Below are 41,761 nucleotides of genomic sequence, written 5' to 3'. Positions count from 1 at the left end.
GGAGTAGGTGTAGAAAGGGTGAAGATATTTTGAGAAAGAAGATGATTATACAGATATTCTTTTCTATATAATATAATATCGAGCAACATATTGTTGGTTAGGTGCTTATTATGATATTAAAATCAAAATAATGCAGAATAGGGGAGTTCGTATTACACAGCAGGATAAATATATTTCGAGTATTAGAATATGAGATAACAAAGGTTGTAATTTGATGTGATATTTAAGTTGAAAATGATAGACATCTAAAACGAACGTTACAGATATCTGAGACGCAACTGACAGACATCTGAAACGAACGTTACAGATATCTAAAAAAATAGCGCCAATATTTAGCAGACTTTTATAAACATTAGCGGCATTCCATTTTGTTAGTGTGTAGGCAATAGGCACAGCCTACAATTCTCCCACCTATATTTATAAATTCGGTTAAAGTCCACGGGCTTTATATATACGCTCTTTAGCATTGTTTATCTCTTGGAATTTCTTTTCGGCAGCCTCGCGAATGTCATCGCCTAAGGTGCTTACGCGGTCGGGGTGATGTTTTAGTGCCATTTTACGATACGCAGCTTTCACTTCGTCGTTGGTAGCATTCGGCGATATTCCCAATATTTTGTATGCTTCATCGAGCCCTATTTGTTGATTGGAAGAGGCTTCCATATTCAGCATTGAGTCTACATCTTGTGCCGAAAGTCCAAGATAGGTTGCAACTTCTTTCAGGGCATACACCTCTTCCGGACTTACGGTACCATCAACTTTAGCTATTATAATAAGATAGTCGAGCAGTTGTAAGCGCTGTCCAATGTTCATGTGGAATGATATTTCCACACAACTTTTGCGTATAGTTTCTTTGAATGTAGTGGCACCCTGTTGTTTTTGCATTTCGAATAGCTTTAGCAATATATCTTCGCCTTGCCGAACAGCCTGTTCGCCAAAGTTGTTGCGTAGAAAGTTTCTAACGCAATTCATTTCTGAATGCATTATTTTGTCATCAGCTTTTATAATATACGATGAGAGTACAAGCATTGAGAAGAGAAACGAATTACGGTCTTCTTCGAATGGACGTTGATTAAATTGCGTGTCCGAATAGTCGTTTCTAAATGTATTTCCGTTTCCGTTGAAACCATTTTCTCTTTCCGCAGTGCTTGTAGCATCGCTTAGCAGGCTTCCTATGCAGTATCCTGCAATTGCACCTAAAACATTACCACCACTTAATATCCAGCCGAGTGCACTGCCTATCCATTTTCCTAATGCCATAACCTTTTGTTCTATTTATTTGCTATTGTGTGAATGCTAAAAGCGTGCCAAATAGTTAAAAGCCTATTGTGTTTTTAAATTCTATATACTTTTTGAATAGCCACAGATGACTATCGTAAATAACGTTTGTAAGTACCGATAGCAGATATAAGCCAACAAAAACCGATAGGATAAATATGAAGCTACCTACAAAGAATATCCACAAATCGCCGTCTTTGTATTTTTCTTGGAATGCTTTTAGTTTCGACGACGATTTTGCAATGTATTCCGATGTAGCCGCTGCTGTTGTTGCTGCCAATGCCGATGCGTGTAGCGACTGGCTACTTATTTTTGCTTTGGCAGCCTGAAGCATATCGGCTGTTGCCATCTTTAGAAATTTAGCTTTTGCTGTTGGCTGTGTTTCTGTTGTTTTTGCGTCTATTTTTCTAGCATCAGTTATGGGAATCACAGCTCTTGCTTGTGTTCTGAAGGGTTTACCATTACCCAATTGGCAGTTTAGCACACTACCGCAATAGGGGCATCGCACTTTTTGTAATCCTTGGCGTTCTGTGCTTGCTTTGAAGACATCGCCACATTTGTTACACCTAATCTTATATTCCATAATGGCGCAAAATTATAAAAAATCTTTTATTTGAGAAAAGAAGAAGCCTATAAGGTTGCTATTTTGTATATTATTTTAAATCAATCTGTGATAATATAGATATTGATAATTGACTATTGATATACAAAATAGACAGTATATTTCTTTTTATTCTAACTAAAATAAGTATCTTTGCACCATTAAATAAGTATTTATGGACTGGTTAATTAAATTATTTACTACTGACGATAGTGTAGCCCATATAGTGTTACTCTATTCTTTGGTTATTTCGTTAGGTGTTTATCTTGGGAAAATAAAGGTAGGCGGAATATCGCTTGGCGTTACTTTTATTCTCTTTGTAGGTATCTTGGCAGGGCATATAGGCTTTACTGGACCAACGGGAACACTTAACTTTTTGCAAGACTTCGGTCTTATTCTGTTTGTGTTTATGATAGGTCTGCAAGTCGGACCAGGTTTCTTTGAGAGCTTTGGAAAAGGAGGATTGAGACTGAATTTGTTGGCATGTTTAGCCATTTTGCTGAATGTGCTTGTTATGTTTTCTTGCTACTTTGCCTTTTTCGACACTACCGATCATAAGAATCTACCTATGATGGTGGGAACAATGTATGGTGCGGTAACAAACACTCCTGGGCTTGGTGCTGCAAAGGAAGCTTTGTACAGCGTGTTTCCTAATGGTATGAATTTCGATATTGCTTCGGGTTATGCTTGCGCCTATCCATTGGGTGTTATTGGTATTATTGGTGCAACATTAGCTATTCGCTTTATATGTAAAGTAGACATAGATAAGGAAAATGCACTTTTAACCGAAGCAGAAGGCGACAATCCTAATGCTAAACCCCACACTATGTATTTACGTGTAGAGAACTCGTATATAGGTGGACGAACTCTGCAAGAAATAACCAACTTCTTGAATCGTGATGTTGTTTGCACACGTTTAATGCACAATGGAGAGTTGTCGATACCATCTACGGACACTGTATTCCACGTTAATGATGAAATTCTGATTGTATGTGCTGAAGCAGATGCCGAAGCTGTTGCTGCATTTATTGGACCACAAATAGACGTGGACTGGCATGAAGAAGAACAACCACAGCAAATGGTGAGTCGCCGTATTGTTGTAACCAACAGTGGTATGAATGGTAAGGTGCTTAGCAAGCTACACTTCCGCTCTGTATACGGTGTAAATGTAACACGCATTAGCCGTCAGGGTATGGACTTGTTTGCAAGCAATAACTATCGTTTTCAGGTGGGCGACAGAATTATGGTTGTAGGTTTTGAAGAAAATGTGCAGCGTGTGGCTGAGCTGATGGGAAACTCAGAAAGACGGTTGAATGCACCAAACATTGCCACCATATTCGTGGGTGTCGTAGTAGGTATTCTGTTTGGAAGTTTGCCTTTGGCAATTCCTGGAATGCCCGTTCCATTGAAGTTGGGTTTGGCTGGTGGTCCGCTTATTATAGCTATTTTGCTTGGAAGGTTTGGCCATCGTATGAAACTTGTAACCTATACTACTACGTCTGCAAACATGATGTTACGCGAAATTGGCTTAGCACTATTCTTAGCATCAGTGGGTATTAAAGCCGGAGCAGGGTTCTGGGACACAGTGGTTCAGGGCGATGGATTGAAATACGTTTACACGGGCTTCTTAATCACCATTATTCCTATTCTTATAGTAGGTACCATTGCTCGTCTGAAATATAAGCTCAACTATTTTACCGTAATGGGTGCAATAGCAGGTGCCTACACCGACCCACCAGCATTGGCATACGCTAACTCTGTTTGTAGCGTAGAAGCACCAGCCTTAGGCTACTCTACGGTTTATCCACTGAGTATGTTCCTCAGAATACTTGTAGCCCAACTTATAATACTTTTCTGTTGTGGCGCTTAGCCTATTGCTTTTGCAGTGCCAATAGCATTCAGCTTAAATAGTAGCTGTGTTGCTGTGGAACGATAGCACAAGCGTAGGAAGAATATAACAAATTTAATTCGTTTATTTTTTATAATTAATAATATAAGGTATGCCTTACAAACGTTTGGCATACCTTTTCTTTTTATACCTTTTATAATATTCTTCGCTTTCGCATAAAAATAGCTGGAGAGTTTATAAGCAGCACTACTGTTTACACATTAATAATATTGAGTGCCTAAATGTTTGGGAGAAACGGTTGGGTGTAGTTCTACTTCTGTTTTAGATATCTGTTACGTTCATTACAGATATCTGTCACGTTCGTCTCAGATATCTGTCAGTAGCGTTTTAGACGTCATAGCAAATTGCAGCCTTTATAGACTTACATAATAGCACATAAAAGATATTTACTCAGATGCGGATAATGGAAGTATTTATTCTGTAATATGTCGATTTAAATATTAATATAAACTACTGGTTAGCAGTGTGTTGCTTAAAACTTATTGGCATAAAACAGAAAGTTATTACAGCACACGCTTTTCTAAAATATTCTCATCTCATTTCTCTTGTGTTCATTTGTTGTTTTCTTGTCAGCAATCTTTATTGCCTTTTTAACTTTACGTAGCTTGCCATACCTCTATTATAAAGTTAATAAATCTGCAGCCCCATAGCACAAAATCAGTCTATTCTCTAATATGTTATTGGGTGAGAAACCGTTTATAAGTCATAACTTATATGCACTTGTGGCATACATTCGTATGTTTTTTTGCCATAGTCCCATTAAGTTGGTACTTAGCCAATATTTGTAAAAAAATGGGCTATTATACCGCAATATAATATTTTTTATCTAATTTTGCACACTGTAATGCTCGTGCGCATTACATATTTTAGACAAGAACAAGAAGAAAGAATAAAGTATAAAAGATGGCAAAGAAAATTCAGTTTAGTCTCATTTATCGAGATATGTGGCAGAGTTCAGGTAAGTTTCAGCCACGCAAAGACCAGTTAGTGCGCATTGCCCCAGTATTTGTAGAAATGGGCTGTTTTGCTCGCGTAGAAACAAACGGAGGCGCATTCGAACAAGTTAATTTGCTTGCAGGCGAAAATCCAAACGAATCTGTCCGTGCATATACAAAGATATTACACGATGCTGGTATACAAACACACATGCTCGACCGTGGTTTGAACGCACTACGTATGTATCCAGTGCCCGATGATGTTCGTGCCATGATGTACCGTGTGAAGCATGCGCAAGGTGTAGACATTCCTCGTATCTTCGATGGTTTGAACGATATTCGTAACATCGCACCTTCTATAAAGTGGGCTAAAGAGGCAGGAATGATTCCACAAGCTGCACTCTGCATTACCACTTCGCCCGTACACACTTTAGAGTACTACTGCGAATTGGCAGATAAAGAGATTGAGGCAGGTGCCGAAGAACTCTGTTTGAAAGATATGGCAGGTATCGGACAGCCAGCATTCCTTGGCAAACTTACCAAGATGATAAAAGACAAACACCCAAATATTATTATAGAATATCACGGTCACTCTGGTCCGGGCTTGTCAATGGCATCAATGCTCGAAGTAGCAAAGAACGGTGCCGACATACTTGATGTAGCAATCGAACCATTATCTTGGGGAATGGTGCATCCAGACGTAATTTCGGTGCAGAGTATGCTGAAGAACGCAGGTTTCGATGTTCCCGAAATAAATATGGACGCATATATGAAGGCGCGTGCTATGACACAAGAATTCATAGATGAATGGTTGGGCTACTTCATTAACCCTAAAAACAAGATAAGCAGTTCGCTATTGTTAGAATGTGGTTTGCCTGGTGGTATGATGGGTTCTATGATGGCAGACCTTGGCGGTATTCACACCACCATAAACAACCTTCGTAAGAAGAAGGGCGAACCAGAACTATCGTTAGACGACCTATTAGTGAAGCTCTTCGACGAAGTAGCATACGTTTGGCCTCGTGTAGGCTATCCTCCATTGGTAACACCGTTCTCTCAATACACTAAGAACATTGCCTTGATGAACCTTCTTACTATTGAGCAGGGAAAAGGTCGCTTTGCAATGATGGACGACTCTATGTGGGGAATGATACTTGGAAAGAGTGGTAAAGTTCCTGGTAAAATAGCCGACGAACTTGTAGAGTTAGCGAAACAAAAAGGTTATGAATTTACCGATGCCGACCCACATACTTTGCTACCAAACGCATTAGACAGCTTCCGCAAAGAAATGGACGAAAACGGTTGGGAGTACGGACAAGACGATGAAGAACTCTTTGAACTAGCTATGCACCCAGAACAGTATCGCAACTATAAGAGCGGTCAGGCTAAAAAGAATTTCTTAGCAGATTTGCAGAAGGCTAAGGACGCTAAGCTTGGTGCTAAAGTTAGCATAGAAGAGGCAACAGCATTTAAGCACGCAAAAGCAGATGCCATTGTAGCACCCGTTAAAGGACAAGTGTTCTGGGAATTCCAAGGTGATGGTGAAGCCGCTCCTGCAGTAGAGCCATTTATTGGTAAAGAATACAAAGAAGGCGAGAAGTTCTGCTACATTCTTGCTCCGTGGGGCGAATTTGTAGAAATACCTGCCGCATTGGGTGGTAAGTTGGTAGAAATAAATGCAAAACAAGGCTCTAAAATTAATAAGGGTGATGTGCTTGCATATATCCAGAGAAACGAAAAGTAAGGACTTTAGTTAAATAAGATAACTACGATTCATTCACAAATTATAAGACTTAAACGCTTTCATGTTCTGTGAATGAATCGTTTTTCTTTTTATACGAGCAGGGAAATAGCATTGTAGACAGGAACGAATACAAGTTTATTGGAAGCCAAGTTTTATGCCATTGTTGTTTTAAGAGTATGGATTTACGTAGTCGGTTAGCAGAAAGAATATACGGAGAAGAGGTCAAACACTTTGCATCTATGGCTCAGTCTTCTTTCGACGACCGTGAATTTGGCGAGTTCTTCCAACTCTTATACGATGAAGAAGCGAGAGTTGCAGAGAATGTAGCTTGGATAATGAGCCATTTTAACAAAGCGGGACGGGAACAGCTGAATAGCAGAAAACAACTCATTATGACAGAAGCAATGCGCACTTCCAATGCTACGAAACTGCGTTTGTTGCTTACGATTATTTTAAGACAGCCCTTTTCGGAAGAGGAAATAGCAACTCCTTTCCTCGATTTCTGTCTTGATAACATTACAAGTTCTGCCCAAACAGTAGGCATAAAGTCGCTCAGCATCTATCTGTCTTTCCAGCAATGCAGGTTTTTCCCAGAGCTTTTGCAAGAGTTGGAAGCGATATTGCATTCTTACGACGGTGTGCCCTTGTCGCCAGGACTGAAGTGTGCACGGACAAAAGTATTGCAAGCGATAGCAAAGAGCAAGAAAAAACATAAATCAGAATGAACTATCAAGCCATCATAGATAAGTATTATCCCGAAGAAAACGAACTTAAAAAGATATTGTTGGTACACAGTCGGAGTGTTGCCGACAAGGCATTGGCACTTGTAGACCTACACCCTGAATTGCAACTCGATAGGCAGTTTGTGGAAGAAGCGGCTATGCTGCACGACATAGGCATATTCAAGTGCAATGCTCCGAGCATTCAGTGCTTTGGCGAAGAACCTTATGTGTGCCATGGACGCATAGGTGCTGAACTGTTAAGGCGCGAGGGCTACCCACGCCACGCACGTGTCTGCGAACGCCATACAGGTGCAGGACTTACCCAAAAAGAGATAGTAGAGCAGGGGATACCCTTGCCTCCGCAAGACTTTCTGCCCGAAACGGAAGAAGAAAAGCTGATTTGCTATGCCGACAAGTTCTTTTCCAAAACCCATTTAGATGTAGAAAAGACATTCGAACAAGCTGTAAAGAGTTTGGAGAAGTTTGGCAGCGATGGGGTAGAACGGTTTACAGCTTGGCATCATTGCTTTGAGTCCTAAGCGTTCCTAATGGTCGATTGAGGTTGAACCCATAAAAAGTTAAAATAAAGAAATAGCCACTATTTATTCTATTATTTGCGTAATTTTGTACGCAATTAGGTAATGAAAGCAAAGATACTCATATTCATTTTTACGTTTGTCATAGCATTCGCAATGGCATCTTCTGTCGTATCTTCTCTTCTCTTACCTTTTATTAATGCTGTTAGCGAAAGCAATGTAACAGGTGCTAAACGCCTAAAACCATTGCAAAAAAGTGCAGACACAGTGCAGACAACGATTGATACCACACAAATGGACTCGTTGCAACTCGCCATTTATAAGCACAATAAAGCTATAGACGATTCTATTCGTGTTGATAGTATAATGAAATCGAAATCGAATGGAATAGAAGCTCCTGTAACATATTCGGCAGACGATTCACTCGTTTACGATGCAAAGACACGTGTAGCGCATCTGTATGGCTCTGCAAAGATGAACTATCAGAATATGAAACTTAGCAGCGACAATGTTTCTATGAACTTAGATAGTAATCTTGTGCGAGCCAATGGAACTACTGACTCTACAGCAGAAGGTGGTATAAAAGGAAAGCCAGAGTTTACACTTAGTGGTCAAGAATATACTAGCGACTCAATGGCATTTAACATTAAGTCGAAGCGTGGAATGATAAAAGGAGTGTACACAGCTCAAGACGATGGCTTCTTAACTGGCGAGCGAGCCAAACGCGACTCTTCTGGCGTTGTTTATATTCAGCACGGTCGCTATACAACATGCGATAAGCCGCACCCAGATTTCTACATAGCTCTTTCGCGTGCAAAGGTTCGTCCTGGTAAAGACGTTGTTTTCGGACCAGCCTATCTTGTGGTTGCCGATGTTCCGTTACCTTTAGCAATACCTTACGGCTTTTTTCCATTCTCCAAGAAGTATTCTAGTGGTTTCATTATGCCAAGCTATGGCGAGGAGAACGACCGTGGTTTCTACCTTCGTGATGGTGGATATTATTTTGCCATCAGCGATAAATGGGATTTGAAACTCTTAGGCGAAATATACACACGTGGCTCGTGGGGCGTGAGTGCTGCAAGCAATTACCGTAAACGCTATAAATATTCAGGGTCTTTCCTCTTTAGTTATCAGAATACTAAAACTGGCGATAAAGGATTGCCTGACTATATTTCTGAACGAAGTTTTAAGTTGCAATGGAACCATCAGCAAGACCCAAAAGCAAACCCAAACAGTACATTGGCTGCCAGCGTGAACTTTGCATCGTCAAGTTACGAACGCAACAACCTGAACAGTATGTATAATCCGCAGACGTTGAGCCAGTCTACACGTACTTCATCTGTTAGCTGGTCGCGACAGTTCCCTAATATTGGACTTTCTATTAGTACTACTGTAAACCTATCGCAAAGTATGCGCGACTCTACCATTAATTTAACCTTACCCGACCTTAATATTAGTTTGAGTCGCCTCTATCCATTTAAACGCAAGAAAGCGATGGGCAAGGAGCGTTGGTATGAGAAAATAGCAATGAGCTACACTGGTCAGTTATCTAACTCCATTGCTGGTAAGGAAGACCGTATTCTGAGAGCTAACTTTGCCAAAGAATGGAAGCATGGCTTTCAGCACAATATCCCTATACAAGCTAATTTTACATTGTTCAACTATATCAATCTTAATCCTTCGTTCAATTTCACTGACCGCATGTATACTAATAAGATTATGCGCAGTTGGGATAATGTGCATTCACAAGAGAAACGCGATACTATAGCTGGTTTCTATAACATATATAACTGGTCGCTAAATCTTGCAGCCAGTACGAAGCTATATGGATTTTGGATTCCGAACAAAAAGATATTTGGTAATAAAATACAAGCAATACGCCACGTTATTACGCCACAAATAACATTATCGTATTCGCCTAACTTCGGGGCACCACGCTACGGATACTATGCCAGCTACCAATATACTGATGCAAGTGGTAATGTAAAGCTTGTTGACTATTCACCATTTCAAGAAGCAATGTATGGTGTGCCTGGAAAGACGAAGACTGAAATGATAACTTGGGACGTTAGTAATAACATAGAAATGAAAATCCGTAGCGATAAGGATTCCACTGGTTATAAGAAGCTTAGTATCATTGATGAGCTTGGAGCATCTATGTCGTATAACGCTGCAACCGATTGGCATAGATGGAGCGACCTTAGTGTGCGCCTTCGTTTGAAATGGTGGAAGAACTATACTTTCTCTATGAATGCTCAATTTGCCACATACGCTTACGAGTTAGATGCGAATGGCAAACCGTTTGTTGGCAATCATACCGAATGGGGATATGGTAGGTTACCACGTTTCCAAGGTATGTCGCAAAACTTCTCGTTTACGCTTACCCCAGATAAGATAAAGAAATGGTTTGGTGGTGGCAAAGCAAAGTCTGGCGATAAGCAGAAAGATGATGACGAAGGTCCAGATCCTAACATAGAGTCGAATATGGACGACACGATGGAGAAGGGTAAACATGCAGCGCAAAAGACAGGAGGGAGTATTGCCGAAACCGATGCTGACGGCTATATGCGCTTTAATATGCCATGGTCTTTAACATTTGGTTATGGTATAACAATGCGTGAAAACCAACAAGGTACGTTTAATAAAAAGCGAATGCGCTATCCTTATAAATTCTCGCAAACACTGAATGTTAGTGGGAATATACGCATTAGTGATGGCTGGAATATAAACTTCTCAAGCGGTTACGACTTTGACAACCACGCTATTAGTATGACTACGGCTAGTTTGTCGCGCGATTTGCATTGTTTCAATATGAGTGCTTCTATCGTGTTAGCGCCTTATACATCGTATAATTTCACTTTCCGTTGTAATGCATCAACACTTACCGATGCTCTTAAATACGACAAGCGTAGTGGAATTACACAGGCTGTTCAGTGGTATTAATGGAATAATGACAAAAGCTCTAATAGATAGATGCTTTTCTTACTTTTTATATAATAGGGCTAGCCTATAGTTTATAGGGTAAACTTATAATTGTTTATTGTTGCAAAATGTTCTTCTGTGCTCATCATATTCTGTAGCGGTGCCCAATAAGTTAGGCAATACTGCTATAGTTGTAATGGTTCAGTAGAATATAGACGAGGGAATTATAAGCTGCGACTACTGTTTATACAGTAATCAAATTGAGTGTTTCTTATATCCATAAAAGTCAGTCTGTTACATTTACTCTTGTTTCAGATATCTGTAACGTTTGTCTCAGATGTCTGAGACGATCGTGACAGATATCTGAGACGATCGTTTTAGATATCATAGAAAACTACAACCTTTATAAGTTAGTATCTACCATTTGTAGCGCTTTTGCACGTGCTATTTTACCAGTTTCGGTTATTGGTAGCCTATTTATGTGCTGATAGTGCGCAGGTTGCCAATATCGTGGCAATACTTTCATACAAACTTTACGTATCTCTTCTAAGTCATTAGCCTCTGTTAGTAGAACTATTTCCTCGCCAAACTTCTTATTCTTTCGTTTTGTTATTAGAAATGGAGTAACTATATAAGTATGCAATGCCTTTTCTACCTCTTCCATCTGTACTTTTATCCCACCCGTATTGATGGTATTATCTTTGCGTCCCAGTATGCGAAACTCTGTTCGTTTTCCATCGTCCGATTGTCGCAATTCTGCTATATCATTTGTTTCTAAGCGTTGTGCACAAACGGCAGGGGCATCTATTACCAGACAGCCATTGCTGTTTAACGACACCTTTACACTATCAAATGGCGTATACCAGTCGCTTCTTTCGTTTCCATTTAAACGGCGAAGAGCAATGTGCGAAAGTGTTTCTGTCATACCGTATGTGCTCCATACCGCATTCGGAAAGTTCTTTAGCTGTGCTGAAAGATTATCATCTATACTCCCGCCACCTATTATTAAATGACGAATACGCTTTAATCGCTCGCATTCCTTACTGTTTTGCAGTGTGTTGAACACTTGTAAAGGCACCATTGCAGCAAATGTAATGGGCGTATCGGGATTTGATAGCTGAGCAAGAGAAGCATCAGAAAGGGGGTGTCCAGATGGTTTCACATTCAACAGCTGCAATTTTCGCTCAATGCTACGCACCACAACCATCTTTCCAGCAATGTAATCGAGCGGCATACATAGTAAGGCTGTATCGTTAGGGTGTAAATTAAGAAAGTTGCAAGTGATGTGTGCAGAATTCAGCATACGTGTCTTTTCGACGCGCAACGGTTTTGGTAGTCCTGTAGAACCACTCGTATGGACCAGCAAAGTAGGGTCTTTGCTGTGCCATTCGCTAAGGAACTGTTCTAAAGTCATTGTTGTTTTCTTGTTAAAAAGAGCTGTTATCAGCCCTTTCTTACATATATATTTACAGTCTATTATACAGTTACTGCGTTATCCAAAGTTTATCGTCAATTACCTTTAAAGGCATTCTTACGTTGTCGGCAAATAATTGTCCAGTTCCTAAACCTTGCGCGTGGTGTATGTTTGTGCCATAAATGTGAGCTGTTAGTTGCGCAATAGCATTAAGCCCTACATTGCTTTCGAGAGCAGAAGTAATCCAAGAGCCAATGTGTCTTGCACGAGCAAGTTGTATCCATTCCTTCGTTCCAGCCATTCCGCCGTGCAAACTCGGTTTCAAAACAATGTATTGAGGGCGGATAGTGTCCAATAGCTCAATCTTCTTTTGCTTATCGTTAACACCAATCAGTTCTTCATCAAGCCCTATAGGTAAAGGCGTTTCAGCACAAAGCCGTGCCATTTCTGTCCATTGGTGTTGCTTAATGGGTTGTTCAATGGAATGAATGTCGTATTGTGCCAACGCTTCTATGCGTGAAAGAGCTTCTTTAGGTGTGAAACCGCCATTAGCATCTACTCTCAACTCAACATCATTACGGCTGAAAGAAGCACGAATGTGTTGTATCAGTTGCAATTCCTGCTCAAAATCAATTGCTCCTATTTTGAGCTTAACGCAATGGTAGCCTGCCTTTAGCTTTTCTTCCATACGATTAAACATTTCATTGAACGTCCCCATCCATACCAGACCATTGATCGGAATGCCGTCCTCGCCACGTCCGAAGGGCGTACCAAAGAAGTTTAAACTGCCTTTAGCATTAAATTGCGCCACTGCAGTTTCAATACCGAAGAGCATAGACGGGTAGGGGCGCATAGCTTCATAATTAATTATTCCCGTACGTTCGTACTCGTCGCAAAACGCTCTTAGCTTACGTTCATATTCGTTTGGTGGCATCGCATCGCACGAAAGGTCAGGCAACGTAGCACATTCGCCCACTCCCACCACGTTAGGTTGCTCGTCAGAAGTAAGTTTTAAGTAAAAACTAAGACGTGTATTGTACACCCCACGAGATGTTTCTGCAGGCTGAAGAAAGTGTAACAGCTTGGAAGTAATCGTTATTTTGCGCATTCCACTTATGGAAATTGAGGATATTTGTCAAAGTCTGGCTTACGTTTCTCTAAGAAAGCACGTCCGCCTTCTTGTGCTTCGTCCATTGTGTAGTATAGCATTGTTGCATCGCCCGCAAGTTCTTGAATACCCGCCTGACCATCTAATTCAGCATTCAGTCCAGCTTTTATCATACGTAATGCCAATGGCGAACGTTCCATCATAGTTTCTGCCCACTCTACACACTCATCTTCGAGTTTACTGAAAGGAACAACCTTATTTACCAAACCCATACGCTCAGCCTCAACAGCAGTATATTGACGACATAAGAACCATATTTCACGAGCCTTCTTTTGTCCTACTATGCGTGCAAGGTAGGAAGCGCCGAAGCCAGCATCGAACGAGCCAACTTTCGGACCAGTCTGCCCAAAGACAGCATTCTCAGATGCAATACTTAGGTCGCACATAACGTGGAGCACGTGTCCGCCACCGATAGCAAAGCCATTTACCATCGCAATGACAGGCTTAGGCAAACGGCGAATTTGCATTTGTACGTCTAATACATTTAGTCTGGGAACTCCGTCGCCACCAACATAGCCTCCACGTCCTTTCACATGCATATCGCCACCTGCACAAAATGCTTTATCGCCTGCTCCCGTAAGCAACACTACACGAATATTTAAAGCCTCACGGCAATATGCAAATGCCTGCGACATTTCCCAAACCGTTAACGGCGTAAACGCATTTCTATAGCGTGGGCGGTTGATTGTTATCTTCGCAATGTGATTATATTCCTCAAAAAGAATTTCTTTAAAGTTGAAACCTTCAATGGTTTTCCATTCTCTGTTAGCCATATTATGATTGTTTTAATTTATTGTTCTGTTCTAATAGCTTGTAAAAAGTGTTCCACGCCTTGGCATCGTCTTCAGATTTGGTGAAAATCTCCAATAATGCTGAATTGTCTCTGATGTTGAGGAACGATGATAAACCACTTTCCAATTCATCTGAATTAACTGCTGAAAGGTAGTTTATATTATGTGTTTGGCATATACCTTCAGCAGTAACGCTTGCACTCGCCCCCATTATTGCATATCGGTGTGCTGATTTCTCCAATCCAGACAACTGTTGGAAGATGCTACCACCATTATTATTTAGCAACAAGATAGATAAATTCTCTCCCAGATTACTATTCCATAAAGCATTCTGGTCGTAAAAAAAGCTTAGATCTCCTATAACACAGAAGATTCGCTTATCTTTGTTTGCTGCTGCTATACCTACTGCTGTGGAGAGCGTACCCTCTATTCCGTTCACTCCACGATTTACGAATATGAAGTTAGACGAATAAAAATTGCCCAAGCGAACTGCCGAACTGTTTCCGTAAACGAATGTTTTGGCATAGTTATTCTGTTGCAACAGCGTGTGGAAACGCTTCACTGCTAACATTTGAGAATAAGTAGGAGTGTATGATTGCGCAACGGTTGCTGCGTTTTTAAGTGTCTGTTGCCAATCGTTATAAAAATTAGAAGTAGCAAAACTCTCTAAACTGTTTGCCAATATTCTAATGAATGTAGCGCTTTGGCATTGCACTACAGTGGTAAGGTTCATAAATGTGTCGCGAATATCGCCACGAGCATCTACTAATATAGAGTGTGTTGGTGTGCAACTTCGTAAGAATTGTTTGCAGCGTTTACTCACTATCGTGCCTCCTATATATATAATAAGGTCTGGACGTAATGCTTCTGTGTCTTTAACAATAGCGATAGCTGCATCAAAGAACTGTGGTGTGGTGTCAGAAACATTGGAAAGCTTGTCTTGTATTACAACTATTTGTTGGTGTAGTTTTGCTAATTCCACTTTCACCTCTGTCATATCCCACCACGATTCCTGTCCTATCACTATCAGTGGGCGCTGCGCTTGTTGCACCATTGATACTACATTATTTACGGCTGTATAATCGTTGCAGACAGATGTAGCAGAAATACATCGTTCTTTAGGCAGTGTTGCCACATTATAGTGAAACAATGGTTCGCTTATTGGTACGTTGATGTGTACTGGCGCAAATGCAAATCGTTTACACTCTATAAGTGCTTCATTCACCAAACGGTTACAATACCAATGTTCTTCTTTTGTTTTTGGTTCGTTAAGATGAATGCTTTTACGCACAAACGGATCAAGCACATTAACCTGTGGCATAGTTTGTCCGTCCGATTGCCCTATCCATTGTTGTGGGCGATCGGCTGAAATAACTATTAATGGTAAGTTTTGATAGTATGCTTCTGCTACAGCTGGTGCGACATTCAGCAATGCCGACCCTGATGTTACGCAAACTACAACGGGCGAGTGAGTTGCCTGTGCAACGCCTAAAGCAAAGAATGCTGCCGAACGCTCATCGGTTATGGGATAGCATTTTATCTCTTTGCATTCACAAAGATTGTGTACAAGTGGCGAGTTTCTCGAACCAGGACAAACTACCGCCTGTGTTATGTTGTGCTGAACAAGCAACGCTGTTAGGATATTTACGTTCTCTTTATTGCTGAACATCTTTTATTGTATATTTCATCGAAGCAGTTGTTGCATTGCAGATAGTTTAGCTTCGGTTTCTTTCCATTCACTTTCTTCCGTGCTTTCTTTTAATATACCTCCGCCAGCATATAGCTTACAAGTGTTTGTTTGCATTTGCATACAACGCAACGACACATAAAGGTGCGTGTTTCCATTTAAGTTTAGTGGTCCTGCGAAGCCACTATAATAAAGCCGTTCGTTAGATTCGTTAGCCATAATAAAGGACTTTGCTTCGTCTTTAGGCATTCCACAGACTGCTGGTGTGGGGTGAAGGTTGTGTAAAAGTTGTCCTACTGTAGCATTAGGACGCAGTTTGAACGTAAAATCGGTGCGCAGATGCACCAAGTTTGCAGCCTGTGTGGTATATGGTCCTTCCTCTTTTATTTCGTCAGCATAGCATTTCAGGCACCTCTTTATATAGAGAGACACGTATTGTTGCTCTGCTTTATTCTTTGCCGACCATTCTGTTCCATTCTCGTTGTATGGCATTGTGCCAGCCAAAGCCATTGTTCGCCACTCTATGCCATCTCCGTCAAGTAGTATTTCGGGAGTTGCCATAAGCCAAGTGCCTGATTGTGGCGTAGAAAAGAGAGCTACGAACTGACGTGGATACTCTTTACAAGCTTGCCAAAAAACTTCTTCTGTTTTTAAATTGTGTGGAATTTGTTCTTGTACACAACGCGCCAGTACTATTTTAGCAAATCTATTGTTTGTTAATTCTTTGTGAAAGGCAACGAAGTCTCTGTGGTATTGCATACGGTAGACTTCGTTCTCGCTTGCATTTTGCTTTTCTTTTGGTTTAGATTGCACTTGCTTTATGGGCATTGTACGCACTTCGTTGGGCTGTAAAAGCAATATGGGGCATTTGTCTGACACATTGAATGGTGCTATAACAAAGCCTTTTTTACCTTCCAGTTCGGCGAGCGACGATAATACCAAAGGGGCAGAATGTTGTATTAGCATTGTGCATTCTTTGGCAAAAGGCAATCTATAAATAGCAAACGTATGCATCTTTTTGAGGTTACTTGTATTACAATTTCCTATTAGAATGAACAATGTAATTGGTTACCTGGACCGATGAAATAAGTTCTCCTTCACTGTCTTTCACGTCTATATGCCATACGTGTAGTTTATGTCCTTGGTGCAAAATACGCGCATAAGCCGTAACCATACCTCCATAAGGAACGGCTTTTACGTGGTTTCCGCTTACGTTTATACCCAATGCCATCTTGCCATTGCAAAGTACCATTGAACCTAAGCCCGCCACATTTTCTGCCAATGCTAACGTAGCACCGCCAGAAAGGAAGCCAAATGTTTGACGATTACAATCGCCAACAGCCATTCGTGCCATTAGCGTGTCGGGTTCGGGAGTCGATATAAAGTGCATTCCTAAAGTACGGCTCAGTCCCTCTTCGTTCTCTAAAATAGTACTATATTTTTCTACGTTCATTGTCTCTTTTCGTATAAATAGATTAGTTTACTGACTGATAATAGTAGCTAATAGTAGCTCTGTTACTGCAAAGTTAGCAATAAACTGTAAGATAATGAAACTAAAACGGCTATTTCTATTATTCAGAAACACTCTGTACAGAGTATTCTCTGTACGAATGCCTACTTAACTCAAATAAATTTAAGATAAGTCCAAATGATATTTGTGTGTTGAAGAAGTGGACAAATAGACGAATACAGAAAAAGATATATATAGCAAATAGGAATACTTTATTAAATGTATTATTAATGAGACAAATGTTTCTGCAAATTAGTAGACTGTATAAAACAAAAAGTTACACTAATTTGAGTCTCTCTCTTTAGATATTTTTCTAAGCTGTGGGTCTTGGGTTCGAACCCCAACGGAATTATATTAAATAGTGTGCTGTGTATTCTTATATCTTGTTTATAACTAACTACTTACCATTGCTTATAAGTGGTGCATACAGTTTACTATCAAATAAAATAGAATATTTTAGGTGCTTAAAAAAATCTGATAGATATTAGGTACTATTATTTTAGATATCTGTAACGATCGTTACAGATGTCTGTCGCGATCGTTACAGATATCTGTCAGTTGCAAATTAGACGTCATAAAAAATTATAACCTTTATGTTGCTATATGGTAGAACCTAAAATATAATTATTTAGGTGATGATTGTGAGATTACTTATTCTACAAAGCTCTAATTCAGATGCTATTATAGATGCTTGAATAATAATGTGTTATCTATAAAGTTGTTATATAAGAGTAGGAATTATCACACTTATCGTTTTTTACAAAATATACTCATCTGTTGTCTATTGAGAAGTTTCAATGGGTAGAACAACAATAAAAACTCCTCCTTGTTATAAGCATATCGAACAAGGAGGAGTTTAATAAAATACAATTCTATGTATGGTGAGTGTTATTTCACTACAATCTTTTTACCGTTGTGAATATAAATGCCACGTGTTGGGTTCTGTACTCTGCGACCTTGTAGATCGTAGTAGTAGCCATCGCCCTTATTTTCGTCCGTAGCCTCAGTTATATTTTCTATGGCGGTAGGGTTCTGACGATAGCCAAAAACAATAGTACCGTCGGCATTCACCTCAATGCCTTGTACAGCGTTTTGTATAGTAACTCCATCGTAGAATGCTAGTTTGTCTATGCTTTTCTTTTCTACTCCGTACAAATTTTCTTTGTGCGCACTATAGTTCAGTTGTTCGTTATCGGCAGGAATAATGTATGCACGCATCTTGTTGTCAACCGTGTTCACACTGTTATACTCCCAATATTGTTTGTCGTAAGCGAAGTGACTGAGCATTAAACCATCGCCAAAAGTAAACGTATCATACCCATTAGTTCTTCTTTCTCTGTATGCTTTTGGATACCATGTGTCGGAAGTTCTATTCTCCAAAATAAAGTATTCGCTTCTATTTCGTGGCGAACGAACAATAGCAGCCAACTCACCGTCTTTATTTGATATGGGGTCGAGTTTTACTGTTTGAGGAGAGGTTAGTTCCTTTAACTTCAGCCAACCTAAGTAAGAACGCTCGTAAGCTGTATAGCCTATAGGTGCATTAGCGTTGTTTACGTATGGACCTGCGTCCATAATAGACCAATAGCCGAATGGATTGCGCGATAAAGTAACGGCAGGATCAGTATTGTAAAAGTCGGGTAAACCTAAAGCGTGACCAAACTCATGGCAGAATACACCCATTCCCATAAGTGTTCCATAATAGTTTAGTTCGTTACCAACGAAGTAAGAATTAAATGGTATGCCTTCTATGGTTTCGTTAATATCTTGCTCTTGTGGCCAAATATAGTTCTCGTAACCTGGCTTCGAGGGGTCTTCAGTAGCTTGTCCGCGTCCAGCATAGAATAAGCAGATAAGTTCAACATGACCAGTTTTTGGGTTTTTAAACTTATCGAAGCTAATGTTTTGCGCTTTGGCTTCCTTTACAACATCTCGTACCAAATCAGATGTTCTTTCATCTTTACCGTAGTATGCATAGCTATGATTAACTTTTATCGGACCAATCACCTCGAAAGTAGGCACGAACATACCACGACTTTGCGATGTGAAGAAGTCTTTTACAGACCCCACACAGCCTGGCTCATCGTGATAACCAGCTTCGTTATAGTAGCGTGTCATCTTCTCTGGTGTAGTTGTAGGTAAGAATTCTTTATCTCTAAACTCTACCATTACGACAGGAACTAGTGGGGTTCCTATACTGTTAATACCACCCATTCCTGTTTTGTTATATTCGCCTAAGCCATCGGCTGTGGAAGCACTTATTGCCTTACGTGGTATAGCCTGTTGAGCACGTGTAGCTACACTGTTCAGCATATACATCTTCCTTTCGGTCTTAGCTTCGTTTAAGAAAGCTCTCTCTTCGGCAGTTCGGTCGCCAGCCTCGTGCGCTATAAAAGTAGATGGTTGCAGTTTACCATCGTTTATAACAGCATAATAGAAGTCGTTATTTGCACCTTTTACTATAATTTTACCATCGAGCGATGCATAATAAACTGTGCGTCCACCTTCTCCTTTCACCATTATCTTTATGCTTGTACTGTCGCTTTGTTTCACTGTCCACACTTTTGGTAATGGTCCAACAGCAAGTGTCGGTAGTGAAATGGAGGCCGACAAAAATACTGATAATAAGATTTTTTTCATATTTTCTCTCTATTGTATAAATTACATAAAATGATTATATATGTGGCGAAGGTACGAAAAATATGGTAAAAAGTGAGCAATTTGCCTAATATTTTATTCTTTTTAAATTTACAAACTGTAAATACAAGTTATAATTCTATAAAATAATACATTTGAAAAGTCATTTTAAAAGTTGTCATTAAAAAAATGTATACGCATCAAAGCAAATCAGAACATATTATTTGAACTATTTTACATTACCATTAAAGCGATGTAGTCGTAACTCACATATAAAGGTATAAAAAAGGCAAAAACAACAAGTAATTGCAAATAATTTATTAAATTTGCAGACTATAAGAATTATAATTCGATTAATAGAATATATGAACGTTTTAGAATTATCAGAACAAGAGATTGTACGCCGTCAGAGTTTGCAGGAATTGCGCAATATGGGCATCGACCCCTATCCAGCAGCAGAGTTTCCAACTAATGCTTACTCAACGGATATAAAGTCTGAATTTACAGAAGACGAGAAACGCGAAGTTGTAATTGCAGGTCGCCTTATGGGTAAACGTGTAATGGGCAAAGCGTCTTTCGCAGAAATACAAGACAGTAAAGGCAGAATACAAGTATATATTACTCGCGACGACCTTTGTCCGGGCGAGAACAAAGACCTTTATAATATTGTTTTTAAGAAACTGCTAGACATTGGCGATTTCATCGGAATTAAGGGCTTCGTGTTTAAAACACAGATGGGTGAAATTTCTATTCATGCTGAAGAACTCACTGTACTATCAAAGAGCTTGAAACCGTTGCCTGTTGTGAAGTATAAAGACGGTGTGGCTTACGACAAGTTCGACGACCCCGAGCTTCGCTATCGTCGTAGATACGTAGATTTAGTGGTGAACGATGGCGTGAAAGAAACGTTCCAAAAGCGTGCTACAGTATTGAGAACAATGCGTCGTTTCTTTGATGATGCTGGATATACAGAAGTGGAGACACCAACATTGCAAACTATTGCAGGTGGTGCTAGTGCTCGTCCCTTCATTACACACTTTAATGCACTGAATACAGAAATGTATATGCGTATAGCCACAGAACTTTATTTGAAGCGATTAATTGTAGGTGGATTCGAAGGTGTATACGAAATTGGAAAGAACTTCCGCAACGAAGGTATGGATCGCTTCCATAATCCAGAGTTTACATGTATGGAACTTTATGTTCAGTATAAAGATTATAACTGGATGATGAGCTTTACTGAAAAGCTGATAGAAAAGATTTGTATAGCTGTGAATGGTAAGCCTGAAGTAAAAGTGGGCGATCACATCATCAGTTTTGAAGCACCATTCCGCCGTCTTCCAATACTCGATGCTATTAAAGAGAAGACAGGTTTCGATCTTGATGGTAAGACAGAAGAAGAAATTCGTAACATAGCTGTGAATGAATTAAAACTCGAAGGTATCGACAGTAGCTTTGGTAAAGGTAAGCTAATTGACGAAATATTTGGTGAGTTTTGTGAAGGAACATTCATACAGCCAACATTCATTATAGACTATCCTGTAGAAATGTCTCCACTCACAAAGATGCATCGCTCTAAGCCAGGACTAACCGAACGCTTCGAGTTAATGGTGAACGGTAAGGAATTAGCCAATGCTTACTCAGAACTGAATGATCCAATAGACCAAGAGGAGCGTTTTAAAGAGCAAATGCGATTAGCTGACAACGGAGATGATGAGGCTATGATTATAGATCAAGACTTCCTCCGTGCACTTCAATATGGTATGCCTCCAACATCTGGTATAGGTATTGGTATAGACCGTTTAGTTATGTTAATGACTGGACAAGAGTATATCCAAGAGGTATTACTCTTCCCGCAAATGAAGCCAGAGGCAAAAGTTCCACAAAGCAGCATCAAAGAATGGGCAGAGATAGGTGTACCAGAAGATTGGGTTTACGTACTTCGTAAGTGTGGTTTCAATCTTATTCAGAACATTAAAGACGAGAAAGCGCAAGGCTTACAGCAAAAAATAGGCGAGATAAACAAGAAATATAAGTTGGGGTACGACAAGCCATCGGTTGATGAAATTCAACAATGGATTGACAAAGCACAATAAAAACGAAAGGGAAGATAACTCCGTTTACTATAGAAGCATTATGTACGACGTAGGAAATATAGCAATCATCGGAAGCGGAAGCTGGGCAACAGCTATTGCAAAGATTGTGGTTGAGCACACTCACCACATAGGTTGGTACTTTCGACGCGACGAAACCATAGAGCAATTTCGAAAGTTGGGGCATAATCCCACGTATCTAACAAGTGCTCATTTCGATACTAGCGAGATACGTTTGTCGTCAGACATTAATCGTTTAGTACAAGATTACGACACTCTTATATTTGTAACACCATCGCCTTACTTAAAGAGTATTCTTAAGAAAGTAAAGCATAAACTGCACGAGAAGTTTATTGTAACGGCAATAAAAGGCATTGTTCCTGATGAAAATTTAGTTTGTTCGGAATACTTTCACAAAGTTGTGAAGGTACCAGAAAATAACTTAGCCGTGATAGGCGGACCATCGCACGCAGAAGAAGTGGCAATGGAACGACTTACATATCTTACTGTAGGGTGTACAGATACAGAGAAAGCCCGCGCTCTAACCGATGTATTGGTTTCCAATTACGTTAAAACAAAAGTTTCGCACGATGTACTGGGCATTGAATATGCATCAGTTCTAAAGAATGTTTATGCTATTGCATCGGGCATTTGTTCGGGGTTACAATACGGAGACAATTTTCAAGCAGTCATCATATCGAATGCTATGCAAGAGATGGAACGCTTGCTTACGAGTATAAATCCTATAAAGCGCAGTATGATAGACAGTGTTTATCTTGGCGACCAACTCGTTACGGGTTACAGTAACTTTAGTCGTAACCGCACGTTTGGTATGATGATAGGTAAAGGATACAGTGTTAAGTCGGCACAAATGGAGATGGAAATGATAGCCGAAGGTTATTTCGGAACAAAATGTATGAAAGAAATTAATCGTCATCTGCATGTGAATATGCCTATCTTAGATGCTGTTTACAACATATTATACGAGGGTATAAGCCCAAAAGTAGAGATTAAATTATTAACAGATTCGTTCAGATAACATACAAATGGAAAGTATTAAATTAGACATTTCAAAGGCTACCCAGGTGTTAAATCCTGGTACAGTAGAGGCGTATGCACCACAAGTGGCTGCTGCTCAAGAGGCATTAGAAAAAGGAACTTGCCTTGGTAACGACTTCTTAGGTTGGTTGCATTTACCTACAAGTATTACAGATGAGTTTATAAACGAAATAAACAATGTAGCCAATACATTGCGTGCAAAGTGCGACTATGTTGTAGTTGCTGGCATTGGAGGTTCTTATTTAGGCGCACGTGCTGTTATTGAGGCTCTCAGTAATAGTTTTGCATGGCTCTTAAAGAATAATGAGAATCCAACAATTCTCTATGCAGGAAACAACATCAGTGAAGATTATCTATACGAACTCACAGAGTTCTTGAAAGATAAACGTTTTGGTGTCATCAATATATCAAAGTCAGGAACAACCACAGAGACAGCTCTCGCTTTCCGTTTATTGAAAAAACAATGCGAAAATCAACGTGGAAAAGAAGACGCAAAAGATGTTATCGTTGCCATTACTGACGCAGTAAAAGGTGCAGCACGTACTGCAGCAACACGCGAAGGATATAAAACTTTTGTTATTCCTGATAATGTTGGCGGTCGTTTCTCTGTGCTTACACCAGTTGGCTTGTTGCCTATAGCAGTAGCAGGCTTCGATATTCAGCAGCTTGTGAAGGGTGCACAAGATATGGAAAATGCTATTGGCGTAGATGTTCCGTTTGGTCAGAACATTGCAGCACGCTATGCAGCCGTTCGTCAGGCACTCTATTCTGAAGGTGGAAAGAAAATAGAGATAATGGCTAACTTCCAACCTAAACTACACTTCTTGGCTGAATGGTGGAAACAACTCTACGGAGAAAGCGAAGGAAAGAACCAAAGAGGTATATTCCCAGCTGCTTGCGACTTTACCACCGACTTGCATTCTATGGGACAATGGATACAGGAAGGCGAACGTTCTATATTTGAAACAGTACTCTCTATTGAGGAGCCTAACAAGAAGTTGTTATTCCCACACGATGAAGAAAACCTTGATGGGCTTAATTTCCTTGAGGGTAAACGTGTAGACGAAGTAAACAAAATGGCGGAGTTAGGTACACGCCTTGCACACGTTGATGGCGGTGTTCCAAACATTCGTATTAGTATTCCAAAGCTGAACGAGTATTATATAGGACAGCTTATTTACTTCTTTGAGAAGGCTTGCGGTATCAGTGGTTTGGTTCAACAGGTAAATCCATTCAATCAACCAGGTGTAGAAGCCTACAAAAAGAATATGTTTGCTCTGCTTGACAAACCAGGTTACGAGGAAGAGAGCAAAGCAATAAGGAAACGATTATAAACACAGCAATGCCCAATACTATTATTATAATAGGTTGGGCATTCTTGTTTTACATACAAGAATGTTTCAGGAAGCAATTAGAAAATATAACGAACAAGCAACACAGCCATTTACACCAAAGGTTGTACTCTTCGATATGGACGGTGTGTTGTACGATTCTATGCCTAACCATGCAAAAGCTTGGCAAAGAGCAATGGCTGAGTTCGGAATCCATTTCACTGCAGAAGACTCGTATGCAACAGAAGGGGCACGAGGGGTAGATACCGTACGGAGATATGCAAAGGAACAGTTAGGTAAGATATTAACCGAACAGGAGGCAGAAAATATATACCAACTAAAAGCGCAATACTTCCACGAGATGCCTACAACAAACATCTTTGATGGTGTGAAAGATTTAATGCAGAAAATACAAAATAGTGGCTTAAAGATAGGTATTGTAACTGGAAGCGGACAACGACAGCTTATTAACAGACTGTTAGACGATTTTAAAAACTTTATAAACGAAGCACAAGTAACCACAGCTTTCGATGTGAGACGTGGCAAACCGAACCCAGAACCTTACTTAATGGGCTTACAAAAGGCAGGAAATTTTGCTCCTTGTGAAGGCATCGTTGTCGAAAATGCACCACTTGGAGTGCGCGCTGGCGTAGCCGCAGGGTGTTTTACGGTTGCTATCAATAGCGGACCACTTCCCGATGCAGCTCTTCTTAGCGAAGGAGCAAATGTGCTTTTCGATACTATTCGCACATTTTCTAATAGTTGGGAACAATTTATAGCGGCTTGTAACAGCTATTAGACGTATAGGGTAAAGGGAGATGACGAAATTAAGCCTACTGCATTTAGACTGCAAGTGATATGTTAGCACGAGAACGAAAGATGACAGAGAACATTAGTTTGAACAAAATATAATAGTGTTTTCTTCTGAAGATTAGTCTGAAATAAAACAAAATCATAGAGGCGTATATTATTATATATCTAATTTGCAACTGACAGATATCTGAGACGAACGTGACAGATATCTGAGACAAACGTGACAGATATCTAAAACAAATGCATTTGACATTCGCCTTTTTCTTACTAAAAAATAATGAGCATTTTAGCTATTATAAAAGACATGCAAGATAGCAAAAAAGACAAAACGCCAGAGAGTAATAGTATTAACAGGTAACCAAAGTGTTACAGTCTGATGATTGCTCTATGCTTAATTTATTTCTATTTTTTGCTTTTTTAATTGCGCAAATGTTCTTGTTTGTGCACGTTTTATAGGTTTTTGTGCATTATATTTGTATGGTTTATAAAAAAAATGTACTTTTGCTTCATTAATACAAAATAAGAAAAGAGTATCTAAACAACACATTATATAATATGAGTTTGAAAATAGTAGTACTTGCAAAACAGGTACCAGACACACGAAATGTGGGCAAAGATGCCATGACTGCAGAAGGAACGGTGAACCGTGCAGCTCTACCAGCCATCTTCAACCCCGAAGATTTGAATGCACTAGAGCAAGCATTGCGATTGAAAGAACAATATCCTGGTTCTACCGTAGGTATCCTAACAATGGGCCCTCCACGTGCTGGCGAAATAATTCGACAAGGCTTGTATCGTGGTGCAGATACAGGTTGGTTGCTCACCGATCGTAAATTTGCAGGTGCCGATACGCTTGCAACTTCTTATGCATTGGCAACAGCTATTCAGAAAATAGGCGATGTTGACATTGTTATAGGTGGACGACAAGCCATTGATGGCGATACAGCGCAAGTAGGACCACAGGTTGCACAGAAGTTAGGTTTAAATCAGGTTACATACGCCGAAGAAATACAAAAGGTAGAAGATGGGAAGGCAACCATTCGTCGTATGATAGATGGCGGTGTAGAAACAGTTGAAGCACCATTACCAGTAGTTATAACCGTGAATGGTACTGCAGCTCCGGCACGTCCGTGTAATGCTAAACTTGTAATGAAGTACAAATATGCAACTTGTCCTATGGAGCGCACAGGAAAAGAGCCTTGGGCAGAACTCTTCGAGCAACGCCCTTATCTCACATTAAATCAATGGTCGGTAGCCGATGTTGATGGTGATGAAACGCAATGTGGTCTCTCAGGTTCACCAACAAAGGTAAAAACTGTACAGAACATTGTGTTCCAAGCAAAAGAAAGTAAAACCATCAGTGGATCAGACGAAGACATTGATAGCCTGATTAAAGAATTGTTGGACGAGAAGATAATAGGATAAACTATGAATAACGTATTTGTATATTGCGAAATAGAGCAAGCAACGGTACAGGAGGTATCACAAGAATTGCTCACAAAAGGACGTAAACTCGCCAACCAATTAGGCGTAGAGCTTCACGCCATTGTGGCTGGAACAGATATAAAAGGTAAGGTAGAAGACCAGATTTTACCTTACGGAGTTGATAAACTCTTTGTTTTCGATGGCAAAGGTCTATTCCCTTACACATCAGCTCCCCATACCGACATACTCGTAAACTTATTTAAAGAGGAGCAACCACAAATTGCGCTCATGGGAGCTACTGTTATTGGTCGCGACTTAGGTCCTCGTGTATCATCGTCATTGACATCGGGTTTAACAGCCGATTGTACACAACTTGAAATTGGTGAATACGACGATAAGAAAGCTAGAAAGCATTACGACAACATTTTGTACCAAATTCGTCCTGCCTTTGGTGGAAATATTGTGGCTACAATCGTAAATCCAGACCACCGTCCACAAATGGCGACAGTCCGTTCAGGCGTTATGCAGAAAGCCATTTACGAAGGAAAGGCAAAGCAAGAAGTAGTTTATCCAGAAGTAAGCAAGTATGTTGATGAAGCTGCATACGCTGTAAAAGTGATAGAACGACACGTTGAAGCTGCACAAAATAATCTAAAAGGAGCTGCAATAGTTGTGGCTGGAGGCTACGGCGTAGGCTCAAAAGAAAACTTTGAAACACTTTTCCAACTTGCCGATGTATTACATGCAGAAGTAGGTGCATCGCGCGCAGCTGTAGATGCTGGATGGATTCCAACCGACCGACAAGTTGGACAAACTGGTGTTACAGTTCACCCTAAAGTATATATTGCCTGTGGTATTTCAGGACAAATTCAGCACATTGCTGGTATGCAGGATTCGGGAATCATTATTTCAATCAATAACGACCCAGATGCACCTATCAACCAGATAGCAGACTACGTTATAAATGGAGATGTAGGTGAAGTGCTGCCAAAAATGATTAAGTATTACAAGCAAAACAGTAAGTAACAGAACAAGAGAGACGATAATGGCAAATTATTATACAGACCAACCAGAGATAGCGTTCCACTTGGAACATCCTCTGATGAAGCGAATTGTAGAACTGAAAGAACGCAATTACGCTGATAAAGATAAGTATGATGAGGCTCCTGTAAACTACGAGGACGCCATAGAAAACTATAAGCGCATTCTCGATATTACGGGAGATGTGGCTGCAAATATCATCGAACCAAACTCAGAATCGGTGGATTTAGAAGGTCCGCATCTCATAGATAATCGTATGCACTATGCAAGTAAAACCTACGAAAACCTTGAAGCAACTCGCAAAGCTGGTCTTTGGGGCGTTAGTATGCCTCGCCAATATGGTGGTTTAAACCTACCTAACGTGGTGTTCTCTATGCTTTCAGAAATGATTTCGTCTGCCGATGGTGGATTCCAAAACATTTGGTCGTTACAGTCGTGCATCGACACACTTTACGAATTTGGAAACGACGAACAACGTGCAAAGTATATACCTCGTATTTGCAATGGCGAAACTATGTCAATGGACTTAACCGAGCCTGATGCAGGTTCCGACTTACAACGTGTGATGTTAAAAGCAACTTTCGACGAGAAAGAAAATTGCTGGCGTCTGAATGGTGTAAAGCGTTTTATTACTAACGGCGACTCTGATATTCACTTGGTTCTTGCTCGTTCAGAAGAAGGAACACACGATGGTCGCGGACTTTCTATGTTTATATACGACAAACGCGATGGTGGAGTAGATGTGCGCCATATAGAACATAAACTAGGTATTCATGGTTCGCCAACTTGCGAATTAGTATATAAAAATGCGAAAGCAGAACTTTGTGGAGACACCAAGATGGGACTCATCAAGTACGTTATGGCACTTATGAACGGTGCTCGCCTTGGTATTGCAGCGCAGAGTGTGGGACTTTCAAGCGAAGCCTATAAAGAAGGTTTGAATTATGCAAAGGAACGTGCACAGTTTGGAAAGAAAATCATAACTTTCCCTGCTGTCTACGATATGCTTTCTCGTATGAAGGCTAAAGTAGATGCTGGACGTTCGCTACTCTATCAAACAGCACGCTATGTAGACATCTACAAGGCGTTAGAGGACATTGCACGCGACCAGAAACTAACGGCTGAAGAACGCCAAGAAATGAAACTATACAAACGTTTGGCTGATGCGTTCACACCATTGGCAAAGGGTATTAACTCTGAATATGCCAACCAAAACGCTTATGACTCTATTTCTATTCACGGAGGTTCGGGCTTTATTATGGAATATAAGTGTCAGCGCCTTTACCGCGATGCACGTATCTTCTCTATTTACGAAGGTACAACACAGTTGCAGGTTGTAGCCGCAGTGCGCTATATTACCAACGGAACCTACCTCAGCATAATGAAAGAAATGTTGGAAAGCGAGGTTTGCGACTGTATGAAAGACTTAAAAGCTCGTGTAGCAAACCTTATTGCACAATACGAAGAAGCTTTGGAGAAGGTAAAAGCAAGCGAATGTCAAGATACAATAGACTTCCTCGCACGTCGTTTGTACAATATGACTGCTGGCATTATAGAATCGTTGCTCCTTATAGAAGATGCAAGTAAAGCTCCAGAGTTATTCAAAAAGTCGGCGAATGTATTTGTTCGTATGGTAGAAGAAGAAATTATTGGAAGTGTTGCATATATTAAAGCATTCGAAAATAAGAGTCTCGAATACTTCAAAACAGTAAACGAAACAGAGTTATAATCTCTATATTTCAATATAAGAAGATATGAAAAAGGCGATCAGACTTCCTGTTTGATTGCCTTTTTCGTAATATCCTACTGTGTTATTATAACAATGAACAGTTAAAAGAACGAATATAGAAATGCACCTTATTAAGCATTGCTTATTAGGTAAACCATATAGCCTATAAAAGTTGCACTAAGAATAAATCCTTCCCATCGTTCGATGACGTATTTGGTGAATGAGAAGAACCAAATCATTATCATTGAAATGACCATTATAGAAAGGTCGGTATTGGTTATGCCTTGCAATTGCATAGGACATACAAGCCCAGTAGCACCCAATATTCCAAGAATATTAAAGACATTAGAACCTAATACATTGCCAATAGCTATACCACTATTTCCTTTTCGTGCTGAAACAACACTGGTTGCAAGTTCAGGAAGCGATGTTCCGCCAGCAACAATAGTTAGTCCTATAACTGCTTCAGACACTCCCAATGCGGTAGCAAGCTTTGAAGCTCCTTCTACAAAAAGCGTACTTCCACCAATTAAACAAGCTAAGCCAATTAATATCCATATTATAGACATTGTAGGATTCATTTTTGGAATACTATTTAGTGCCTTTTTAGCGAGTTTATTCTCCTCTTTTAGTTCTTGCTTATTAATTTTTGCACTCTTTAAAGTCATAAACATAAAGATGAGAAAGAACGAGAATAGCAGTGCTGCATCTATACGACCGATGCGACCATCTAAACACATCATCAACAGAATAACCGATGCAACAAGCGCAAACGGAATATCTTTCATTACGGTGGAACGTAAAATAGACATAGGTGTGATGACTGCAGTAACACCAACTATAAATAACGAATTGAAGATGTTAGATCCAACAACATTTCCCACAGCCAAGTCGGGAGTTCCTTTAAGTGCTGAAATTAAACTAACACAAAATTCAGGCATACTAGTTCCCATTGCTACGATGGTGAGACCAATAACAATTTGTGGAATATTCAGACGTTCTGCAACAGCCACAGAACCTTCGGTTAAACGGTCGGCTCCCCACAATACAAGGATAATACCTATAATAATGAAAATAAAATGTAGCAACATATTTGTTTTAAATTAATTTTATTATGCAATAAGAGTTTACTAAGAATCTATTCATTTGTAGTCTGTATTCGTTTTATATTTTCTTTTTCAGCAACTACCCACAACACATCTCCTTCTTCTAAACAGTGTGCAGGATTAATAAGTGTAACGTGTGTTTGTCCTTCATCTATTCCCACTACCATACAATTGTATTGGTCGCGTATACCACTTTCCTTGAGAGTCTTACCAATAAATGGGCTTTTAGCCGAAAGAATAATTTGTCGCAAAATCATTTCGCGCTTTTCAATGTCATTATCTTCAGGGCGTAGTTCGTTACGAATAGCAGTTGAAATAGCTGCCAACTGTTGGTCGTTCCCAATAACTTGTATCTTATCGCCAGGAAAAACAACGGTATTACCACGTGGTATATTCAATCGGTGCGACCCACGGAGTATACTACTTACGTGAGTTCCAAAACGATTACGTAACTTTAGTTGGTGAAGAGTTTTACCAGTCCATAACGAATCTTCCGGAATATCAAATTCGCCAATGTGTATATTTCTATCTAATAAATGTCCTTCGAATAATGGTCGTCTACTGCCACGCACTTGTGCTGCAATTTCACGACTACGAAGATTTTGTACAAACAGTCTTTCTAACTGAATGCTACGATGTTTCATACTACGCGACAATATCATTAGCGTAAGTAAACCAATAGCAATAACAATCATTAGTGCGTTGGTGAAATGTGAAAGATAATTGCAGATATAGAAAATGAATATTAGCGCAATAATAATTCGCACGAGAATGGTGAACACAAGAGGTAAACGGTTTATACGATTAATCGTCCAAAGTGTTTTAAACTCTTCAGAATGATTCTTCTTCATTACGAAAGCACGTAAGAAAGGAGCTATAAATAAAATAGTAAGTAGTCCACAAATCATATTCCCTGCCCAGTGAGTACCAGTTAGTTGAACCGAGAAACGACGCATAATGGGTAAAATAAGCGAGAACATAATTATAATGGTAGCAGCTGAAAGTATGCCATAAATAAGTGTATTAGCCACCATTGCTTTTATAAGATTGCGCCAAAGATTATCAGAAGCCATATTTTGTGGTGTTCCAACATCTATATGTGTAACTCTTCGTGCCCATTGTTTCGGCATGTGATGCAATAAAAATGTATAAGTAGGCTCTGCAGCGCGTATCATATACGGAGTAAGAAAGGTTGTTATTACCGAAACTGCAACAACAACAGGATAAAGAAACTTGTTGATAACGCCCAACGATAGTCCTAGAGTCGCAATAATGAAAGCAAATTCGCCCACTTGTGCCATAGAAAATCCACATCGTAATGCATTTTTAAGCGATTGTCCACCAAACATATATCCCATTGTACCAAATACAGCCTGTCCAACTAAAATTGTAATAACAAGAATAAGGATTGGTATGGCATAATTAACAAGAATTGCCGGGTCTACCAACATACCAACAGAAACAAAAAATATGGCGCCAAATAAGTTCTTTATAGGTTCCACAACCTTTATAATTTTTTCTGCTTCTATGGTTTCGGCTAATATGCTACCCATAACAAATGAGCCAAAAGCGGCACTGAAACCAACTTTTGTGGAAATTACAGCCATTAGAAAACACAAACCTAACGATACAATAAGCAAAGTTTCGCTATTTAGAAAACTACGTACCTTTCGCAATAACGATGGAATTGCAAACAAACCAATAACGAACCACAAGATAAGAAAGAATCCTATCATAAGCACATTCTCTATTAATTGACCTCCATCTGGACTTTTTCCGCTGGCTATTGCACTAAGCATAACCATCATAACAATGGCAAGAATGTCTTCAAGTATAAGAACGCTCATCACTGTAGAGGCAAACGCTTGTTGAAGAAGTCCCATATCTGCAAATGCTTTGTATATAATAGCAGTGGAACTCATAGCAATCATTCCTCCAAGAAATATACTATCCATTTGTGTCCAACCAAACCCGTGTCCAACAGAAATGCCTAATGCCATCATTGAAAATACAATTGTACATGCTGCAATGATAGGAGAAGCACCCATCTTCAATATTTTTTTAACTGAAAAGTCTAATCCTAACGAAAATAAAAGAAAGATGACACCAATATCTGCCCACGTTTTTATATCCTCCGCATCGATAATGCTCATTAAATATGGCATGTGTGGCGAAACTAAAAATCCAGCAACAATGTATCCTAAAACAAGGGGTTGTTTAAGTTTTTTAAATAATAAAGTAATGAAACCTGCCACAACAAGAATTAGGGCAAGATCTTTTACGAGTACGGGAAGTTCTGACATAAGCAGCGTTATTAGTGTGTGAGTAGTTTTAATTAATGTGTTTGTATGAATTGTAAATGCATTAATAGTGCTCTACTTATTCGCTAATATAGTTTCATAAATACGTTAATATAATTCATAAGAAGCATTATTAAAAATTAAAAGATAGTCTATAACAATGAAGCATCTATATTTCTACACTATTGAATGTACGAATATTTTTATAAAAATAATGAGCACTATAAGAACTTGCTTAACCCTTTTAGGTGTAAGCAAACCTTATAGCGTTCATTTCTGTTTTTATAAATAATCGAAAGTAGTTAAATTAATATCTAATTAATCGTTATATCCAGCTGTAAGACGGCTAATATTAATGACAACTTGCATTGCCTTCTCCATTACTTGGATAGATACAAATTCGTAAGGTCCATGGAAATTAACACCACCAGCAAAAATATTAGGACATGGAAGCCCTTTAAAACTAAGTTGTGCTCCATCTGTTCCGCCACGAATAGGTTGTACTAATGGTGTAACTTCTGCTTCTTGCATAGCTTTTACAACAAGGTCTATAACATGAATATTTGGATCTATTTTTTCTTTCATGTTATAATATTGGTCGTTCATCTTAATTTTAACCGTGCCTTCGCCATATTTTTCATTCATTGCTTTTACGCAATTCTCCATTATTCTTTTGCGTTCCTCAAATTTTTCTCTGTTGTGGTCGCGAATAATATAACTTAGCTTAGCTTCTTCACAACGGCTTTCAATTCCGAGTAAATGATAAAATCCTTCGTAGCCTTCAGTAGTTTCAGGAATCTCATCTTGTGGTAGCATTTGATTAAATTCTATTGCTAATCTGCTGGCATTAACCATTCTGCCTTTTGCATAGCCCGTATGAACACTCAGTCCCTTAATGTAAACCTTTGCTCCAGCAGCATTAAAGTTTTCGTACTCTAATTGTCCTATATCTCCACCATCCATAGTGTAAGCCCATTCACAACCAAATTTTTCAACATCAAAATGGTGTGCGCCACGTCCAATCTCTTCGTCTGGATTGAAACCAACACGAATTTTGCCATGTTCTATCTCTGGGTGGTCGCGCAAATAGCACATTGCTTGTACTATTTCGGCTATTCCGGCTTTATCGTCTGCACCAAGTAGGGTAGTACCATCAGTAACTATAAGGTCTTCTCCTTTATGGTTTAGCAATTCTGGGAATTGTTTTGGCGATGAAACCATATTTTCGTTTAACTTTATATCGCCTCCATCATAGTTTTTTACTATGCGTGCTTTAATATTAGCACCACTTGCATCAAGTGCTGTATCGTAGTGTGCGATAAAACCAATAGTAGGAACTTTTTTTGTTGTTGTAGCTGGAAGAGTTGCGTAGATATAACCTTTCTCGTCCATTTCTACTTCTTTTAAACCTTCACGTTCGAGTTCTTCCTTTAAATATTTAGCGAAAACAAGTTGTTTCGCAGTACTCGGCACAGTTTCAGATTCATCTGCCGACTGTGTGTCAAATTTAGTATAGTTAATAAATCTCTCTGCTATTTCCATGTTTAAATTTTATTTTATTGAACTATTAATTGCAAAGATAGTTAAAAAGCAAAGCTTATCAAAACTTGTAAGCAGCTTTTTTGTAATTGTTATGTTTTTTCTATACTTTAATGAATAAATACCGAATAGAAAGAAACAAGAAAGGAGGAAAACATACTAAATTAGGAAGAATTAAAGTTTGATACATTGTACTTTAAGTTTAAATTCGTATCTTTGCAACCTAAATTTATGCGTAGCGTGAAGATTAAGGAAGTAATTGATGCCCTTGAAAAGTTCGCGCCTCTGCCCTTACAAGAGAGCTATGATAATGCTGGCTTGCAAGTTGGATTAACAGAGGCGGAAGTGTCAGGGGCTTTATTGTGCCTTGACGTAACAGAAAATGTTTTGAACGAGGCGATAAAACTCGGTTGTAACTTGATAGTTGCACACCATCCTCTCATTTTTAATAAGCTTTCGCAGATATCTGATAAAGATTATATACAGCGAATAGTTATAAAAGCAATAAAGAACGACATTGTTATTGTGGCAATGCATACGAATATTGATGCTGCCGCAGGAGGCGTAAACTTTAAAATTGCAGAGAAAATTGATTTACAGAATGTGCGATTCTTAGGTAAAACGCAGTCTGTTCAAACTAAAAATGGTGAGGTTATAGGTGGATTGGGTGTAATTGGCGAATTAACAAAACCATTGGCTGCTGATGATTTTGTATTGCTTTTAAAACAAACATTTAATGTAGAATGTGTGCAAGCAAACCAATTATTACGCCGCCCCATAAAACAGGTTGCACTTTGCGGAGGTGCTGGCGCTTTTCTGTTGAAAACAGCAATAAACGAAGGTGCTGATGCTTTTATTACAGGAGAAATGCATTATCATGATTTCTTTGGATACGAACAGCAAATACAAATATGTTCTATTGGACACTATCAAAGTGAACAATTCACAACAGAAGTGTTTAAAAGCATTATAGAAAACCAGTGTAAAGGCGTGGTGTGCCATATAACAAAAATTAATACCAACCCTATTATATATATATAATAAGGTGTAAGATAGAGCGAAATATAAAAATAAACATAAAATAAAAATACAACAATGGCAAAGAAAGACCCTAAAGACTTATCGGTGGAAGACAAGTTGAAGCATCTTTATCAGTTGCAAACAACTCTTTCGGCTATAGATGAAAAGCGTGCATTGCGTGGAGAATTGCCTCTTGAAGTGCGTGATTTGGAAGACGAAATAGCTGGTTTGAACACTCGTATTGATAAAATACGATATGAAATAGACGATTTTCAACGTGCAATTTCACAGCGAAAAGGCGATATAGAACGTGCAAAAGCTAGTTTGGAACGTTATAATCAGCAATTAGACCAAGTGGCTAATAACCGCGAATATGATATGCTGACAAAAGAAATAGAGTTCCAAACATTGGAAATTGAACTCTGTAAAAAGAAAATGGAGGAAGCACAAACTAGAATACAAGAACGCAAGAATAGTTTGGCTAATACCGAAGAAATTTTGGAAGATCGTTACAGAGCCCTCGAAGAAAAACGTGCTGAACTCGACGAAATTATGCAGGAAACACGCGAGGAAGAGAACGACCTAAAAGAAAAAGCTGCTGAAATAGAAACAAAAATAGAACCAGGTTTGTTGCGTAGTTTTAAGCGTATTCGTAAAGGAGCAAGAAACGGACTCGGAATTGTATATGTTCAACGCGATGCTTGTGGTGGTTGCTTTAATAAAATTCCTCCTCAGCGCCAGTTAGATATTAAAATGCACAAGAAAATTATTGTGTGCGAATATTGCGGACGTATTCTTATCGACCCTGAATTGGCTGGTGTTAAGCTTCAAGAAACAGAAGAAAAACCTAAAAAGCGTCGTACAACTCGTAAAAAAAAGGAAGACGAGGCTGAATAAAGTTGTAATATCTTTATTGGATTCTGAAAAAAATAAAAAACCATCAATATTGCTTTCCTACAATGTTGATGGATTTTTTTGTATAGTGCCGTTTCTTATGTATATTTCTGAATTGTTATATCCCAAACACAAATCTGCAATTATGAGTTTTTAGGAATAGACACAGAAACATAAAGCGACAAAATATAGAACTTGAATATTAGAGAGGTATTAATACTTGTTTTAATATATCATTGTCTAATGTTTCTTATGTTCTTCTTTTAAATACGAATTAAATGGGAACCACACTTGAACATTATCAAATTCTACATGTAGCCAATAGCTGTCGATCGTTTTGTTTATCACTTCAAAGTGTACGCGAGTTGGAAACCATTTATAGTCGTATTCTGTAAGTTCTGAAAGTTTTTTTGTTACGATACGTGCTGAATCTCTCTTTGATTGTTTTGAATAATGATTGGCTATTATAAGTGAATCGTTTTCATATTTAACAAGAATATTGTCAGATACATCTATATATTCTTTGTTTCTGACTACATACATCTTAAAACTTTTAATGCCTACTGGTTTACTATAACCTCCTTTTAAAAAAAGTGTATCACCTTTCTCATGGTATGCTTGCGTATACTCAAAGAATTTATTTTTGTTATAATCTTCTGTATACACAGTTGTTGCAGAGTTTGACTCGAAATCAACATAAAATATAGTGGAATCTTCAACCCTTTTCTCTTTACCGTCAACTAAAATTGTTTTAAAACCGTCTCTACCTCCTGATATCTGATTGGGAATAAAATATTCGCTAAACCAATATTTTGAACCTTTAGGGTCATTAGTATGCCTATATGGATCGTCGTCGTGGCACGATACTAATAATATACTTGCAAATAGTAATAAAATGTTCTTTTTCATAATTTTGATTGTTATGGGTGAATATTTAAAATAGTTCTTACTTTAAGGTTATAATCCTTATTATCTTTCGATTTTTCTTCTTTTTCTAGTGGCGTTTCATTTCCAGAACCACAGGTTGGATTAAAGACATCCGGACTGAAGTATCCATTATATTTACCTCCCATTCCCCAATTTATGTGTAATAGTTTATAGCGTTCGCCTATAGCAGGTTCTTTGGGTATGTTATCGGTTACACCTTTGATTCGTCTTTCTATTATTTTATAACCGTCACATAACCATGAATATGCTTTTGGAGAAATATGTCTATTTCTTGCTTTTTTCGATTCGCCATACATTAGTACTGGACAATGATTATCAATACTATTTATTACATCAGCGATACTATATTTTTTTGTAATTTCTGATGGATTAGAATATCCCATATCACGTAAAACATCTATCACCTTATCGAAATTTTCGGTTGTCTCGAAAGGTCCCCAATATTTATACCATAATCCGTCTCCAATATTTTTGAGTAAATTAGCAACTTGTATAGTATAATTATTGTTGTATAGTGTAGCTTCTTCTGCTGTTTTATATCTGTGTAATAATTCCCAATCTAATGTTGTTCCTTTATATTCTTTCGGATAACTGAATGATGATACAAGATGTGCTAGAGTTATCATAATACTACTTAATTCAGCTTTTCGACCGTTTACTGTAGGTGTAAATCTATCGTATGGCTTATCACAGCTCCAGTTGTTTTTACATAGATTCTCTGTTTGACTAATATTAATAAACGTATAGAATCTGTCTATGCTTGGCTCTGGTACAATCAGTTTATCTGTATAGGTTTCAGGATTTACAAATCTATCTCTCTCTTCATAATTAAATTCAGGTAAGGTTGTAATCGTATCCTTTCTTCTTTTTCGTGCTTCTTTTAGTTTGTCTTCATAATAGTTGGGTAGGCGTGAAAGAAAGGCATTTATATTCTCTGTACCATTTAAACTATCTAGCTCTAAGATTCCTTCTCCTGAGAAAGCTAATAAACTTTCTGAAATTCTTCTATCCCCGGCAACAATGCAAAATGATTTTGTGGTAGAGTTATTTAGAATATAATAGATTGTATCTACCGGATTTATTGTACTCTCTGTTAAAGTTCCACGTGTGTGTATTTTTTTTTTGCTGCAAATACTTTGAGCTGTCCAATTTTCTATATTGCCATTATCCATATTGCGTGTCTGAATACCTTGACTCTGTACAAAATTTGCTGCAATTTTTATTGCTTCGATAGTAGTACGTTGTGGTTGTAATGTTGCATAATGGTGATAAATGGCTTTGTAATTATAGACATTAATAGTGTTATTCTGTAAACTTAAATCATCTGATCGCGAACAAGCTGTTAATAAGAAAGCCAAAAGGAACATTCCCAAATAATTAAATTGTTGTTTTTTCATAATCCCGAATTTGATTTTTTTGTTGAACTTCTTAAATGTCTGTTACAAAGATATTTATTTTTACTTTAATATGTTAATAATTTCTTTTGACGCATATAGATAATAACGATATTTAACTTTTTTGGTTTCATTCTATGTTATATAATAATTGTGTTTGGTAACGAGACAAATAGGAGATAGTTCCAGAATAACAACAAAACACCTTATTTTTAGGGGGGTGATATAGAGGAAATATTTACAAAAAAGTCTTTTAAAGGGCGGAGAGACGGAATGTATTTTTATTAATTTAGTAGAAATATGCGCAATTAACTTGTTTTAATTTGTTGTTCGAAGAACTGCTTTATATTAGGCTGATTCGATGTTTACGAAGTTCGATTGTAATTAATTTTAAACGTGCAGCGTATGATGCCAAATGACGACCGTTAATTGAAAAAGTAAAGTACCGAAGTTAGAATTTTGCTTATTGTTTTGCAGCAGAAGCTGGCTTTTTCTAAAATAAAATAGCGTGGATAAGCCGTAAAGTTGTAGAAAAAATAGTGCATTAATGGTGCTGGTAACTTGAATAATTGGTTGAACTTACATTTTAATCTGTGAAACGTCCATCGTATTTTTCTGCTATTATTAGGGCTTTCTATTTATTTTTATACGGGTATTCTAATTTTGTAATTGTAATTCTCCATTTTTCTTATTACATTTTTTTATTTTGTTATTTAAAAAAAATATTTTCTTATTATATTTTTTCTATGTATTGTAACTACCAGGAAACCTGCTTCTTATATAGTGGTACAAGTTTAAAATTTATGATGAAATAGTAGGCATTTGGGTTGTCTTTATATTATCTGGCGTAGTTGTTTTTGAGTTTCTATTATTTACGAACTTATTTTATATGGCAATATTCCTGCATCTGGCTTGTTTTTTCTTTTTGGTAGAATAGATTTTTTTGTAGTTTTATGTACTAAGATAGGAACTAAATAATAAAAAATGGAATTATAATTCTTTATAATCAGGTATCGAAGACAAGAAAGTATAAGTTTGATGTTCGTAATCCATCTTGCAAATGTAGGTATCTATTCCGTTAGAAACAATGAGATAGTCTACATGGAGTAGGAGATTGTACGCAGAAATTTGGTCGAATACTTTTTGTGTTAGCTGAATGTGGGGTGCTTTGTATTCTATAATCATTCGTGGACGCAAACACTTGTCGTATAAAACACTGTCGGCACGGATAACTTTTTCACCAATAGAAAGTGAAATTTCGTTGGCAAGTAAGCCCATCGGGTAGTTTTTATGTTCTATAAGGTAGTGAATGAAATGCTGGCGGACCCATTCTTCGGGTGTAATAACAAGGTATTTTCTGCGCAAAATATCAAAAATTTTGCGTTGTCCGTTTTCTTCTTTTATCTTAATATCGTAGACTGGAAGATTTAATTGTGGCATTGTTTATTTGTTGTTTTCTTCTTGCAAGAATATGTTATATGAAATATATAAGGTCTTGCAATATTTTGTTATCTCTTATTAATAAACTAACTTTGCAGACGATAGAATTTTGCTCAGCAGTTTTTAAGCGAACTATTGGCAGAAATTCAGTACAAATATAGAAATTTTTTCTGATTGCAGGCATCTGTTAATGCTGAAAAATAATTGATGGTGCAACAGAAATTTTAATAAAAGCAATAAATGCCAGCAAAACAAGGAAAAACTTTTCAGGATATAATGAAAGACCTGAAAGCACGGCGGTTCTCACCTATATATATATTAATGGGCGAAGAAGCTTACTATATAGACCAAATAACAAATTATATCGCAGAAAATGTGCTTACGCCTGCCGAACAAGATTTTAATTTGAATATATGCTTTGGGGCAGATGTTTCGGCAGTACAAGTAACCGATATGGCGAAACGTTTTCCAATGATGGCAGAATATCAAGTTGTGATAGTAAAAGAAGCACAAAATATTCATTCGCTCGATGCATTAGAGAAATATTTAAAAAATCCAGCCAAAACAACAATTCTGGTTTGGTGCCATAAAAATGGAAAAATTGATGCCCGAAAAAAAGTAATGAGTTTAGCAGAAGCCCATGGAGTGGTATTTGAAAGTAAAAAATTAAAAGAATACCAACTTGCAGGTTTTATGCAAAATTATTTAGCAGCAAAGAAAATAACAATAGAACCAAAAGCAACTCAAATGATGGCAGACCATATTGGAGCAGATTTGAGTCGTTTAACTTCTGAACTTGATAAAGTAGCTCTCTCATTATCTGAAAACGATAAAAGAATAACACCAGATATTGTGGAAAAAGAAGTTGGCGTGAGTAAGAATTTTAACACTTTCGAATTGCGCGATGCTATAGTAAATCGCAACGTTTTTAAAGCCAATCAAATTGTAAATTATTTTATTAGTAATCCAAAGGCAGGTTCACTCTATTCTTTCTTGCCATTACTCTTCTCTTATTTTCAAAATTTAATGATAGTTTTCTATTCTCCAAACAACAAATCGGAAAGCGATATTGCACAAATATTAGGGTTAAAAAACAACTGGGGAGCGAAGGAATATATTATTGGAATGAGAAATTACAGTGCAAGAAAGACAATGGATATCATTGCAAAAATTAGAGAAGTTGATGCGAAAAGTAAAGGCTTAAATAATGTAAGCACTGGGGCAGGGGATTTGATGAAAGAAGTAATCTTTTTCATTTTGCATTGATAAAAACATAAGTTTAGTCTTAAAAATAAAACCAAAAACGTCCATTTAATGGTTTCTAATACCACTAAATGGACGTTTTTATTGCCAAAAACATTAAAAGAAGGCTCTAAAAACACTAAAAAATGCCATTATCTATATTTTTTAGAACCTAAAAAAGAAGTTTATTTTATCTCGTATTTTTCTATAATACGTTGATAATGTGAGTTTTAATTCATTTTATCTTCTTTGTAGTTTGCTTATTTAAAATCTACCTTTACTTTGGTTTAAAATATTTAAATTACGCTATTTTCAGCCCATTTCTAAATCTATAAATTTATTATTTCAATTCATTAACATTTATATCTATAAACTATCATTTTATATATAAAAAATAAAAACATAATATTTAGATTTGTATATATAAATTCGTGCATTTATAATATGCACACAGGAGATTTATATTTGTAATTATAAATCTAAACACAGTGGTATTTATTTGTAAATGTTTAAATATGCATTGTGTAATAAGCCAC

General features: G+C 38.2%; 30 protein-coding genes. 15 read left to right on the top strand and 15 right to left on the bottom strand.

Going from position 1 to position 41,761, the window contains the following annotated elements; translation table 11 throughout:
* Nucleotides 1–429: 429 nt before the first annotated feature.
* Nucleotides 430–1,257: a DnaJ domain-containing protein gene (locus tag HMPREF9144_RS07815; RefSeq protein ID WP_006045406.1), complete on the bottom strand. Its 828-nt coding sequence runs from the start codon at nt 1,255–1,257 to the stop codon at nt 430–432.
* Between the two features lie 55 nt (nt 1,258–1,312).
* Nucleotides 1,313–1,858 carry a TFIIB-type zinc ribbon-containing protein gene (locus HMPREF9144_RS07810; protein WP_006045405.1) on the bottom strand — a complete coding sequence of 182 codons (546 nt, stop codon included), beginning with the start codon at nt 1,856–1,858 and terminating at the stop codon, nt 1,313–1,315.
* Nucleotides 1,859–2,051: 193 nt separating this feature from the next.
* On the opposite strand from HMPREF9144_RS07810, the gene HMPREF9144_RS07805 reads away from it, so the two are divergent.
* From HMPREF9144_RS07805 to HMPREF9144_RS07785, 5 genes are all read left to right on the top strand, one after another.
* Nucleotides 2,052–3,746, top strand: coding sequence for a putative transporter (locus tag HMPREF9144_RS07805; RefSeq protein WP_006045404.1), 1,695 nt, complete (start codon nt 2,052–2,054; stop codon nt 3,744–3,746).
* Between the two features lie 942 nt (nt 3,747–4,688).
* A complete protein-coding gene (locus HMPREF9144_RS07800) occupies nt 4,689–6,464 on the top strand; it encodes a hydroxymethylglutaryl-CoA lyase-like TIM-barrel protein (RefSeq protein WP_006045401.1) in 1,776 nt (591 codons plus the stop codon).
* Between the two features lie 176 nt (nt 6,465–6,640).
* A complete protein-coding gene (locus HMPREF9144_RS07795) occupies nt 6,641–7,189 on the top strand; it encodes a HEAT-like fold family protein (protein ID WP_040595420.1) in 549 nt (182 codons plus the stop codon).
* Nucleotides 7,186–7,725: an HD domain-containing protein gene (locus tag HMPREF9144_RS07790; protein WP_006045399.1), complete on the top strand. Its 540-nt coding sequence runs from the start codon at nt 7,186–7,188 to the stop codon at nt 7,723–7,725. The genes HMPREF9144_RS07795 and HMPREF9144_RS07790 overlap by 4 nt, the downstream gene beginning before the upstream one ends.
* A gap of 102 nt (nt 7,726–7,827) precedes the next feature.
* Nucleotides 7,828–10,665, top strand: a complete 2,838-nt coding sequence (locus tag HMPREF9144_RS07785) for a putative LPS assembly protein LptD (RefSeq protein ID WP_006045398.1) — start codon at nt 7,828–7,830, stop codon at nt 10,663–10,665.
* A gap of 382 nt (nt 10,666–11,047) precedes the next feature.
* On the opposite strand, the gene HMPREF9144_RS07780 is transcribed toward HMPREF9144_RS07785, so the two are convergent.
* The 7 genes from HMPREF9144_RS07780 to HMPREF9144_RS07750 form a co-directional block, all read right to left on the bottom strand.
* Nucleotides 11,048–12,058: an AMP-binding protein gene (locus HMPREF9144_RS07780; RefSeq protein ID WP_006045397.1), complete on the bottom strand. Its 1,011-nt coding sequence runs from the start codon at nt 12,056–12,058 to the stop codon at nt 11,048–11,050.
* A 70-nt stretch (nt 12,059–12,128) separates the two neighbouring features.
* Nucleotides 12,129–13,166, bottom strand: coding sequence for an o-succinylbenzoate synthase (locus tag HMPREF9144_RS07775; protein WP_006045396.1), 1,038 nt, complete (start codon nt 13,164–13,166; stop codon nt 12,129–12,131).
* Nucleotides 13,167–13,171: 5 nt separating this feature from the next.
* A complete protein-coding gene (gene menB, locus HMPREF9144_RS07770; protein WP_006045395.1) occupies nt 13,172–13,999 on the bottom strand; it encodes a 1,4-dihydroxy-2-naphthoyl-CoA synthase in 828 nt (275 codons plus the stop codon).
* Between the two features lies 1 nt (nt 14,000).
* Complete coding sequence (gene menD, locus HMPREF9144_RS07765; RefSeq protein WP_006045394.1) at nt 14,001–15,686, bottom strand: 2-succinyl-5-enolpyruvyl-6-hydroxy-3-cyclohexene-1-carboxylic-acid synthase; 1,686 nt, start codon at nt 15,684–15,686, stop codon at nt 14,001–14,003.
* A gap of 15 nt (nt 15,687–15,701) precedes the next feature.
* Complete coding sequence (locus HMPREF9144_RS07760) at nt 15,702–16,718, bottom strand: chorismate-binding protein (protein ID WP_006045393.1); 1,017 nt, start codon at nt 16,716–16,718, stop codon at nt 15,702–15,704.
* 19 nt (nt 16,719–16,737) lie between these two features.
* Nucleotides 16,738–17,157 carry a PaaI family thioesterase gene (locus HMPREF9144_RS07755; protein ID WP_006045392.1) on the bottom strand — a complete coding sequence of 140 codons (420 nt, stop codon included), beginning with the start codon at nt 17,155–17,157 and terminating at the stop codon, nt 16,738–16,740.
* A gap of 945 nt (nt 17,158–18,102) precedes the next feature.
* Nucleotides 18,103–19,854 carry a M6 family metalloprotease domain-containing protein gene (locus HMPREF9144_RS07750; RefSeq protein ID WP_006045391.1) on the bottom strand — a complete coding sequence of 584 codons (1,752 nt, stop codon included), beginning with the start codon at nt 19,852–19,854 and terminating at the stop codon, nt 18,103–18,105.
* 362 nt (nt 19,855–20,216) lie between these two features.
* On the opposite strand from HMPREF9144_RS07750, the gene lysS reads away from it, so the two are divergent.
* From lysS to HMPREF9144_RS07715, 7 genes are all read left to right on the top strand, one after another.
* A complete protein-coding gene (lysS, locus tag HMPREF9144_RS07745; protein ID WP_006045390.1) occupies nt 20,217–21,947 on the top strand; it encodes a lysine--tRNA ligase in 1,731 nt (576 codons plus the stop codon).
* 40 nt (nt 21,948–21,987) lie between these two features.
* The gene (locus HMPREF9144_RS07740) at nt 21,988–22,983 is read left to right on the top strand and encodes an NAD(P)H-dependent glycerol-3-phosphate dehydrogenase (protein ID WP_040595658.1); all 996 of its coding nucleotides are present in this window, start codon (nt 21,988–21,990) and stop codon (nt 22,981–22,983) included.
* A gap of 7 nt (nt 22,984–22,990) precedes the next feature.
* The gene (locus HMPREF9144_RS07735; RefSeq protein WP_006045388.1) at nt 22,991–24,337 is read left to right on the top strand and encodes a glucose-6-phosphate isomerase; all 1,347 of its coding nucleotides are present in this window, start codon (nt 22,991–22,993) and stop codon (nt 24,335–24,337) included.
* Nucleotides 24,338–24,398: 61 nt separating this feature from the next.
* Nucleotides 24,399–25,133, top strand: a complete 735-nt coding sequence (locus HMPREF9144_RS07730) for an inorganic diphosphatase (protein ID WP_006045387.1) — start codon at nt 24,399–24,401, stop codon at nt 25,131–25,133.
* Nucleotides 25,134–25,702: 569 nt separating this feature from the next.
* The gene (locus HMPREF9144_RS07725; protein ID WP_006045385.1) at nt 25,703–26,572 is read left to right on the top strand and encodes an electron transfer flavoprotein subunit beta/FixA family protein; all 870 of its coding nucleotides are present in this window, start codon (nt 25,703–25,705) and stop codon (nt 26,570–26,572) included.
* 3 nt (nt 26,573–26,575) lie between these two features.
* On the top strand, nt 26,576–27,598 hold the full coding sequence (locus tag HMPREF9144_RS07720) for an electron transfer flavoprotein subunit alpha/FixB family protein (RefSeq protein ID WP_006045384.1): 1,023 nt from the start codon (nt 26,576–26,578) through the stop codon (nt 27,596–27,598).
* A gap of 19 nt (nt 27,599–27,617) precedes the next feature.
* On the top strand, nt 27,618–29,342 hold the full coding sequence (locus tag HMPREF9144_RS07715) for an acyl-CoA dehydrogenase family protein (protein ID WP_006045383.1): 1,725 nt from the start codon (nt 27,618–27,620) through the stop codon (nt 29,340–29,342).
* Between the two features lie 131 nt (nt 29,343–29,473).
* Here HMPREF9144_RS07715 and HMPREF9144_RS07710 read toward each other — a convergent pair whose 3' ends face one another.
* The 3 genes from HMPREF9144_RS07710 to pepT form a co-directional block, all read right to left on the bottom strand.
* Complete coding sequence (locus HMPREF9144_RS07710) at nt 29,474–30,433, bottom strand: calcium/sodium antiporter (protein ID WP_006045382.1); 960 nt, start codon at nt 30,431–30,433, stop codon at nt 29,474–29,476.
* A 47-nt stretch (nt 30,434–30,480) separates the two neighbouring features.
* On the bottom strand, nt 30,481–32,751 hold the full coding sequence (locus tag HMPREF9144_RS07705; protein WP_006045381.1) for a cation:proton antiporter: 2,271 nt from the start codon (nt 32,749–32,751) through the stop codon (nt 30,481–30,483).
* 315 nt (nt 32,752–33,066) lie between these two features.
* Nucleotides 33,067–34,290 (bottom strand): peptidase T, encoded by a 1,224-nt coding sequence (gene pepT, locus HMPREF9144_RS07700; RefSeq protein ID WP_006045380.1) that lies wholly within the window; start codon nt 34,288–34,290, stop codon nt 33,067–33,069.
* Between the two features lie 228 nt (nt 34,291–34,518).
* Here pepT and HMPREF9144_RS07695 point away from each other — a divergent pair, with 228 nt between their 5' ends.
* Nucleotides 34,519–35,328, top strand: coding sequence for a Nif3-like dinuclear metal center hexameric protein (locus HMPREF9144_RS07695; RefSeq protein ID WP_006045378.1), 810 nt, complete (start codon nt 34,519–34,521; stop codon nt 35,326–35,328).
* Between the two features lie 54 nt (nt 35,329–35,382).
* Complete coding sequence (locus tag HMPREF9144_RS07690; protein WP_006045376.1) at nt 35,383–36,204, top strand: zinc ribbon domain-containing protein; 822 nt, start codon at nt 35,383–35,385, stop codon at nt 36,202–36,204.
* Between the two features lie 237 nt (nt 36,205–36,441).
* On the opposite strand, the gene HMPREF9144_RS07685 is transcribed toward HMPREF9144_RS07690, so the two are convergent.
* The 3 genes from HMPREF9144_RS07685 to HMPREF9144_RS07675 form a co-directional block, all read right to left on the bottom strand.
* Complete coding sequence (locus HMPREF9144_RS07685; RefSeq protein ID WP_006045375.1) at nt 36,442–37,110, bottom strand: hypothetical protein; 669 nt, start codon at nt 37,108–37,110, stop codon at nt 36,442–36,444.
* A gap of 11 nt (nt 37,111–37,121) precedes the next feature.
* Complete coding sequence (locus HMPREF9144_RS07680) at nt 37,122–38,546, bottom strand: C10 family peptidase (RefSeq protein WP_006045374.1); 1,425 nt, start codon at nt 38,544–38,546, stop codon at nt 37,122–37,124.
* Between the two features lie 987 nt (nt 38,547–39,533).
* Nucleotides 39,534–39,983 (bottom strand): type I restriction enzyme HsdR N-terminal domain-containing protein, encoded by a 450-nt coding sequence (locus HMPREF9144_RS07675; RefSeq protein WP_006045373.1) that lies wholly within the window; start codon nt 39,981–39,983, stop codon nt 39,534–39,536.
* 240 nt (nt 39,984–40,223) lie between these two features.
* On the opposite strand from HMPREF9144_RS07675, the gene holA reads away from it, so the two are divergent.
* Complete coding sequence (gene holA, locus HMPREF9144_RS07670) at nt 40,224–41,249, top strand: DNA polymerase III subunit delta (RefSeq protein WP_006045371.1); 1,026 nt, start codon at nt 40,224–40,226, stop codon at nt 41,247–41,249.
* Nucleotides 41,250–41,761: the final 512 nt, after the last annotated feature.

Source organism: Prevotella pallens ATCC 700821 (assembly GCF_000220255.1).
Taxonomy (GTDB): Bacteria; Bacteroidota; Bacteroidia; order Bacteroidales; family Bacteroidaceae; genus Prevotella; species Prevotella pallens.
The sequence above is the reverse complement of the archived record's forward strand: the minus strand, read 5'-3'. Positions and strand labels throughout refer to the sequence as shown.

Coding starts and splice junctions, on each gene's coding strand:
- HMPREF9144_RS07680 (WP_006045374.1), bottom strand. CDS start 38,546: ATGAAAAAACAACAATTTAATTATTTGGGAATGTTCCTTTTGGCTTTC.
- HMPREF9144_RS07740 (WP_040595658.1), top strand. CDS start 21,988: ATGTACGACGTAGGAAATATAGCAATCATCGGAAGCGGAAGCTGGGCA.
- HMPREF9144_RS07800 (WP_006045401.1), top strand. CDS start 4,689: ATGGCAAAGAAAATTCAGTTTAGTCTCATTTATCGAGATATGTGGCAG.
- HMPREF9144_RS07750 (WP_006045391.1), bottom strand. CDS start 19,854: ATGAAAAAAATCTTATTATCAGTATTTTTGTCGGCCTCCATTTCACTA.
- HMPREF9144_RS07705 (WP_006045381.1), bottom strand. CDS start 32,751: ATGTCAGAACTTCCCGTACTCGTAAAAGATCTTGCCCTAATTCTTGTT.
- HMPREF9144_RS07810 (WP_006045405.1), bottom strand. CDS start 1,858: ATGGAATATAAGATTAGGTGTAACAAATGTGGCGATGTCTTCAAAGCA.
- HMPREF9144_RS07780 (WP_006045397.1), bottom strand. CDS start 12,058: ATGACTTTAGAACAGTTCCTTAGCGAATGGCACAGCAAAGACCCTACT.
- HMPREF9144_RS07805 (WP_006045404.1), top strand. CDS start 2,052: ATGGACTGGTTAATTAAATTATTTACTACTGACGATAGTGTAGCCCAT.
- menB (WP_006045395.1), bottom strand. CDS start 13,999: ATGGCTAACAGAGAATGGAAAACCATTGAAGGTTTCAACTTTAAAGAA.
- HMPREF9144_RS07760 (WP_006045393.1), bottom strand. CDS start 16,718: ATGCATACGTTTGCTATTTATAGATTGCCTTTTGCCAAAGAATGCACA.
- HMPREF9144_RS07710 (WP_006045382.1), bottom strand. CDS start 30,433: ATGTTGCTACATTTTATTTTCATTATTATAGGTATTATCCTTGTATTG.
- pepT (WP_006045380.1), bottom strand. CDS start 34,290: ATGGAAATAGCAGAGAGATTTATTAACTATACTAAATTTGACACACAG.
- menD (WP_006045394.1), bottom strand. CDS start 15,686: ATGTTCAGCAATAAAGAGAACGTAAATATCCTAACAGCGTTGCTTGTT.
- holA (WP_006045371.1), top strand. CDS start 40,224: ATGCCAGCAAAACAAGGAAAAACTTTTCAGGATATAATGAAAGACCTG.
- lysS (WP_006045390.1), top strand. CDS start 20,217: ATGAACGTTTTAGAATTATCAGAACAAGAGATTGTACGCCGTCAGAGT.
- HMPREF9144_RS07790 (WP_006045399.1), top strand. CDS start 7,186: ATGAACTATCAAGCCATCATAGATAAGTATTATCCCGAAGAAAACGAA.
- HMPREF9144_RS07715 (WP_006045383.1), top strand. CDS start 27,618: ATGGCAAATTATTATACAGACCAACCAGAGATAGCGTTCCACTTGGAA.
- HMPREF9144_RS07685 (WP_006045375.1), bottom strand. CDS start 37,110: ATGAAAAAGAACATTTTATTACTATTTGCAAGTATATTATTAGTATCG.
- HMPREF9144_RS07720 (WP_006045384.1), top strand. CDS start 26,576: ATGAATAACGTATTTGTATATTGCGAAATAGAGCAAGCAACGGTACAG.
- HMPREF9144_RS07725 (WP_006045385.1), top strand. CDS start 25,703: ATGAGTTTGAAAATAGTAGTACTTGCAAAACAGGTACCAGACACACGA.
- HMPREF9144_RS07690 (WP_006045376.1), top strand. CDS start 35,383: ATGGCAAAGAAAGACCCTAAAGACTTATCGGTGGAAGACAAGTTGAAG.
- HMPREF9144_RS07735 (WP_006045388.1), top strand. CDS start 22,991: ATGGAAAGTATTAAATTAGACATTTCAAAGGCTACCCAGGTGTTAAAT.
- HMPREF9144_RS07795 (WP_040595420.1), top strand. CDS start 6,641: ATGGATTTACGTAGTCGGTTAGCAGAAAGAATATACGGAGAAGAGGTC.
- HMPREF9144_RS07730 (WP_006045387.1), top strand. CDS start 24,399: ATGTTTCAGGAAGCAATTAGAAAATATAACGAACAAGCAACACAGCCA.
- HMPREF9144_RS07755 (WP_006045392.1), bottom strand. CDS start 17,157: ATGAACGTAGAAAAATATAGTACTATTTTAGAGAACGAAGAGGGACTG.
- HMPREF9144_RS07785 (WP_006045398.1), top strand. CDS start 7,828: ATGAAAGCAAAGATACTCATATTCATTTTTACGTTTGTCATAGCATTC.
- HMPREF9144_RS07815 (WP_006045406.1), bottom strand. CDS start 1,257: ATGGCATTAGGAAAATGGATAGGCAGTGCACTCGGCTGGATATTAAGT.
- HMPREF9144_RS07695 (WP_006045378.1), top strand. CDS start 34,519: ATGCGTAGCGTGAAGATTAAGGAAGTAATTGATGCCCTTGAAAAGTTC.
- HMPREF9144_RS07775 (WP_006045396.1), bottom strand. CDS start 13,166: ATGCGCAAAATAACGATTACTTCCAAGCTGTTACACTTTCTTCAGCCT.
- HMPREF9144_RS07675 (WP_006045373.1), bottom strand. CDS start 39,983: ATGCCACAATTAAATCTTCCAGTCTACGATATTAAGATAAAAGAAGAA.